Raw genomic sequence first — 55,643 nt, 5'->3', positions numbered from 1 at the left:
CAGGTCAGCGCAGGCCCGCCAGGAAGCCGGTGATCGCTTCGTTGGTGGCTTCGGGTGCGGACATGTGCGGGCAGTGGCCGGTTGCATTGAGCGTGATCAGCGTCGAGCCTTCGATCGCCTGATGGACGAAGGCGCCGACCTCACGGGGAGCGATGACGTCCTGGGTGCAGTCCAGCACCAGCGTCGGCACGCTCACCTTTTTCAGGTCGTCTCGCGAATCCGACAGGAACGTGGTCCGGGCGAAGACGCGCGCCATGCCAGGATCCGTCGCGCAGAAGCTGTTGGTCAGTTCCTCACCGAGTTCCGGCCGCTCCGCGTTGCCCATGATCACCGGTGCCATCGTCGCCGACCAGCCCAGGTAGTTCGACTCCAAAGACTCCAGCAGCTCGTCGATGTCCTCGGCGTTGAACCCGCCGCGGTAGTCCTCGTCATCGATGTAACGGGGAGAGGGAGCGACCATCACCAGTGCGCCGATGCGCTCCGGGGCCGTGTTGGCGGCCAGCACGCCGATCATTGCGGAGACGGAGTGGCCGACGAACACCGCGTCGCGCAGGTCGAGCGCGGCACAGACGTCCAGTACATCCCGGGCATACCCGTCCAGCGAGGCGTAGCGGTCTTCCGAGAACGCGGACAGGTCCGAGCGGCCCGAGCCCACATAGTCGAAGAGGACCACCCGGTAGTCCCTGACCAGGGCAGGTACCGTGAGGCGCCACATGTTCTGGTCACAACCGAACCCGTGGGCCAGCACCACGGTCCGGCCCTGCGGGTTGCCGGTGACAACGACATTGTTCCTGCGCTCGATATCCATACCCAGCAGTCTCTCAAGCCCCGCCCACGGCTCCCACCAGCCCCCGCAACACGGTGTCCAAACGGCACCGGGCGCCCTCGCGGCCAAGGCGTCGATCAAGGCCCGGCAACGCCATTAGCGGTACCCGAGGCTGCGACGACCTGGAGGTGCGCTTGGCGACACCTGCTCACAGAGCCCTGACCGGCCGGGGTGCGGCCTCGGTAAGGCGGTCCAGATGTTCGTAGAGGACACGGACCAGGCGGGCGTAACCCTGGGCGCAGCGCACGGTTCCCTGGGGGCCGGCCGCAAGGCGGTGTCCGGCTTCGGCGAGGACAACGCATGCGAGGATGCGGGCGGTGTGGCCGTCGGTGAGCTGTTCGGCGGCGTGCCGGACGTCGGCGGCGACCGCGTGGGCGGCTCCGGTCAGCTGCAGCGCGATCTGCTCAACGCCCGCGGGGCGCAGATCGGGGTCGGCAGACCATCCCAGCACGGCTTTGATCGTGCACTCGTGCAACGCCCGGTCGAGGGGGATGTCCCCTCCGAGGCGCCCTCCGGGGTCGTAAAGGACGACCACATGTGTGCTGCTCGTCGGGGTCCCCGGCGTGGGCATCGCGGTGGGCCTGAGCGCACCCGGGCGTGTGCCCGTACCCGGGGGTAGTGCCGCCGCCGTCGCGTGTGGTCGCGTGCTGGGGTGGTCGCTCGCAGGTCATCGAAGAACTCCGACCGGTCCGCGCGAGGGATCTTTGCTCGCAGTGGGTAGTGGGGGCGGCCCGGTGGTACTGCCGCCAGAGCGCTCTGGTCACCGGGCCTCACCCGCGCACGCCCTGTCGGCGCGGACTGCCCCGACCATAGCGGCGGCCCGCCGGCACCCCGCGCCAGAAGCACGGTATTCGGCGCCCGTGACCAGCCGGCCCGTGTTGACCACCCACGCTGACTGATACCGGCCGGCTCCGGCGGGGCCGGGCCACTGCCTCAGAGGCCGCTGCTTCCGGATCCCCTCCCGGCCGGAGCCGGCTACTGGACGTCACGGCGGCCACGGTCGACGATCTGGGTCGAATTCAGGGGTGGTCTGCGTCGATGTACGCCTTGATGGCACCTGTGATCAACCGGCGGCCGTGGTCAGGGTCCAGGGCCCCGCCTGGAGGTGGCCGTAGAGGGGCTTTGGGACCTCGCACAGCGGGCCGAGCTGGCGCATCGTCAAGTTGGTCCGCCAGTAAGCCCCGCCTACTACCAGGGCCTGGAACCGTCCATCGGCCGTATGCTCGCCACCGCCGGCTACGGATGGCACTACGAGACCTCCCTGCACGCCCTGCGCCTCGCCCTGTCCGGCGCGTTCGACCGCAGGCCCCAGCTGAGGATCCTCCTCGGCCACCTCGGCGAAGGCATCCCTTCCACCTCGCCCGGCTCGACGACATGCTCAACCCCCTCGCCCACGACCTGTCCAAGCCCGTCAGCAGCTACTTCCACCAAGCCGTTGATCGACCAGATGCTGCGGGCGGACCTGGACGCGCCACGCAAGCAGCGGCACACGGTGAAGCGGATCTTCGAGCGGCTGCTGGATTAGCACGGTGCGGATGAGATCTCGTACCAGATGGTCCGCGGTTACGTGGCCACGCGGCGGGAGGAGATCCGGGTCCAGGCCGGTCGGGGTGTGGTGGAAGCGTTCGTCCCGCAGACCCACAAGCCCGGGGCGGAGGCGGAGGTCGACTTCGGGGACGTGACCCTGCGGTTGGCCGGTGAGCTGGTGACCTGCTGCCTGTTCGCGTTCCGCCTGTCCTACTCGGGCAAGGCAGTGCACCGGGTGTTCGTGTCGGCCGGGCAGGAGGCGTTCTTCGAGGGCCACGTCCACGCTCCGCCCCCGCCATCAGCTCGGCCGGGACGTCGTGCCCGAGGACGCCGCGCAAGTGGTCGGCCGACCAGCCCGGAGCCATCTTCTCCGTGTCCCCGCCGAGCTCCTCCCCAGCTGGCGAGGCGCTTCTGGGTGGCGCGGCGGACCGCGTCGGTGATGGTCATCACTATCGCGGCCGTCTGCGCCGCTTCCCCGAGCGCTGCGGCGAACGGCTCGGGCTGGGGCGGGTACGTCATCGGCAGCAAGCTCCGGTCTCGACGAGCTCCGGTTTCGTCGTGCAGCCGGAGGTGGTGGCCCACACCAGCAGGTGTCGGAGGTTCGGCAGCGGCCGAGGCGAGCCCTATCGGGTGACACTCGATGATTTCCCCGCTATTTCACCGGAAGCATTCGGAGCATTCACGGACGGGACACTGAAAGCGGAGACTAATCAACAATATACCAACCACATAGGGCTCCTAGCCCGAGAATCAGAACAATGACAGCGGATTTGGCAAATTTCACGATTCCTCCTAGCCTTGGAGTCCGACTTGGCGCTCTCACCGAAGCCATGAACGAGGGCGCCCAGTGGGTTCCGTGGGCTTAATCCGGATCAGTAATTTGTAGAGTTGTTGCGCACATTTGTCGGCCTTGATATCTTGACTTCTCGGTAGCGTTTGCCCGCGACCTCTTCGAAAAACCGACTTCGGGCATTCCGCTCGCTGCAACAAAAGCCAACCCCTTCGACCGGCCTCCGCAGGTAACCCAGTGGTGAGGCCGCCCCTCGGGTCCGCGATCGAGTCTCGGGTAAAGCCCTCCCCCCCAGGAGGTGACCGGAGACGGAGGCTCGTCGGCTCCGCTTGCCGAACGCGGATGGCCGAAGAGACGCACCCATGCCTGCTGCCGTGGCCACATAGAAGGCCCAGGGCGCCTCTCCGTGAAGCGCCCTGGGGTCTAGTCGAAAGCGTCGACGGCTGGCCGCCCCCAGGCGGCTATTTCCCCCTTCTGCCCATGTAAATTCCGACACATATCGCTATGAGAGCGATGACCAGCAGGATGATTCCAGTAGGTCCGCTGGGGAACCACAGGGCGGCAAGATCCATCGGGGCCTTCCTTTCACGTTGACCGATGGAGGCACTGGGGCCTCAGTTCACATATGCGTCTTTTGCCTGGTCTCCCACGTAGGAGCCGACCACGGCACAGCCGCCGGAGACGATCGCGCCGCCCACCCCTGCCGTCGCGGCTCCGAGCAGCCCCGCACCGAACATGCAGGCGACTTCAGTGCCGAGGCCGGCTGCGGTGCCGACGAGGTCTCCCTCCAGAGCTTCGCCGTCGCCGTTCGCCGCGTCGGTGCCCAGCTCTATGAGGTCCTTCGCCAGGAGCAGAGTGTCGATGATGGAGCGTCCGCTGGGGTCGATGTTGTTGATGGGGTCGTCGCCGGCGTAGGCGTAGCGGTTGCCCTGTGCGGGGTTGGCGAGGAAGGTCATCGGGTCTTGGGTGGTGAAGCGGCCGGTGGTGGGGTCGTACCAGCGCTGGCCGTACTTGAGGTAGCCGGTGGTGCGGTCGTAGGTGCCGCCGACGAACCGGTAGGGGTTCTCGGTGGCAGCCGTACCGGACTTGACGGTCTGGGCGGCGCCGTAGGGGTCGTACTCGTACACGCCGGACTGGACGGTGGACTGGTTGATGAACTGCACCGGGTTTCCGAGGCCGTCGACGATGTAGTAGGCCTCGTAGCCGTTGGTGGTGCGCAGGGCGAGGGGCTGGCCGGTGGTGGGGTCGTGTTCGATGTAGGCGGTGCCGGTGCTCAGCTTGACCTGTTCGATGACGGGCAGGCCGTACTGGTCGGTGCGGCCGTGGACGTAGTCGACGCTTTCGCCTTTGTCGGTGGTCTGGTGGACCAGTTCGTTGGCGTTGGTGCCGGCGTAGGTGTAGCTGCCGGTGCCGTTGCCGGTCTTGGCGGTGGTCATGCGGCCGGCGGCGTCGAACGTGGCCGCGGACAGGGCGGGGGTGGTGGTGAGGTTGCCCTGGCCGTCGTAGGTGTAGCCGGGGGTGGTGATCTGGTTGGCGGCGTCGTAGGCGAGGTTCTGGGTGGTGGTGCCGTCGGTGGACGTCTTGCGGTTTCCGCGCGCGTCGTAGGTGTAGGTGTACGTCTTGCCACCTCCCGAGGTCGCGACCTTCGTCAGCCGGTTGCCGCTGTCGTAGCTGTAGCTGGTCGTCTTACCCGTCAGGTTGTCTTTACTCCACTGCAGCAGGCTCCGGTCGTCGCCTTTTGCCGTGGAGCAGGTTCCGGGGGTGCCGATGGCGCGGCAGTAGGTGGTGTCGAACTGCCGGGTGGGGGTGTCGGCCGGGCCCTGGTCTGCCCAGACGCGGTTGATGCGGCCGGACTTGTCGTAGTCCTGGTGGACGCGGGCCTTGAAGAGGGTGCGGGCGTCGTTGGTGCCGTAGTAGGTGTCGGTGCGCCGGCCCCGGTCGTCGTAGCTGAAGCCGATCTTCGTCGACGTGGAGGGGGTGTTGGTGGTCACCTGGGTGAGCTTGTTGGCGTTGTCGTAGGTGTAGGCGGTGGTGCCGCGGGCGTCGGTGAGGGCGACCTGGTTGCCGTTCTTGTCGTACCGGTAGGCGAGGGTGCCTCCGCCGGACGTGGCGGTGCGGGAGGTCAGCCGGCCCAGGTCGTCGTATCCGTAGGTCGTGGTTCCCGAGGCGTCGGTGCGGGTCTTGACGCGGCCGAAGGCGTCGTAGGTGTAGGAGACGTCCGGGGTGGAGTCGGAGTAGTCGACCTTGCCGATCCGGTCACCGTCGTCGTAGGTGAAGGTTCTGGTGATGCCGCGCCCGTCCTTGGCGGTGGCCGGACGGCCGTAGGCGTCATAGGTGTACGACTTGGCTTTCAGCGTCCCGCCGGCCGGGTCCACCGAGGTGACCTGATGCGTTGAGTTGTCGTAGTTGTAGGTGGTGCTGGTGGTGTTGCCCGGGTCGGTGGAGGTCTTCACCGTTCCGTCGCTGTTGTAGTCGACCTTCGCGGTGGAGGCGTTCGCGTCGGTGGCCTCGGTGAGGTTGCCGGCTCCGTTGTAGGTGTAGGTCGACTTGTATCGTCGACGGTTGTCCGCGACCGACTGGACGGAAGCCGCGCTGACCGCCCTGGCCGAAGGCGGAGTCGCCGCAGTCGCGGTGGAACCGCTCGCGGCCCGGCTCGGCACCACCAAGGGCAGCTTCTACTGGCACTTCGCGAACCGCGAGGCACTCATCGAGGCAACGCTCTCACTGTGGGAACAGCGCTTCACCGAGGCGACCATCTCCGCCGTGGCCGACGAACCTGACCCGGCAGCCCGACTGCGGATGCTCTTCACCCGTGTGAGCAGGGACGCCGAACACAACCCCGTGGCGGTCAGCGTGCTCGCCTCGGCCGGGCACGAACTCGTCGCGCCCGTCGCGCGGCGCGTGATGGAACGACGCATGGCCTACGTGGTGAGCCTTTTCGAGGAGGTCGGCTTCCCGCCTGAGGTGGCGGTCCAGCGGGCCATTCTGGGGCTTACAGCGCATATCGGGAACAACCAGCTGGCCGTGCGGCTGCCCGGTCTGCTCCCCCTCGGCACGGACGACCGGCTGGACGGTTACCTCGACGCGGCGGTCGAACTGCTACTGCACGACGCACCCGGCCCGACCAGGTCCGCAACACCCTGAGAACCGCCCCTCTGACCGGCCCGATACGCGTGTACTGCATATGTCGGCGCGTTCGCCGGTCATCTCGCCCTGGCCATGCACACGCCAGTTGGATCTGGCTTCTCCCGCTGACGTCGCTGGGAGAGGGCGCTGCCGGCAGTTCAAGGACATCACGCACGCTCCAGCCACGTCGGGCAGTTCCGGCAGGGTAGCCCCCCGGCGGGTACGGCTGACGTCAGCTCGTGGACGAAGGCGGCCCTGCGGCCGTTCAGGCCCGTCATCAGAGCCCGCGACGTCATCAGCACGTCCCGTCGGCGCGGCGCTCCCGGTAGGTCAGGCTCAGCAGTCCCTCCCCAACGGGAAGTCGCCGGTGCAGGGATCGGTGGTGACACCGTGTGCCTCGCTGCGGAAGCCGCAGAAGCCGCGAAGCCGCGGAAGCCGGAGAGCCGCGGTCCCTCCAGCGCTCCGAGGTGGCGCAGGACCAGGCCGTCGCCGGCTCCGAGTGCTTGCCTGGGCATCAGGACGGGGATCCCGGGCGCGGTGACGGTGACCACGGCGGCGACCAGGTGCATCTCCTGGCACAGCGCCGCAGGGTCATACCGCTGTAGCGCTGCGCGTGGCATTCGACCAGGTGGGCACTACTTGCCGGGACTGAGCAAGGGACAGTGCCTGCTGAACCCCATCGAGATGACGCCGACCTGCCACGGCCGGTTCAGTCGGCGCGTCCGGTGAGGGCGACCGCGGCGCCGAGCCCGATCATGGCAAGTCCCCCTGTTCCGCCGAGCACCGACATCCCGCGAGAAGAACGGCACAGCCACGTTCGCGCGGCGGAGGCGGCAAGTCCCCAGACGCCGTCGGAGATCACTGCCAGCACGGCGCCGGCCAGACCCAGAAGGAGCATCTGGGTGACGACCTGACCAGCTTCCCGGTCGACGAACTGGGGCAGCACCGCAGTGAGGAAGACGATGCTCTTGGGGTTGGTCACTCCGACCGTGAAACCTGCCCGCACAGAGCGCCCACCTGCACCTGGCAATGCTTCTGGCATCGCCGTCTGTGATCGGCTTCCCCAGCCGGCGCGCAGCGCCTTCACCCCCAGAAAGACCAGATAGGCGGCACCGGCCAGCTTGACCGCATTGAAGAGCAACACTGATCGCTCCACCACGGCTCCGACCCCCAGCGCAACTGCGATGACAAGTACGTAGCCGCCCAGCGCGTTGCCCAGCACAGAGGCCAATGCCGCCCGGCGCCCGTATGTCAGCGCCCGCCCAATGACGAAGAGCACGCTGGGCCCCGGGATCGCGGAAAGGAGGAGGGACATCGCACAGAACGCAGCCAGTTGATGCAGATCGACCATGCGGAGATCATGACCCGCGGAAGTCAGAAATACGAGACGGACCTTCGACCTAGGTCCCGACACCCGGCCGGCCACGTCAAGACACCCGGCGCCTCCTGAGACCCAACATCCTGCGCTCCCCCACAAGGCCGCCGGGTGACACCCTCGCGTGCCCGCGTCTGGCACGCCGACCCGTCGGCGCACGCATCCGGCGCACGCATCCGGCGCGTGCTCACGGCACCAGGTACGGGCTCACGCGCGTCGCCCGGAGATCGGTGTGTCTGCCAGCCTGGTGTCTCCGTCTCTCTACACCGCGAACTCGCGCGAACACTGATCAATGACCAGGCGGCCGGACTCGGCGGCAAGGTGGTGGCCGGCACCCCGCGCGACTCGCTGTACGTGCTGGACGTCCTCTACGACCGCGACGGCGGCAAACGCCCCGACATGATCGTTACGGATACCGCCTCGTACTCCGACATTGTCTTCGGGCTCCTGACCTTGGCGGGGTTCACCTACGCGCCGCAGTTCGCCGACCTGCCGGACCAGAAGATGTGGCGCATCGACCGCTCGGCCGACTACGGCGCGTTCCAGGACGCGGCCCGCGGCCGGGTCGACCTGGTCCGGATCGAGCGGCACTGGGAGGACATTCTGCGGATCATCGGCTCGATCCACACCGGGGCCGTGCGGGCCTACGACGTGATCCGGATGCTGTCGCGTGACGGCCGGCCCACCCCGCTGGGCGACGCCATTGCGCACTACGGGCGCATCTCCAAGACCCTGCACATCCTGCGTCTGGCGGACGAGCCGGCCTACCGACGGAAGATCAAGGTGCAGGCCAACCTCCAGGAGGGCCGCCATGCGCTCGCCCGGAAGATCTTCCACGGCAAGGCCGGGCAGCTCTACCAGCGCTACCAGGACGGCATGGAGGACCAGATCGGCGCCCTCGGCCTTGTCCTCAACGCCCTGGTGCTCTTCAACACCCGCTGCATGGATGCCGCCGTCACCCAGCTCCGGGCCGACGGCTTCGATGTCCGCGACGAGGACGTGGCCCGCCTCTCGCCGTTCGTGCGACACCACATCAACATGCTCGGCCGGTACTCCTTCCAGCTCCCGGACCTGCCGGGTGGCCTGCGGTCACTGCGTGACCCCGATGTCGTCGATGAGGAATAACGGTCGTCAACTCGTCATCCTGGTCGCGGCCGCCTTGGCCGGGGTGTCCGTACCCCGGCAGTTGGCCGACCGGCCCTCTCACTGGTCGCGCCGTTGTGCGCTGGTGACGGCGAGCACGGCTGCGGTGAGCGCCCACACCGCGTAGACGGTCCAGGCTCCACCGGTCGTCCACGGGAAGTCGGTCTGGCGGGAGCCGACCTCGACGAGCCGCGACCACGCCTGATAGAGCGTGGCGTGCCCGGCGACCGCCGACCAGTGGCGGCCGTCGGTGAGGACGATGGGCAGGACGAGGATGACCACCACCGAGGCGGTCATGGTGGCCGAGGTGTGCCTGATGACGGCGCCGATGGCCAGGCCGGCGAGCGCGCACAGGGGCGCCAGGAAGGCGGACGCCACTACGAGACGCAGGGCGCCCGGGTAGCTGATCGAGATGCCTGCGTCCCGGCCGCCGAGGATCGCCTGCGTCAGGCCGAACGAGGCCCCCGCGACGATCGCGCCGAAGACGGTGGCGACCGCCGTGACGACCACCGCTTTTGCGGCCATCACCGAACGGCGGGCCGGAACGGCCGCGAACGTCGTACGGATGGTGCCCGTGCTGTACTCACCGATGATCGCGACGGCGCCGATGGCACCGAGGGCGAGCATCATGACCACGGCGGCGTTCGCCGTGAACGCCTCCTGCAACGGAATTCCGGCGCGGACGAAGTCGGCTTGGTCCGCCGGGCTCCGCGCCGGCCAGTAGTTGTAGGTGTCGTAGGCGGTGCCCGCGTTGAACGCGATGACGGCCAATGCGGTGGCCCCGTACGCGATCCACGTCGAGCGCAGCGATCGAAAACTGATCCACTCGGCGGCCACAAGGTCGCGGAAGCGGGCGCGGGGTTCGGCGGCCCCGAGTTCACTGGCCGAAGCGTATGTCGTGGTCACTGGGGGTCTCCTGCGAGGTATTGCACGCTGCCGGCGGTGAGCTCCATGAAGGCCTCTTCCAATGAGGCGGACTTGGCGCTGAGGTGATGCAACGGAATGCGGTGCTCCATGGCGATCTCACCGATCCGGACTGTGGTCACACCGGTCACGGTGAGCAGGTCACCCGCCGTGTTTACGGTTGCTCCCTCGGCCGTCAGCAGGTCTCTCAGGACGGCTGCGGCGGACGTGCCCACCGTGACGCTCTGCCGGGTGCTACGGGCGGAGAACTCCGTGAGGCTTTCCGCCGCGATCAGCTCGCCGCGGCCGATGACAATCAGCTGGTCGGCGGTGTGCTCCATCTCGGACATGAGATGGCTGGAGACGAACACCGTGCGGCCCTCGGCGGCGAGCCGCCTGAACAAGTCACGCACCCACTTCACGCCTTCCGGGTCGAGGCCGTTGAGCGGCTCGTCGAAGAGCATTACCGGTGGTTCGCCGAGCAGGGCGGAAGCGATGCCGAGCCGCTGCTTCATGCCGAGCGAGAATCCGCCGATGCGGCGCCGGGCCACCTCGGCGAGACCGACCTCCCGCAGCACCTCCTCCACCCGGCGCTGCGGAATGCGGTTGCTGCGGGCCAGGGCAGACAGCTGCGCCACCGCGCTGCGCCCGCCGTGCACATCGTGCGCGTCGAGAAGGGAGCCGACATGACGCAGGCCGCGGGGGCGGTCGCGAACGGAACGGCCGTCGACGGTGACGGTGCCGCTGGTGGGCTCATGCAAGCCGAGTATCATCCGCAGCGTGGTGCTCTTGCCGGCGCCGTTAGGACCGAGAAACCCAGTCACCTGGCCGGGTCGCACGGTGAAGGTCAGACCTTTGACGGCCGTCGTGCTGCCGTATCGCTTCGTGAGCTCGTTGACTTCGATCACGGGGACAACGGTGCCGGTAGGCGACCCCGCCCGTAATCGGGCCACCGATGACGATCGGAGGGCACGGGTGTCAACCCTGGTTGTACGGCCACAGTCAGATGTGCCGTCAGGTGCAGGTGCTTACGATCAAGGCATGTCCACCTCACCGCCGCTGCCGCTGCCGCTGCTCAAACGCCTACCGCCGGGCCTGTGGACGGCACTGGCGTGGTACACGGCAGCAGTGGAACCCATCGTCGAGTACGTAGTGATGCCACCGCGACGGTATTACTCGCTCAGCTACCCCCGGGACGGGCTCGACTCGCCCGGAGCCCAGGCGCTGCTCGCCGTCGCCTTCGTACTGGTCATGGCCGGCAGCGCGGTGCTACGCCGCAGGACCTCCGCGGCGTACGGCCTGGTGATCGTCGGTACGGTCATCTCGACGGTGGCCTGGCGTCAGGATGAGATTCCGCCCACGCAGTTCCTGGCCGTGGACATCGCCCTCTGCTACATCGCAGCCACCCGACCTCGACGGATCTCGCTCGCCGCGGCCGGCGCGGCGCTCGGCACACTCGCCGGCTACCTCGTCCTGCGGTCTATCGCGGGCGACGACTCCGGGATCGCCCCCGAGCCCTTCATGGCCCTGACCGTGGTCATCGCCTGGCTCATCGGCAACTCGGCGCATCAGGCCCGTGCCCACACCGCAGAGTTGCACGCCCGGGCCGCCGCCGAGGCCGTCACCGCCGAACGGCTGCGCATCGCCCGCGAGATGCACGACACGGTCGCCCACAGCATCGGCATCATCGCCTTGCAGGCCGGCGCCGCGGCCCGGGTCATCGAGACCCAGCCGGCCAGAGCCCGCGAGGCGATGCTCACCGTGGAGATGGCCGGCCGCGAGACGCTGTCCGGGCTGCGAAGGATGCTGGGCGCACTGCGCCAGGCCGACCAGGATGAGGAACACACCGGCCAAGGCCGTTCGCCCGCGCCTGCGCCCCTGCGACCGGCCGCCGGCCTGGCGAACGTGGAACAGCTCGCCGCGACGACCACGGCCGCCGGGGTCCGCGTGGAGGTGCGGTGGCAGGGCAGGCGACGCCCTCTGCCGGCCGACATCGACCTCGCGGCGTTCCGGATCGTCCAGGAGTCGGTGACCAACGCCGTACGGCATTCGGGTGCCGATTCCTGCCGGGTGCGCCTCGACTACCTCGATGACGAGCTCACCGTCGAGGTCTCGGACCGAGGCAGCGGCGGCGGCACCAGCACGGACACCGGGTACGGTCTGATCGGCATGCGGGAGCGGGTCGCCCTGCTGCACGGCAATTTCACTGCGGGGCCGCGCCCGGGGGGCGGTTTCCTCGTAGCGGCCAGACTCCCGGTACCGGCAGGAACCGAGGCAGAAGCGAAGGCGGCAGCCAGATGACCATCCGTGTCGTGCTCACCGACGACCAGCCCCTGGTCCGGGCCGCCCTGCAGATGGTCATCACCGACACCGCGGACATCGAGGTGGTGGGCGAGGCAGGAGACGGCGCGGAAGCGGTACGGCTGACGGAGGAGCTCGCCCCCGACGTCGTGGTGATGGACCTCCGGATGCCCGGCATGGACGGCATCGAGGCCACCCGGCTGATCACGACGGGCACCGGCTCCACACGCGTCGTCGTCCTGACGACCTTCGACGACGACGACTACGTCTACGGGGCGCTGCACGCCGGCGCCTCCGGGTTCCTCGTCAAGGACATGGCCCTGGACGACATCCTCGCCGCAGTCCGGATCGTTGCCGCCGGGGACGCTCTGATCGCACCTGCTGTCACACGCCGGCTGATCAAAGAGTTCACCGCCCGACCCGCAGCGTCACCGCCGCGGCGGGTGGAGCTCGGCGGCATCACCGACCGGGAACGCGAGGTGCTAACCCTGGTCGGCAGAGGCCTGTCCAATACGGAGATCGCGGGCGAGCTCTACATCAGCATCGCCACCGCCAAGACCTACCTGACCCGCCTGCTCGCCAAGCTCGATGCCCGCGACCGGGTGCAGCTGGTGATCCTGGCCTATGAGGCGGGCCTGGTGGCACCGTCCCAGTGAGCGGACGAAGTCCCTGAGCAGTGAGCACCGGCATGCGGTGCGCGATCCGCGCCGCACGGGTCCACTCCAACCCTGCCGTCAGTGCGCAGGTTGATCAAGGTTCTGGCTTCTGCCGAGACTTGGCCATCCGCATCAGCAGCGACGCACCTTACTCACCGAGGTGGGTCAGGGCAGAGACTGGGCCTTCGCGTGTCGCCTTTCGTCGGTGGCCGCGCTGGCTGCGGTAGCTCGTGCTGCTCGTTGCTTGCAACCTCAGCGGCATCGGCATCGGTGGTCTGGCCTGGGCCGTCGTGAAGACACCGGGCACCCGCCAAAGATGTCGTCCAGACCTCTGAGTCTGCCGGAACCGTCAGCCTCGCTGGTTGAGAGCTCGGGGCAGGCCGCGGTTGGCGGCTCGGGCTGCGTCGAGTTCGGTCTGCCATTCTTCCAGCGCGCGCGTCAGCTCGACGTTGCGTTGTTCGAGCCTGGTGACGCGGCCGGTGAGTTCCGCGATGTCGGAGGGCGGCCCGAGTCCGGAGGCCTTCCAGACCTCTTGGCTGAGGGCTTTCGACAGGCGTTCTTCGAGTTGATGGACGCGGGCGGCCAGGCGGGCGCTGCGCGCGCCCGCGTTGGCCAGGTCGGCCTGCAGGGAAGCGGAGGTGACGGCCAGCCCGGCCCCGGACTGCGTTGCGGGTTCGTGGGCGGCGGTGTGGAGGGCGTCGAGGAGGTCGCGGTGGCGATAGAGGAAGGTGCGGTCGACGCGGGGCGGTGCGGGCGATGGCCGAGGCGGTCAGCGAGGTCCCGTCGCGCCGGGCCGCGGTGATGGCCGTCTTCATCCGGGTGCGGCGCCGTTCGGTGTCGGCCTGGCGGCCGTGGTTCATGGCGGTGGTCACGGCTGGTGGGTCCTTGAGGGTCGGACGTCGGGCAGGGGCTGGCCGACGCGGGGCATGCCGAGGTGGACGGTGCGGGAGCGGCGCACGAGGGTGACGGCCTGTTCGATTTGCGCGCGGTCCTCGGCGGTCAGCTGGTCGAGGTCGGAGCTGACGCGGTCGATGAGCCGGCGGATCCGGCTGATCTCCTCCTGCGAGGGCATGGCCTGGGTGCGGGCCCACTCGTCGGCTTCGAACGCGGACATCAGCCGCTCCCGGCTGCGCAGAAGGTCGGCAAGGTGGGCCTGAAGGTCGGGGAGGTACGAGACGTCGGTGGAGAAGTGCTCGCAGCCCAGACACCGGAACCGCAGCGGACACGCGTGGCCGCCCGCGGCCACGTTGGACGGTTCGCGGCAGACCCCGTACGGGGTCGCGACCTCCCCGATGGCGCGACGGACGTGCTCGGATTCCAGCAAGCTCTGCGCCGCGCGCCAGACCCGGTTGCCGTGCCGGTCGAACTGCAGGGCCGTGACCCGGTCGACAGCCTCCCGGCGGCGTTCCGCTCCGACCCGGTAGTAGCCCTGGGTGGTGGTGATGAGCCGGTGGTCCATCAGCTCCTTGAGGACGTCCGGATGCACCCCGGCGTCGGCGTGACGCTGGGCGTAGCAGTGCCGGTAGGCGTAGGTGAAGATCCGGGCCCTGTCGAACGGCACCAGGGATGTGACCTGGGTGCCAGCCTCGGTGGTGATGAGCGGAACGACGAGGTCGGGCAGCGAGTCCACCCATTTCCGGTGGGCGGTGGAGATGTCGTTGAGTGGCTTGGTGCCTTCGGGGTTCGTCCTCGCGCGGGGCAGCAGCTTGAGTCTTGCCGGCACGGTGGTCGGGAAGCGGTCGCGGACGCGTTGCTGCTGGCGGCGGATCACCTCGGCGGTCTCACCGCCGATGGGCAGGCGGCGGCCGAGCCGGTAGGCCTTGTGGTTGTCGTAGACGAGCACGGGTGATCCGTCTGGGTCGCCCTCCAAACAGTCCCAGGCCAGGGTGTAGATCTCGTCGGGGCGCGGGCCGGTGTCGATGAGCAGCTCGGTCGCCACCCTCGTCTCGGTGCTGCTTAGCTCTTCCAGGTGGTCGAGGTGGGCGCACAGGACGCGCATCACCGCTTCGGGCAGGTCGCGGCCGGCCTCGGCGTCCTCTGGCTCGTCGGGCATGTCCTCGGGCCAGATCGCGAAGTCGACCGGCATCCCCTCCAGCACGCCTCCGGGGCTGGCCAGGCCCAGGGTGCGGAAGCGGAGCAGGACCCGGCGGACGAACCGGGTGTAGGCCAGCCGGCGGGACGCGCTCTGCTTTCCCGTCTCGGTGAGGTGGCCCATGCGGCTGCAGTACGCCACGATGTCGCCTCGCCCCCACGCCGCCGGATCCTGTCCGCGGTCGGGACGCTGCAGGCGCAGGCTCTCCGAGAGCATGGCCAGGGCGGCGACGACGGCGCGGGCGTGGTGGACGGCGTTCTTGTTCCGCCGCCGGGGGAGGTCGTCGTAGACCCAGATCTTCATCGCTTCCCGCAACGGCGTCTGGGCGATCGAGGTGAACGGCACCACACCTGCGTGCCCGAAGACGGACATGTCCCAGACGTCCTTGACCCGCTCGGTCTCCGGTGTGTCTACGGCGAGGCCGGCAACGACACCAACTACGGCGAGACGCTCCTCGGCTCGCTGCTCTACCTCTTCGACAACGGCGACGACCACATCTACGGCGGACCCGGAAACGACGACCTCGACGGGCAGAACGGCAACGACACCCTCGTCGACACCTCCGGCACCGACACCATGAGCGGCAACCTCGGCAACGACATCATCAACGTGGCGGACGGCGCCGGCGGCGACACCGCCAACGGCGGCCTCGGCTCCGACACCTGCACTGCAGACGCCACAGACACCACCACCAGCTGCTGACCCTGACCCACGCGACACCGCAGGCCGGGCAGCCCGTCGACCGCCCGGCCTGCGGTGCGTAGCCCGTAGCCAGGCCCGCACGCAGCGGGCTGGTGGCGCGCGGTAGCGCCCTTGGCCTCCACCGGGGCGCGGCGTCTGGCGAGGTCCAGCTCCTCAATGTTGACGCCCAGGATTCCTCGGCGCGGGCGACGCTCCTATAAGAGCCTCCCCGGCGGGAGTGAGCCCAGAGCGCGGGCCGCCACCCGGTGGAGGCTTGTATGAAGAGGAGGGGGAACAGCTTCCACCGCGAGGACGGATCACCTTGTGACTGCGACGCATCAGTAATCGTTTGGCCAGCATGAACAACACCGCTCGGCGCACGCTCGCCGTCCTCACCCTTGCCGGGGCCGCACTCACCCTGCCCGGAACCGCCCACGCCGGCGACGACCAGTACCTCCTCACCGGCACCCGTCACATCAACATCGACGACTCGCTCAACAGCTACAACGTCACCCGCGGGGACAGCGTCAACCAGGGCATGGGCAACATCCTCCAGCCCCTCACCCAGACCGGAGCCCCCAACGCACGCCTCGTCTAGCCGGACACCGCGCTCGCGGCGTCCGGGCGTAGGTGCCAGCGCCGTCAGTCCCCGTGACGCCCCTGGAGAACTTACCCGGCGCGGCGGCGGGCGGCTGGATCGGCAGTCAGCCGGCCGCCGCAGCCGGCCCTTCCCCGAACCGCGGGACATCGTCCGCGGTCACGTCCAGGCGCAGCCGCTTGAAGCGGAGCGGGTGACGGAAAACGCCCCGGTCAACGGCCCGATCGACGCTGACCTCCGCCACCAGCTCGGGACAGGCCAGGGTGACGTCCAGGACGTCACGGCTCCCCCACGCCGAGGCGAACCACACCCCCTCGAAGGGGTGCCCGGGGCCGGCCGCCGCCAGATGGTCGCCGACCTGCCGGGACACTTCCGGGCGCAGCGTGACCGTCCGGCCCACCGCACGCAGCCGGCCCGCGGCGTCGTAGCCGGGGCCGTCATAGCGTGCTCAGTGAACAGCGACTCCAGGAGTGCGCGCCGCTCCTCGTACGGGCGCGTCAGGAGCTCCTGGCCGTCCAGCTGCAACACGTCGAACGCGACGAAGTAGGCCGGCAGGCCGGCTGCGAGGCCGGCGGCGCCGCGGGCGCGGGCGGCGGCCCGCCGCTGCAACGCCTCGAAAGACAGGCGTCCGTCTTCGGGGTCCCAGACGACCAATTCGCCGTCGAGGACCAGGCCGTGCGGCAACTGCGCCTCGGCGGCCGCCACCAGGTCCGGCCACCGATCCTGAACCAGCGACCCCCGGCGGGTCTGCACCAGCACCCGACCACCCGGCCCGGCCACGGTGAAGACGATCGCCCGGTGTCCGTCCACTCAAGCCGAGCGACTGGTGCAAGACCCGCTTGGAGGTCACCCCGGCCGAATCCGTCGAAGCGCCCCAGGTAGCGGCCGGCGCCGCTCGTGGACCATTTCCGCCGACTTCTGGCCGCCGAGAACAAGGTCGTGCGGCCTGCGTGAACCGGCCTGTGCTGTTGTCCAGCAGACGCCGTGAGGGGCCCGGGAACGCATCGGCGGCCCCTTCACAGTCCATGGCGCGGCGGACCGGGCGGCATGGTACGCGAGGGCCGGGGGCTGGTGGTCTCCCGGCCCTCGCGTGTCTCGGGTGCTACTTGAGCACGCCCGCCCCCGTGGTCGTCGCCAGCGACGTCGGCAGGTTGCTCGCCGAGGCCTCCAGGCCCGTCGTGAGGGTCGGGGTCCAGTTGACCGTGGTCTTCAGGTCCTTGGACGAGGCGGCGTTGTAGGCGGCGACGAGGTCGGTCACCGTGCCGTTGACGAGGTTGCCGGAGCCCTTGACCGAGCCGGTGCCGTCACCGCTGAGGAGCTTGGCGGCCTTCGCGCCGGACGGCAGCTTCCAGTAGTTGTTCTCCGCGACGACCTGAGCCTTGGCACGGGAGTTGATGCTGTACTGCGGCGTGTACCCGTTGAGGGGCGTGACGTCGTAGTAGTTGTTGTAGATGTGGATCTGGCCGATGCGGGCAAGGGGGGCGCGCTGCATGATGCCCTTCCACACGTTGTGGTGGATGGAGACGCGCAGCTTGCCGACGCTGTCGGTGTCGCTGCTACCGATCAGCATCGTCTTGTCGTGGTTGGTGAACTGGTTGCGCGAGGCGGTCACCAGGTCGGATCCCTTGGTGATGTCGAGGGCGCCGTCGTGGATCTGGTACTCGCGGCCGAAGTACTTGGGGTTGGCGCTGTCGAAGTGCGGCGCGTCGGTGAACGTGTTGTGGTCCGCCCACACGTGCGTCGCGCCACGCAGGGACACCGAGTCGTAGTTGGAGTTCCAGTTGCCGTCGTCGCCGTCGGTCGGGTCCCACTGCGGGAAGCAGTCCTCAGTGGCGGCGAAGGTCAGGTTGCGGACGATGACGTTGTCCACGTTCTGGATCTGGAGCATGGCCCCGGTGAGGCCCGCGTTCGTGCCAGGGGCGCCCACAATCGTCGTGTTGGCGGGGACCTTGAAGACGATGTTCTTGCCCTGCTTGGCCTGGGCGGCGGCGCGTGCCGCCTCCTGGGTGCCGGAGGGCAGCTTGGAGCGGCCGTAGGTGGCCGGGTCGTAGGCCTTGAGGTAGGCCGACAGCGAGTAGCCGGTGCCGAGGGCGTAGTCGGCGCAGGTCAGCTTCTTTCCGCTGTCGTCGGTGTTGGCGTCGATCACGCCGTTGATCTTGATGATGCGGGGCGTGGTGTCGGAGACCGAGCCCAGCGCCTTCACGAGCTGCGCACGGGTGGAGACGGTGAAGGTGTGGGCGGCGTCGGCCTTCGTGCCACCGGTGGTTCCCGTACCGGAGGATGCCCAGCCGTCCTTCGGGGTGAGCGTCTGGTGGTACAGGTCGACGGTCCCGGCGTTGGCGTTCATGATGACAGCACCAGAGCCGACGCATGCGGCCACGACGGCCGTGCAGATGACGGCGGCACGACGGGAGCGGAGGGACCGGCGGTGGGAGCGAGCAGCCACGGGGCTTCCTTACAGGGGGGAAGGAACAGGGTTACGCCTGTCAGTGGCCGCCGATCCGCAAAAGGTTGCCGCGTGCGGGGATTTTTTTCTGCGCCTTTCCCGCGACTCGATGTCGCCCGAGTCTGCCTTCTGCCTCCACGTCGCTTACCCGATCCGCTCAGCTTCGGCTCGCTGCGGGGAGAGTTGGGCTTACAGCAGCCAATACTCCAGCAGCGTTTCGCTATTTGGCCTGGTCAGGAGGACCGTCGGGAGCGTAGTGGGTTGGTGGGGCGTCGGTGGAGGACTTCGCCGAGTGCCCCACCAACGAGTGGAGTCGCCGACCGTCACCCGGACGGCCGTGCCCCATCGCCGCGCGGGGCGGGACGGGGCACGGCGGGACGGTGCAGGTACGGAGAGCCACCGCACCGACAGAACAGAGACGGGCGACCGTGAGCCGCCCGGCCGACGTCGGCAGCAGTGACTTCAGGGCTTCAGGGCTTCAGGGCTTCAGGATGTGTGCGGGCAGTTGCCCCGGTACTCCCGGATGGCCAGGCTCGGGCGCGGCAGCGGGCACAGGAACTGCTCGTAGCGGGTGTCGTCGTCGATGAACCGCTTGAGCCAGGCGATGCTGTACTTGGCGATAGTGGTGTCGGAGAGGTTCGGCGTGAGGTGCGTGGCGCCGTTCAGCTCCAGGTAAGCCCGGTCCAGCGAGGACGGCATGCTCTGGTAGAACGGCTCCGAGTGTGAGGACACCGGGGCTATGGTGTCGCCGTCCGCTCCGATGACCAGCGTCGGAGTCCGCAGCTCGGGCCAGGTCTTGTCGAGGTTCCATCCGGTCAGCGGGATGGCGGCCTTCAAGGAAGGCCGGCTCTTGGCAGCCTCGAGTGTTCCACCGCCGCCCATCGAGTGACCCATCACGCCGAGCCGGGTGGCGTCGACCCGGTCGCGGACGCTGCTGCGCTGCGTGAGGTAGTCCAGCGCCGCCAGCAGCTGGCGGCCGCGGCTGGCCGGCTGGTCGTAGGTACTGGTGGTGTCGATGGTGAAGACGACGAAGCCTTGAGAGGCCAGGCGCGGTCCGAGCCAGGCGATCGAGGATTGCCGTGCGGTGTAGCCGGGGGAGATGGCCACCGCCCCGAAGGTGCCCTCGCCGGTAGTGGTCGGGTAATAGATGGTGCCGCCGCCGAAGCCGGTGACGGAGAACGAGGAGACGAAAGCGCGCGAGACGGGGTACGGGCCGCTTGCCGCCTCGATGCTCGCGTGGGTGGGAGCGGGGCCGCGCTCGTAGGAGTACCCCGCGGCACTGGCGCCGGGTGACAGCAAGGTGGCGAGCCCGGCAACGGCCGCCACGCCGGCCAGAGCGGCCGTCAGCATGCCGAACCGGCGTCGCCGGTGCCGATGGCGCTGAGGGGTGGCAGTGATCGTCGGGGCCACGGATCTGCGGGCGAAGAGCTGCACAAGCATTCCTTTCGTCGCGGTGGACGGCAACAGCAGACGCAGTGACAGAACGTGAGGGACGGCGCCACGCCGTAAGCCCCGACGCGTACCACCAGCAGGCCGTCGTTCACCGGACCGGGAACATAGGCGGAAGAGGAAGCCAGGTCACGCGGCTGCGGGATTCCGCTCACCGTCTGAGACGGATGAGGCCTGAGACAAGCGACCCTACGGTCACAGAACGTGAATCAACAGGTCAAATGCGCGATGCACGGCCTCGGTTCACCCCGAAACCACCCTCCGGATCTGAAGAAACTCCTGGAATTCTGTGTGTTTCGTTTCACATGCAGCGTCTCACATATTGGACATCATGCGGTCGGCGTTACGCCCACAGGTCGCGGCAGGTGTAAGTGGAACCGGAGGCACACCCCATGCGGGATCAATGCGTCACCACCCGGAAGGCCGCAGCGCGTTGGCTCCACCGCACCGGCAGGCACCCAACGGCCTTGATACTGATCGGCAGGGACCAGCCGTTCCCGTCGGCCTCGGGTTCGGTGCCGGTGTTGGGGGCAGGGAATTCGCGCAATTCGTCGGCCTCCACCGGCGTCGATCCTTCGAGCGGGAACGCCCGTGATCCTACGAAGTCGCCCGGCAGGGACCGGCCGAACGTGAATCCGTTCGCTGACGTGTAGGGCGTGGACTCGGGCAGATACAGAAGGACGACGATCTCGTCGCCGTGGCTGACGGTCAGGTCGACCGGGTCGGTCCACCGCGATGTGCCGGCCGGGATCTCGATCGATGACTGCCCGTCGATGGAGCCCTCGATGAACCGTCCGCAGACTCCGATAGCGCTTCCTGCGATCCGAACGGCGCCTTCCCCGAAGAGATTGGACAGCTCTACCCGGACGCGGCTGCCGCCGATGCTCGCGGGCACGGACATGCGGACGGTGACATCTCGAAGGGCGGCTCGTCATCCCCACCGCGGAAGTCGGTCATGGCCTGGGTCCATGTCGGCGCCCAGCCCATGCCGCCATCGCTCTCGTGTGTGCTCAAGCTGGCCTCTTCTTTGGTCTGCTGTGGGTCGGCTGTCGGGTGTTGATGTCACTCGGCCTGGTCGGCGGCGGTGAAGAGGTCGAGGAATCCGGACGGTGCGTTGTCGCCGATCATGAGGTTCAGCATGTCGTGCGCCTCGGCGTAGAAGGGTTCGGTTCGAGGGAACAGCGCCACTTCGTAAGCGGTGAGAGCCGCCTCGACGTCGTTGGGGTGAGCGGCGATGGCCTTGCGCCCGACGAGAGCCAAGGCCACTTCGTGGGCCTGGAACAGGCCCAGTTCACCCGCCGGGCTCGGAAGCTCCTGGAGCCGGGCGCCGCAGTCGTCCTGGAGACCGAGACCATCAACCTCTACGGGCAGACGATCGAGCTCGCCGTCGTCGACGCGGCCACCGGCAAGGTGCTCCAGGACACCCTGGTGAAGCCCACGGGCCGATCACCAGCGGGGCCCGCCACGTGCACGGCACAGGGGCGCCGGCCTCCGACCCGGTTCGTGGATCGCAGTCCAGGGCCGGGTTCGTCAGCGGCTCAGGCCCCGGAAACGCTTCACTGCGAGAGGGAAGAACACCGCGATCAGCGCCACCGGCGAGGCCACAGCGAGGAGTTCGGCGTGCTGGGCGGCCCAGGAATCGCCGACCGCCCCAGGGTTGCCGAACAGGCCGCGTACCGCGGTGGCCGTCGCGGACATCGGGTTCCACTCGACGATCGCGCCGAGCCAGGAGGGCATCGATTCGGGTGAGGCGATGGCGTTGGAGAGGAAGCTGACGGGCCAGACCAGGATCTGCACGGCCTGCACGAGTTCCGGCTTGCCCGCGACCATCGCCAGATGGATGCCGATCCACAGCATCGCGAACCGCAGCAGCAACAGCAGGCCCACTGCACCGAGGAAAGAGGCGAAGCCGTCGTTCCAGCGCCAGCCGATCGCGTATCCGACCGCGATCATCACGGTCAGGCCGACTGCTGATTGCAGCATGTCGGCGACGCTGCGGCCGACCAGGACAGCGCCGGAGTTCATCGGCATCGAGCGGAACCGGTCGATGACTCCTTTGCCCAGGTCCTGGGTGACCGAGAGCATCGTCGCTTCGAGGCCGAAGGCCATGGTCATGGTGAGCATGCCGGGTACCAGGTATGCCTTGAAGTTGCCCTGGATGCCCTGTCCGCCGCCGGTCAGGTAGCTGAACATCAGCATCATCATCACGGGAAAGACCAGCCCGACGACGACCTGCACGGGCTGGCGGGCCCAGTGGGCCAGTTCACGCCGGGTCATCGTCCAGGAGTCGACGGCCGCCCAGCTGATCTTCGAGCCCGCGGCCTGCGGTGTGATCCCACTGTGGGTCGCGCTCATGCGGCGTCCTCCTTGGTCAGGTGCATGAAGACTTCATCGAGGGTGGGCCGGCGCACGGCGATGTCCTCCGCCTCGATGCCGGCCGCATCCAGCGCCCGGATGGTCTCGGTCAGCGCGGCCATCCGGTTGCTGACCGAGGCGCTGACCATCCGCCGGTCCTCGTCCACCGCCACTTCGCCGGGCAGGAGCGAGGCCGCGCGGGCCAGCTGGGCCGTGTCGTGGAGGACCACGTCGATGCGGTCGCCGCCCGTCTTGGTCTTCAGCTCGTCCGCCGTGCCCTCCGCGATGACCTTGCCGTGGTTGATCACCGCGATCTGGTCGGCCAGCTGGTCGGCTTCCTCCAGGTACTGCGTGGTCAGCAGGACGGTCGTGCCGTCGCCGACCAGGGAGCGCACGGCGTTCCACACCTCCGTGCGGCCGCGGGGGTCCAGCCCGGTGGTGGGCTCGTCCAGGAAGAGGACCTGCGGCTGGGAGATGAGCGAGGCCGCGAGGTCGAGCCTGCGCCGCATGCCGCCGCTGTACTGCTTGATGGCCTTGTTGCCGGTGTCCGTGAGCCCGAACCGGGTCAGGAGCTCATCGGCTCGGACTCCCGCGCGGCGTGCGCCGAGGTGGTAGAGCCGTCCGAACATCTCCAGGTTCTGGCGCCCGCTGAGCTCCTCGTCGACGGCGGCACTCTGGCCGAGCAGTCCGATCCGCGAGCGCACTTCGTCGGCCCGGGTCCTTGCGTCGATGCCCGCCACCGTCACCCGCCCCTCGTCGGGCCGCAGGAGCGTGGACATGATGCGTACGGCCGTGGTCTTCCCGGCGCCGTTCGGGCCGAGAATCCCCTGGACGGTCCCGGCTCGGACCGTGAGATCGAGGCCGTCGAGAGCCCGCTTCTCCCTGTACTTCTTCCGCAGACCTTCGACGACGATCGCCAGATCATAGTCGGACAAAGCATCCTCCTTCAGTCAGTGATCAAGCTTGACTAGATATGGCAAGATAGGGCACCTTGGCTCGTTAGTCAAACTTGATTAGGAGGGAAGCTGCAGGGCCGTGGGGCTAGTCAAGCTTGGAGACATGTAATCTAGTCAAAATTAACTAGGATGGAGAAGCCCTTGTCAGCGATCCGGCTACTGGTCCTCGGCGCGGTGCGCCAGCACGGACGGGCGCACGGCTACCAGGTACGAAACGACCTGGAATTCTGGGGCGCCCACGAGTGGTCCAACGCCAAGCCCGGCTCGATCTACCACGCGCTCAAGCAGATGGCCAAGCAGGGGCTCCTCGTCGAGCACGAGGTCGCACCGAGCACCGTCGGCGGCCCGCCCCGCGTCGAGTACGAGATCAACGACAAGGGCACCGAGGAGTTCTTCACCCTACTGCGCGAGGCGCTGAGCTCGTACGAGCAGAAGTCCGACGTCCTCTCTGCCGGCATCGGCTTCATCGTCTACCTGCCCAGGGACGAGGCCGTTGCCCTCCTCAAGCAGCGGATCACGGGACTCGAACGATGGCGGTCTGGGGTCACCGAGTACTACACGCCGGAGGACGGGCCCGAGCAGCTCGGGCACATCGGCGAGATCATGAACATGTGGGTGCACACAGCCGACAGCGGCGCAGAGTGGACACGCGGCCTGATCGAGCGGATCGAAGGCGGCGCGTACACCTTCGCGGGAGAGGGCGAACCCTTCGTGGGTGTGCTCGCGGAGGACGAGCCGAACCCGTACGCGACGGGACCGCACCCAGAGGACAACCGGTAGCCCTGCACCCTGGCGGCGGCACCGGCGCCGAGCTCTAAGACCTTCGGATTCAGCGAGTCGATGCTCGGGCTTACAGCGACCGCGGACTCCGTCTGGATCAGCCTCGCCTTCACCTCGGGGGTACCGATGACGATCCTCACCGCACTGGGGCTGGCCCGGGTGGCTGTCGCAGCGGCGCCGGTTGCTCGGGACTTGCTGCCTCGACTACAGCGTCCTTACGAGCACGTTCTCAATGATCTTGGTGCGAGCGCACGCTACATCGGTGAGGCAGTCCCCCGACTTCGATCTCTCTGGAGCGAACCAGCTGTCGGTGACTGGGACCATTTTCTAGATGGGCTCTCTCGACTTGGCCAATTGCGCTCCGCCTGAGAGGCAGGTATCAGTCCGCCTGTTGCAACGAATGGCGCCCGGTGACTCGCCGGTTAGTCACTGATGCAGTCTTAGAGATTGTTGTCTTTGCGGGCTTGAGGACTGCGTTCTCGCTGGTCAGGCATAGGGTCGGCGGTCTCGTGGAGTGGTGACGTGTCGTGTCGTTGCTTTGGTGGAGGTCGAGGATGCCGTCGGTCGTGGGACTGCTGGAACAGCGTGAGCTCACCGCTCGCCGTCGTGTCGACGGTCTGCGGGAGGAGGCCGACCGCCTCCAGGCGGAGCTGGCCTTGGCTGAGCGGGAGTGCCCGCCACCAGGCGGCGGAGCCGGCCGTGGAACTCGCGGACCAGATCGTGGTTGCGCCAGCGCCGGAAGAACGCGTAGACCCGGTCCCACGGTGGGAAGTCGGCAGGCATGGCCCGCCACTTCGTGCCGTTGTCGACCAGGTAGCGGATCGCGTCCAGCATCGCGCGGTGGCAATAAGCCTCCGGTTGCCCGCCCCGCCCCGGCCCCGCAGCCAGCCCGGCACCGGCAGCAGTGGCCGGACCACCGCCCACTCGGCCTCCGACATGTCGGTGGGATACCGACGCTCGCGCGCCCCGTGGTCTCTGGCGTTCCCGAACCTGTGAGCCAGACAGTCACACGCGAGAGTGGCTGAAGTGGACCGCACTCCCGCGTTGCCGTAGAAATGCGACAACAGGGCCTCCTGGAACGCACGTTGGCTTCGACACCCTTCGAGCTACCAAGAGGCCCTGCTCTCATGCACAGCAGCCGCCGCAGTCACCCGATCGACTGACTTCTCGACGAGATCGGGACGACGGCAGTCGCGTCGCTTCTCGTGATCGCTGGGACGGACAAATTCGCACTGCCATCCAGGTAGACGGCCGGCTTGGTGACGCCCCGAGGCCGCCTCGCGGGTTTGAGTCCGGTGCCGCGACTGACGAACCTGGCGAAGAGTCGTGTCTTATCGGCTCGAGGCGCGGCCAACAGCCCCCGCTACGTCCTACTTCTCCTCCGGCTCCCAGGCGCGGAGCAGGTTGAGCAGCCCTGCGTCTCCGTCAACGTGCAAGGAGTCGGCCTGGATCCGGTCGTACAGGTAGAGGACCAGCTCACTGGCCGTGCCGTGAACGGAGGCACCGGCTGCGTCCGAGCCTTCGCCGGTCGCGGCGGTGGGCGCGGGGATGCGGGTGGTGCGTGCCCCGTCGCCATCGACGGTGAGGCGCCAGGAGCGGCCCTCGGCGGCGTGGAAGTCGAAGGCCGTGGGCTTGTGCGGCCAGGCACTCGGCGTTGCGCAGACGGTGAACAGGAACTCCTCCACACCGTCGAGTGCAAGCTCGACCGGCAGCGGCTGCGGGGCGCCCCCGGCGAGCTGGGCGTCGTAGGTGTGCACCGCGGTCTCCTGGACCCGGTGCCGGGCGGTGCCGCCGGCGGTCTGCGGTGACTGCGACGCGGGCCACCACGTCCAGCAACCGCTCTCCGGTCCCGCCGCGCGCAGGGCGCCCAGCAGAAGCTGCGTCGATGCGTCCAGCCAGGCCAGCAGGGCCTCACGCTCCTGCGGCACTTCCAGCGCGGCGCGCGCGGCGACGGCCTCGGCCGGGGGAGCGTCGCCAGACCCCGCGCCGACGATGGCGGCCCAGAAACGGTCTCCCCCACCCAGGTGCTTCACCAGATCGAACAGCGTCCACCCGGGGCAAGTCGGCACCTGCGCGTCGAGACCGGGCGCGGCGGCGACCACGGCGCGGAAGGCGGTCGACCGTTCATCGATCAGTCGCAACAGGTCAGGGAACTCAAGATTCTTTTCCACGCCGGATGTCTATCACCGTGCTCCGGTGATCGGACAGCGATTTTCACAGTAGCCGCCGGTTGGCCATTGCGGACGTCCTCGCCTCCCACCGCTCGGGTGACAAGCTGCGCACTGCTGCGAGGACGCTGGTGGTGGCGGTACGCCAGGCGTCGTGCCTGTGGATGCTCTTGCCTCGCCGTGCGGCCAGGCACCTCGGCGACGTGACGTCCACCCGGCGCGCGCGTCATGCTGCCGCTCGATGTGATGGACGCGGAGGTCACGACGACGGGGGAGGACCGGTCGGGTCGGGAGTTCAGGGAACTCCCGTTCGACCAGCACTCCTCAAGTTCGAAACAACAACAGCGACTTACCCAACCCAGGTGACGGCCAGGCAAGTTGTCGTGCCAGGGAGGCGGGCCCTGTGTCCTATTTGGCACGAACATCATGGAGCTGCCGGTCAGGCAGACGGCGGCGAGCACCCCTCACACCACCCCGGAGCCGCCTCCGAAGTCGCCCGCGAGGCCGACCCGGCCTCGCGATGCGGTGGGCGGCGGCGGGTAGTCGTCGACGGCCATGGAGTTGTAGAGGCGTGCGCTCTTGGTGGTGAGGCGGAGGATGGCGCGGCTGGGCCCTGCGGGCAGGGCGGAAATCAGGCGGGCGCCCTGGGCCAGTCCCCGCACGCCGAGGTGCGAGGTGGGGATGAGCGTCTTCGCCGCACTGAGTGCGGCAGCGCGGCTGCCGGGCACGTGCTCCGCCATCGCGCGCTCGTAGGCGGGGAAGGCACGCTCGTGGTCACCGCCCGCCCGCGCCAACTCCCCGGCGAGGACGTACGCGCCGACGACGGCCAGGGTCGTGCTGCCGCCGACGGCCGGGCCGGGGCAGTAGCCCGCGTCGCCGACGAGTGTCACCCTCCCCCGCGACCAGGTGTCCATGCGGAGCTGGGTGATCGAGTCGAAATAGAACGCCGGGGTGCGGTCGAGCTCGTCCAGCCAACGGTCCACGTCAGGGTGCATGCCGGCGAACGCGCCGCGCAGCAGCTCCTTCTGCCGGGGCACGTCGCGGTGGTGATAGTCGAGCTCGCGCTCGCTCCGGAACAGGAACAACGCCCGCGCGTCGCCGAGGTGCCGCGCGCCGTACATGCCGGCAGTGCGGCCGACGCCGACGTGGATGAGGAGCTCGCCGTCGAGCCCCAAGACGTTCGGCAGGGTCAGCACCCCGAGGTAGGCCCCGATGAAGGCGCTGAACCGGGACTCGTCGCCGAAGGCGAGGCGGCGCACGTTGGAGTGCAGCCCGTCCGCGCCGACGACGAGGTCGAAGCGGCGCGGCTCGGCGTTCTCGAAGCGCACCTCGCCGTCGGGCGAGATCGCGGTGATCGAGTCGCCGAAGATGTACTCGACGTCGTCGCGCGCGGCGTCGTAATAGATCTCGCTCAGGTCGTCGCGCATGATCTCGACATGCCGGTCGGAGGTGGCACGGAAGATCTTGGAGAGGTCTACCCGGACGGGACGCCGTGCCTTCTCCCGGTGGACAGTCATCCGGTTGGTGCCGGTGGCCCGCTCCTCGATGCGCGGGAGCACGCCCATCTTCTCCGAGATGTTCATCGCGGGCCGGAACAGGTCGACCGCGTGGCCGCCGGTCTTGCGCAGAGTCGGCGCGCGCTCGACGACGGTGACGCAGAAGCCGTGTCTGGTGAGCCAGTACGCCAGCACCGGACCGGCGATGCTGGCGCCGGAGACGAGAATCCGCATGGGACACCTCCTTGTCATTCAGTCCACCCGTGCGGTGTGGATCGTGGTGAAGGCCAGCAGCGGGGCGGCGGTCCGCGGGGGATCCTCGAGTATGGGTGAGTGTCCGAGACCGGGCAGCAAATCGACTTTCGCGCCCGGAACGACGCGGTAGTCGGCGGCGGATGAGGATCGCCACCTGCGGTCGTCCTCGCCGAAAATCACCAGTAGCGGCTTGCCCAGGACCGTCAGCCGATCCGGCAGCGCCCGCTGCTCCATGTAGTCGCGGGTGGCCTGCATCGTTCTGGTGAGTGTGTGGTGGGTCATACAGCGCACCTCGTCCAGAAGCTCTGGTGGGATCTGGTAACCCGCTCGGCTGAAACCGGTGCTCGCGAACCGGCGGATCTGCTCGTCGGTCGGCGGCCACTGCGAGAGTCCGACTGCGGCGGACGGCGGTGCGATGAAGGCGTCCAGGCTGGGTCCGGTGTTGATGAGCGCGAGCGCGGTCACCAGGTCGGGCCGCTGTTCGGCGAGGGCGGTGGCGACCACGCCGCCGCTGGAGTGACCGACGACCACGGCGTGCTCGACGCCGAGCCGGTCCAGTGCCACGCCGACCCGGCATGCCTGGTCCGGGAGCGCGTAGCTGCGGTCGGCCGGTTTGGCCGACCGACCGTGCCCGAGCAGGTCGATCCGGATGACGCGGTGAGATCCGGACAGCAGCGGAACCATCGGGTTCCACGAGCGGGTCGACGACGCGGACCCGTGGATGAGCAGGAGTGCGGGGGCGTCGCGAGGGCCGTCCTGGCACACGTGGATGTCGCCGTCGTCCAGCAACAGGGTCGAACTCTCGGTGGCCTCGGCGCCGCCATTCACCTGCGGTCCGCCGTCAGAAACAGTCATGAGCCCACTATTGCCGCCGATACCGACCGGCGGATTGGATAAATGTTCCCCTCGCCGACTCACGTAGCATGGGTAGGTGCGGACTTTCATGCACGGTGCGGCTGTGTGGGACGTCGCATGCCCGCAGCGGCCCAGCCGGATGACCGGTCTCACCATGGCCGGGTTCCGTGTCCGTGACCTGGACGCGCTCCGGATGGTCCCGCACCCGGCCGTGACCCTGCTCCTGGAGTTCGGCGCCGGCTCGCCTGTCCTTGACTGTGCCTCCGGGCAGCAGCAGCGGGGAAGCATCGTCGCCGGGGCGGGGCTCGGGTCCGGCGGCGCGGTCCGGGCGCGGGGAGAGAACGTCGAGTGTGTGCAGGTACGCCTGTCCCCGGTGATCGCACGCGCGGTTCTGGGCGCCTCCCCCGCCGACCTCGACGGCGCCGTCGTGCCCTTGGGTGACCTGTGGGGCCGGGAGGCGTCCCGGATCCGCGAGCGACTCGGCGATCTCTCGTCGTGGCAGGATCGCTTCGCGTTGACGGACGCGATGCTCGCCCGCCGGCATGAGGCGGGGCCGCCGGTGGATCCGGAGGTGGCCTGGGCCTGGCACCGGATCGTCAGCAGCCGTGGCCTGACCCGGGTCGACGGACTCGCGGCCGAGGTCGGATGGAGCCGTAAGCGGCTGTGGTCCCGGTTCCGGTCGCAGCTCGGCCTGCCGCCCAAGCAGGCCGTAAAACTAGTCCGCTTCGACCATGCCGCCCACCGCCTGGTCGCGGGTGAGGGCGCGGCCCAGGTTGCGGCCGACACCGGCTACGCCGACCAATCCCACCTGCATCGGGACGTCATGGCGTTCACCGGGGCGACCCCCGCGGCCGTTGCTGGCGAGCCGTTTCTCGCCGTTGACGACATCGCATGGCCCAGCCGCGGAACAACCGCCACGCCTCACGTCTCCAGGGACCTCCGGCCCGGCCGCCCACCGGAGATGAGACGGCTACCGCTGTGAACGTCGCCGCGGTGACCTGCGCTGGACGGGGCCGGTGGCGCTCAGCGGTCAAGGGCGCCGGCCGTACCGGTAAGACCGCGATTTCCCGACCGCCTGGACGAGCAAGGGTTCGGCGAGTGGGAATCTGCCATGCGGCCTAGTACTGCAACGGCGTTTGGCGTGACTGGTGGCCAGGTTGGTCGTCCGGTGTGGGGGCGGCCCGGTACTGCTACTGCCAGAGCGCTCTGGTCACCGGGCCTCGCCCGCGCACGCCCTATCGGCGCGGACTGCGCCGGCGATAGCCACAGCTGGCCGGCGCCCCGCATCACCAGCACAGCGTTCGCCACCCTGGGTGACATCGAACGGGGTGCGTTGACACCGAAGCCGACACCTCCACTCCCCCGCCCCTTCGTATCCCGCCGCGCTCCGGGGCAGGCACCGCGGATGCGTAGCGGTCAGGGCTGAGCTCGTAAGCCACACGTATCAGGTCACCGATTCGGCCCAGTACCCGTGACGGACAGGCGCTCCGGCCGGTTGTGGGGTGCGTCGTCCGAGCTGGATTCCCCCGCAAACCGTGAGTCTTCCAGGAGAATTCCGATGTTCCGTATCGCCAAGGCCGTAGCCGCCACCGCCGCCGCGGGTGCCGTCCTGGCAGGCGGGGCCGGCATCGCCGCCGCCGACGCCACCGCCGAAGGCGCCGCCATCGGCTCCCCCGGCGTTCTGTCCGGCAACGTCGTCCAGGTCCCCATCCACATCCCCGTCAACCTCTGCGGCAACACCGTCAACATCGTCGGCCTCCTCAACCCCGCCTTCGGCAACACCTGCATCAACGCCAGCGGAAACAACGACGGCCATCACAAGGGACAGCAGCACGGCGACTACTGACAAACACCAGGCCCTGGCCCCGGCACACTTCTCGCCATCACCCCAGACCACCGTGTGAACCAGCCGCAGCGCACAGCCCGGTACCGAAATCGGCCTCCCCTTCCTTACCTAGGGGAAGCCGAAGCGTGCCGGGCTGTGCGCTGCAGTCTCCGTGGTACGAAACGGCTCCGCCGTTGGGGGGGAGCCGTTTGCGTATGGCTTTCGCTCAGTGGCGGTACATCACGTACAGGATGCCCTCGCTACCGAGGCAAACCCTGCCGCCGGGCACCGCACGGCGCAACTGCCGGACGCGACCGCACCGCAGACAGGCAGGCGCCCGAACCTCAGCAACACCGGCCGCAGTGAGGGTGCTGATGAGGGCCTGGACCGATCGCTGGGGCCAGGGACGCCCCGCTGACCAGGGCGTCGGGGTGAACTGCAAGGTGGGCCCGGATCCGGCGCCGGGCCGACGGGGTGGTACGCCAAGCCGGACCGCGGCCTGGTCGGGCCCCAGGGGGACGTGGCGGTCGAGCAGCGCCGGCAAGTCGCGGCGGCGGGCCAGGGCCGCCACGCGGTGCACTCCGCGTCCGCGGTCGGTGCGCACCGGTAGCCGCACCACGGTGAGAGCGCGCGCGACGGTCGGCGGCCAGCCCCAGTCGCTCAAGCCGGAACCGGCGGCCCTGAGCGAGAAGGCGAGGACTGGGCCGCTACGTCAACGCCAGCCAGAACCGGTCCGCCGGTGGCTCGCTACGGGGCAGGCACAGTGAGCCTCTCCTCGAGCGGACGGCAGAACGCCGCGATGCGAGGTTCGGTCGACGGGATCACGGGGACGAGGCTGCGGAGGGCAATGATCAGCACGCGCACCTGCCCCGGAGGCTGGGCGGCGTTCAGAAATTCCGCGAGGTGCTGCTCGGCCTGCTCCCAGCGCCCCCAAAGGCAGTAGGCCAGGACGAGGTTGTCCGCTTCGAAAGCATCGCGCTTCCCGGCGGCGGGAGAACCCAGAAGGTCCACTGCACGTGCGAGGTGGTGGTCGCCGTCCGGGTGACCGAGCGCGGACATGGCGACGGCCGTCTCGTAGTGAGTCCATGCGTCATCGGTGTCGAGCGCGATGGATCGGGTGAGGTCGGCGAGCGCTTCGGCGTAGTGGCCGAGCAGGCGGTGCGCTACACCGCGGGCGGTGAGCGTAGAGGCACTATCGGGGCGGAGTTCGACTGCGAGACGGTAATCGGTCAAGGCCTCCTCGTACGCGCCCAACATGCGATGGCAATCGCCCCTCCTCCTGACGGCCCAGCTGTTGTCGGGACTGATCTCGTGGAGTCGGACGAAGTCGGCAAGAGAGTCGGCGCGCCTCGCTCTCCGTGAAGACATCGAGGGGCCAGTCGGTGACCAGGTCGTGCCAGTCCTCCCAGGTACGGGCGGCCAGCCGGGACTGGCCGGCGAGGGTGACCAGTACGTTCGCGGGGAGTTCCCCGTACCGTTCGGTGCCCAGAACGCCGCGCAGCCACGCGTCGAGCATGGGGCCGGTGCGCTCGTAGGTGTCGAAGAACAGCGCGATCCAAGGATGCCGGCGTGCCACCTCGGTGAGTTCCGCGAGGAATACCGGGGTCAGCGCGTCAAGTGGGGACAGGACCAGCTCCACGTCGCCGTGGCTGCGTAGCCGGGTGCTGAGAAGGGCCTTGACGCGCTCCGCACCGGCGGCGACCTGGTTTGGGTTCACGGCTGCGGTGAAGGCGCCGACGCCGGGGATCATGCCAAGCCCAACCAGACCCACCTGCGAGGCGATCACGCTGGACGGGGAGGGGGACGCGGACGGGGCGGTGCCCACCGCCGGGTCCGAAGCTGCCGCGGCTGCCGCCAATCCTGCGTCGGCCTCGTGCCGGCGCTGGCGATAGGTGGCCAGCAGCTTGTCAAAGCCCTTCAGCGCCACGTCCTGCTGGGCAAACTGCGCGCTGATGACCTCCATCGTTTCGACTACGTCCGCGACAGACTCGTCCACGTACGCGGTGACCGCCCCGGCCTCGCGGGCGATGGTCTCCAGCTGCCGCACCAGGGTCGATTTGCCGACCCCCGCCGGGCCCCGCACATGGAAGAGAAACTGAGCCGCCTCCTCCGGGGACTGTCTGAGGGCCTCGCGGAACGCGCCGACCTCGCCCTGCCGCCCAACGAAGCCGACGGAACGCCGTCGCCGAATCAGTTCCTGCCTCGAAGGCCCCCGCCCCGCCATCTGTCAGACCCTTCGGTACGCCACCGGCTGTAGGGACATGCTGTCGTATGGAGGCGGATACCGTCTGGCGAGCACAGGAATCCCGTCGAAGAGCGAACGTTGAGCCGGAGCAGCAGTTCTGGCCTCAGGGGCCGGGGATGCCGGTCAAAACCGAGGAACGGCGTCGCACAGGGCTTGATCCCCCGCCGCCATCGACACCCTCGCCGACTGCTCATGGATCAAGAAGAGCCAGCCCCTCTACCTGATCGGCCGACTCCGGCACCGACAGGTCCCACATGCTCATCGCCTGGGCACCGAGGCCGCCATGAAGGGTTACCGCGTCCGCTACACCCTCGCGACGAAGCTGGTCAACGAGCTGGTCGTGGCCCCCGACGAGAAGCAGCTGAACAAGACGATGGCCCGCTGCGGCTGCGTCGACGTTCTCTGCATCGACGAACTCGGCTACATGGAACTCGGCCGCCACGGAGCCGAACCGAGACCGACACTGACTCCTATCGCCTCGCCGGCACCCGACCGGGCCGAGGAACCCGCCAAGGCCCGCTGAGTGCGATAACTGCCGATCTTGACGTCAGCGACGAGGGGGTTGAGGGACATCGGAACGAAGACCGGTGGATTGATGTATGTGGGTTCAACGAGTGATCGAACTGACCGGGTGGGAACCGATCGGAATCTCCGTCGACTGGGCAGCGATCGAGGAAGAGCGGGGGGTTCCGCTGCCAGCGGACTACAAGGAGCTCTACGAGGCGTTCGGCGGCGGCGTCTTCAGTGATTCCGTCTACTTTCTGGGGCTCGATGAGGGCCGCGCGTTCGACTTCCTGTCACAATGGCGGTAGTCCGAGCCGCACATCACCAAACGATGGGCACGTCCCGACGCGGAACCGCTCTCGTGAACCAGCGCTTCGTGTTCGGCCTGTCGTCGCACACGAAAAAGGCTCTGACTCCCCACCGAGATCAACACTCATGTCCATCGCGAGCGTCGCGAGCCCCCACCTACGTGCTCACGCAGAGAGTCGCCTAACACACGTCTCAGTCCATCTGGTCCGACCTCTCGTGCTGTGGGTGCTGCCTGATCTACTGCCTGGCGGCCAACTGGAAACTGGAGGGAAGGAAATGGGCGCTCTGACTGACTACTTCCGCGCGGTGGATGCAGCATCGGTTGTGGGGGTGCTTGAGCGGGCGGATGGTGGGTCCCCGCTCGGCGCAGGGCCCCCTGCCTTCGATGGGGTCGCGGCTAAGCATGTGGACCCGACTGTGGTCTTGGCGATGCTGATTGCTGCCATCCGGCAGGTTCCGTGGCGAGTGGACCTGGTCGAGGATGTGGCCGTGTGGCCGGTCTCCCCGGTGCCCGGCCCGGACGGCCCCGAGGACGAGGACGACCCATGGGTGACGGGACCGTGGGTCGTCGAACTCAATCCCCAGGTACGGGACACCCTGGCCGCTGTGCGCGACTCCGAAGTGCCGACCATCGTCGCCAGGTGGGTGCAAGCGGAAGAGCTGCACGGAGCGCGCGTCGAAGACATGCAGCCGGTGGCTGAAGAGATCATCCTGCTCGCCAGGCGGGCTCTCGAGGCCGACGAGCAGCTCTACTGCTGGATGTGTCTGTGACGTGGCCCAGCCTGGAGGTCCGTGTCCCGTCTCATTAGATCTTACAGAGAGAGGGCCGCTGACCTGCGGGCTGACAGGTTGAGTCGAGACTCAGGGCAGGTGGAGCGAGGCGTCTCGGGAGAGTCGTGGACGGAGTCGAGTGCACGTCTCATCGATCACGGCGAGGGAGGGGAGTCCTGAGCTGGGCTCCGTCAGGATGGCGAGATTCCTGGCCCCATGATTCGCAGTGAAGGTGGCAGTTTCGGACCAAGCCGATGACCAACTTCGTGGCTGGGAGCTGGCAGCACCAATTCCGTCGAGACTGGTCAGGAAGGCGACGACTCGGGTTCGTCCCAGTTCCAGCCGGTTTCCGGGAACTGTTCGAGCAGGGCGAAGAGCGACATCGCCTGGTGAATGGCGGATGACCAGTCCTGAGCGGAGACGTCGAGCAGGACCAGCGGCGGGGGTGTCTGCCGGAAGTCGTGGGTGAGCATTTCGCGGCTTCCGTCCCCGCCGATGACGACGCTCCCGGGGAAGCGCTTCTGGAACTCGCCGGCCTCATTGACTTCGATGAGCTCCGCGATGGCATTGATCATCAGGAAGTCGTCCGCAGGAAGAACGAACTGGCTCATGCTCCCTTCCGTGGCCAGGAAGTGTCGATAGTCCGCGGGGAATCGAACGCCGAAGTGGCGCTCGGCCTGCACGACCCGGAAGCCGTCGTTCTCACCGGGGCCCGCAGGACCTCGGGCAGCCGTGTCAGGCGTGCTGTTCATCGCCGAGGAGCCAGCGGTGATGCCGGTGGCAGACGGCTTCGTGGTGCGGCGTGCTGCGGACGACGAGGCCGTGGATGTGCCGGCGGGCCATGCAGAGGCGGCAGGCCGGGCGGCGCCGCGGTTCGACGACCTCCGACGATGGTCGATGCGGGAGATGAATCACCTCTCCAAGCGAATCGTGGTCCGTAGCCTGTTCGGACACCAGCCAGGCACTTCGCACCACCAGGCACCCCCTTCCCACTCCACCCCTACGGCACTCAGAGGCCGCGGGCGCTCTGAGCTGCTCCTCCGAACCCCAGAGCACCCCCGGCCCCCATGTCCAGGTGCAGCTGCTGGAATCGCATCGGGCGCCGGAAGACGCCGCCCCGGTCGATCGAGGTTGGCTGATCGAGCGCGGAATCGGAAACGGCAGGCTTCCGGCTCGCGTACACACCGGCGACTGCTGGGACACCGGCAACCGCTGCGCCCCCGCCGACCCGGAGCAGATACGGTGCCTGCTGGCCGAGGGCGTGCCCGCCTGCATTCCACTGCCGAATCCGCTGCCGGCATCCAGGAGGGCCGCCAGCGGGGGGAAGAGCAGCCAACCGACGGGGCGGGAGCGGACAAAGAGCAGCAGTGCGCGGCCCCCGTTACCGCACCCGGCCGGTCTCCTTACGCGAGCACGTGCTGGCCGCCGGCCGCCAGGCGGGACGCACACTGACCTGGCGCAAGGGCTCGAAGGGGGCGATGAGCTCGCACTTCGTGCTCCTGCGGGCCCGCCTCGCGGGCCGCCGGCCCAAACCCGTCGCCGACGGCACCATCCCCCTCACCTGGCTGCTCGCCCAGTGGCCCGACGGCGAAACAGAGCCGGTGAAGTACTGGATCTCGAACCTGCCCGCCGACATTCCTGCCAAAGACCTCGTCCGCCTCGCGAAGGCCCGCTGGCGGATCGAGCACGACTACCGCGAACTGAAAACCGTCCTGGGCCTGGACCAGTTCGAGGGCCGCTCCTTCACCGGCTGGCACCGCCACGTCACCCTCGTCACCGCCGCCCATCTGTTCCTGACCGAGCAGCGGAGGGCCCCAAAAGTCCCTGCCAGGGCCTGACCCTCTACCAGGCCCTGGACCTCCTCCAACACCTCATCGCCACCTGGACGGGCACCTGCCCAACCTGCCGACAAACCACCAGACAGCCCTACGACAGCAGCTAACAAAGCACTACTAGGCGCTCGCGCCGACCCGCATCGCCGAACTACGCACTCACGCTCTCGGCCTCGGCTACCGGCACTCACGAACGGCCTCGGCGATCCGGTCGGCCGCCCACACCGCCCGGGACGGGGCGAGCCGGCCGTACCCGACGACGAGGGCAGGCGCCTGACGGCTGATCGTGTACCGGGCGAGCGGCACCACCGCGATGCCCAGCTCCCCCAGCCGTGCGACCACGGCATGCTCGTCGGTGCCCTGCGGCAACGGCACCGTCAGATGCAGACCGGCGGCGATGCCGTCGGCGCTGATCGCGGCGTGCCTGGTCAGGGCGGCGACCAGAGCGTCCCGGCGGGCGCGGTACGCCTTGCGGGCCCGCCGTAGATGCCGGTCGTAGCCGCCGGTCTCGACGAAATGCGCGAAGGTGAGTTGTTCGAGCGTGCTGGGTCCGCCGCCGGTCGCCTCCAGGGCCGAGAGCAGCGGCCTGCGCAGGCCGGCGGGCGGCACGAGCCATCCGAGCCGTAGGCCGGGGTGCAACGTCTTGCTGACCGAACCCAGATAGGCGACATGTTCGCGCCCGAGACCGGCCAACGCGCCGACCGGCCGGCCGTCGTAACGGAACTCGGCGTCGTAGTCGTCCTCCACGATCAGACCAGAACTCCGTGCAGCCCAGGCCAGCAGGGCCCGACGACGGTCCGGCGACAGCACCGCGCCGGTAGGGAACTGGTGGGCCGGCGCGCAGACCAGCGCGCCGACATCCGCCCGGCGCACGGCCTCGACGTCGACCCCTGACGAGTCCACGGTGACCGGCTCGATGCGCAAGCCCGCGGCGGCGGCCACCTCCCGCAGGCGGAACCAGCCGGGATCCTCAACTGCCATCCCGCAATCCGCCCTGGTGCTCAGCACGCGCGCGACAGCGGCCATGCCGTGCGAGGTGCCGCAGGTGATCAATACCTCCTCGCTCTCCACCGGGATGCCCCGAGCCCGCCTCAGGTAGCCGGCGACCACCTCCCGCAGGCGGGGTACTCCCTCTGCGGGCGGGAAGACCGGCGGCGACCAGTCGGCGACGGTGAGCACGTGCCGAAGGGACCGCATCCAGGCAGCGGCGGGGAATCCGTTGATGTCCGGGGCGCCGGGCCGAAGATCTGCCACACACGGCGGAGCATCCGGAGCCGCGCTCCGCTTCGGTGCCGGCTCGCTCCGGGTGGCGGCGACCCGGGTGCCCGAACCCCGCCGGGTCTGCAGGTGTCCCTCGGCGGTGAGTTGGACGTACGCCTCGTTGACGACCCACCGGGAACAGCCGAGTTCCGCCGCGAGCGTACGACTGGACGGAAGCAGATGCCCGGGCCCGAGCCGGCCCTGTCCGATGGCGATCCTGATCGCGCCGGTGAGGCGCTCGTGCATCGGGCGACCGTCGTCGGGGAGCTCGACGAGCAGGCAGGTTGCGCGATTGGTCCGGTCAACAGGCATGCGAGTGGACTGTACACCCGGACCGGTTCTTCCTAGCGTCAGTGTTCGCAAGCCCGGCGTTCATGCCAGGCCAGGAACCAGGAGCACCCACTGATGTCATCCGTGAATCACGAGAGCCTCACTGTCGTCGCCCGGCTGCGGGCGAGAGCCGGACGGGAACAGGAACTTCGGGAAACGTTGACTGCGCTCGTGCCGCACACGTTGAGTGAACCCGGCTGCATCAGCTACGACCTGCACGTCGACGTGAACGACCCAGCCTCGTTCCACTTCCACGAGGTGTGGCGCAGCGGGCAGGACCACGCAGCCAACCTCGAAAGGCCGCACCTCCAGGAGTTCCTCGCCCGTACGGACGACCTCCTCGACGGCGGCGTCCAGGCAGTTTTCATGCGACGTCTGGCACCCGTACCCACGGCTGCCTGATCATCGACAACGCGGTGCGTTTCGACGCGGCCCGGCTGCCGGCGCGGCAAGGACGCCGACCCGCTCAGCGTCCTCGCCTGCGAGGCCGCCGTGCGGCTCGAGCTACCGGCGCGGGTTCGGGCCGTGGGCGCGCGTCTGCCGTCCGGCCAAGGGCGGCTACCGCTTCGCGTAGTTGCAGACGGTCGCCCGGGAGACGCCGAGCGGGTCGGCGATGAGTTGTGCGGAGGCGCGGAGGCGCGGGTCTCTAAGAAGCCCTCGCGATGCAGCCCCGCACCAGCTCACGCTTCTGGTCCCGTCTGGGGCCATGCGGGGTGCTGGAGCGCTGCCCCGCGAAGGAGTCGATGGCCGAGCGGAGTTCGCGTCCGGTGCGGTCGCGCAGTGTCTCCAGGGCCTCAGCTTGGTGTTCGACATCGGTGGCGACGAGGTCGGCGAGGGCCAGGGCCAGCGGGGAGCGGGGAGCGGGGAGCGGGGAGCGGGGAGCGACCAAGCGTCGCCGACACCCTGATCGCGGTCTCGGCCGCCTCTGACCGGTCCGAGATCGACAAGGGCCCTGCCGAGTGGCGCTGCCCTCGGACGGCTCCTACCACTGCACCTACGCCGCGACCTGGGCTGGCACGAAGTTGCGCTGGCATCTGGCCGTCGACGAGAACGAACGCCAGGCACTCCTCGAGCTCGCCGAGGACTGCCCCGCCACCACCGTCATCTAGTGCTGTGACCGCATAGGTTCGCCAGGTTGTTCAGGCGGCAGCGGCGAGGGGGCGTCCGCCCCAGCGGATGCCTTTCTCGCTGCGGATGCGGGCGCGTTCTTGCGCTCGGCGGCCAGGACATCGCGGTGGCGGGCGTTGGCGTTGCGTCACCGCAGGTAGGCGTGCAGGGCCCGGGTCTGGACCGTGTGGTTCGAGTAATTCGAATTGGCGATGGTGAACTGCCTCAGCGGTCCGAAGTGGGCTTCGATCGGGTTCGCCCAAGAGGCGTAGGTCGGGGTGAAGCACAACTCGACCTTGTTCTTTCCTGCCCAGCGGCGGATGTCGCTGCCCTTGTGAGCGGACAGGTTGTCCATGATCACGTAGATCGGTGCTTCGTCGGGCCGGGCGGCGCGGATCGACTTCAAGGCGGCCAGCGTGTTCACGGCACCCTTCCTGCGGCGGTTGATACCCCACAAAGTGTCGCTCCCGACTGAGTAACAGCCGTGGAAGTAGCGCACCCCGTGGGTGCGGTGATAGGTGGCGGGCACCCGGTCGGGGTGCCCCTGGTTGGCCCAGCCCGAGCCTGCGGTGGGCCGGTTCACAGCCCTGTCGAACGCGCTGCCACGGCCCTGGGAGTAGCCGCAGCGGCAGGGCAGAGCAACCCTGCCCAGCCGCTGCCGCCAAACCGTGAAGGCTGAACCCGAGGCATGATCTACCCGTGGGTGCGCGCCGAGCGTCCCATGACCATGGGGAGGAACCAGATGTCAGATGTTCCCAGCGTCTACCAGTGGCCGACGTACTTTCACGAGGCGAACAGCTCAGCCGTTCTGTCCATGCAGGAGAACGGGCTGCTGAACCTTCCCGTCGGAACGGGGGTACTTCTGCGCGGCGACCGCTACCGGGTGGTGGACTCCTGGTTCAGCTACGACCACCATGGCATCTTCGATGACGGCCTGCACATCTTCCTCGAGTTGGTCACTGAGGAAGATGACCGTCTGCGGCACCTCGCCCCCGACTACTTCCGGCAAGACCCGTACGCCTGAGCGTCGCAACAAGGCCGCCCCCCAGCCGATCCGGGTTGGGGGGCGTTGTTGCGAGTCCAGCCCCGAGCCACCGCCGACAACGGGGGCTTGCCCAGGTCACCTATGGCTTGCCCACGCTGTCAGCGGGAGGCTTGCCCAGGGCGTCAGTGGGCTTGCCCCGGGCGGAAGCGGGAGCGCCAGCCGCGGGCCTTCTCGGCGGTCTCGGCGGCCTCCGCCTCCAGGCGGTCGCGTTCGGCCTGGTCCTCTGCCGCGACCGTTTTGCCCTCGCATGGCTCGCACAGTGTCGGGTGCCACCGGTGGCCAGGCGTCGGGGAGAGGAAACCCATCGATTCGAGCCGGCTGTCCCCCGTACGTAGACGCCCTTCGCGTACTTGTCCCTGGCGTGTTCGACCTCGGCGGCGAATTCGCGAGGAGCGGCCCTGGTGGGGTCCGAGGGGCGGCCATACCTGCGGTGACCGGGGCGGCGTGGCAACGGCATCAGGAAGCGGGGACGGGCTCCAACCGGTAGGCGTCCCCGTGGGCGGTCACGCGGCCGGCGGTGGGCGGTGCGAAGTGGGTGCCGAGGAGGAGGGTGTCCGTGCCGGCGAGGGAGCGGAGCAACTTGCGGCGGGTGGCCGCGGACTGCCGCGGGTCGATGTCGACGCAGGAGCCGATGACGGGGTGGGCGAGCTGGACGGGGTGGTGGACGCAGTCGCCGGAGATCAGTGCCGTCTCACCCTGGCTGGTCAGTTCCACGGCGACGTGTCCGGGGGTGTGGCCGGGTGTCGGGATCAAGCGCAGGCCGGGGGTGATCTCGGCCCCCTCGTGCGGGACGTCGACCGTGCTCAGCAGACCCGCCTGTTCGACCGGGATCACGGAGTCGCGGAACATCTGTTCGCGAGGTTCCTCCATGTCGTACGTGGCCCAGAACTCCCGCTCGGCGCGGGAGGTGAGGTAGCGGGCGTTGGGGAAGGTGGGGACCCATTCGCCGTTCACCTGCCGTGTGTTCCAGCCGACGTGATCGGCGTGCAGGTGGGTGAGGATCACCAGGTCGACGGAGTCCGGGGGGAAACCGGCGCCGGTGAGGTGCTCCAGGAAGTCGGTCCGCAGGTCGTGCCAGGCCGGGTTGGCCCGCTCCTTGCCGTTGCCGATGCCGGTGTCGACGAGAACGCGCAGCCCGTTCACGGCGAACGCGAAGCTGTGGCTGTCGATGTGCAGAATCCCGTCCTGGCCGGCGAAGTGTGGGTGCAGCCAGTCCTGGGCGGTCACCACCTCAGGGGTGGCGTCGGGCAGCAGCCAGGGTCCGGTCGCGGGCGGCAGGGCGACTTCGTCGATGCGGTGGACGGTGACGCCGCCCACGGTCCAGGAGGGGACGGGGGTGGCGGCGGGGGAAGTGTGCATGGTGTGTCGTTCCCTTTGGTTCTCTTCGGCGGAAGCGGTCGGTTGTTCTCTTCAGTGGGAGCGGTCGGCTTCGTGGCGGGCCGCCCCGTGTCGTGACGCGGTGAGTGCCGCCAGGGCCGCCAGAGCGAGGAGAGCGGCGGTGAGGGCGTAGGCGTGTGAGGTGGCCCCCAGCCCGTAGTGCTGGGTGGCGGCGCCCGCGGCGACGGCGGGCAGGCTCATGGAGAGGTAGCTGAGGATGTAGTAGGCGGCCAGTGTCGCGGCGCGGTCCCGCTCGTCGAGCGAGGCGAGGAGCATACGCAGCGCCCCCTGGGAAACGGCGCCGAAGGCGATGCCGGCCAGTACCGCGCCGCCGTAGACGGCGGGCAGCCCGGCGCCGTGCAGACCGCTCAGGGTCAGCGCCGCGGCGGGCAGGACGGACAGACAGCCGCCGATCACAGTGGCGCGGGGCGGCCTGCGCCGCAGCGCCCATACGGTGAGTGCGGCGGTGGCACTGAGGGTGAAGAAGACCATGCCACGGGCTGCTTGCGGGGCGTCGGGGGCCACCAGGCCTACGAGGGCCGGGCCGAGGGAGGAGTAGAAGCCGCCCAGCGCCCAGACGGTGCCGACAGCGGCGCCCGCGGCCAGCAGGGTGCGGCGGACCGGGGGCGGGACGCCGGCCCGCGGGCGCAGCGACCGCAGCGCTCCCGCGCGGCGGTGGGCCGTCTCCGTGGTGAAAGTGGCCGCGATCGCCTGGGCGAGGAACAGCGCCGCCAGCAGTACGTAGACGGTGACGGTGGGGGCGGGGGCGAAACGGACGAGCAGGGTGGAGAGGAGCACGCCGGTGGCCATACCGGCGACGGGGGTGACGGTGTTGGCCAGGGCGGACCGGCCCGGGCGCCGGGGGTTCTCCAGGTCGAGGAGCGCCGCGCCCGCGGCGCTGGTGGCCGCGCCGGTGGCCGCTCCCTGCAGGACCCGGGCGATGGTCAGGGAGCCCGCGCCGTCCGCTGAGGCCAGGAGGACCATGGAGGCGGCCGCCATGAGCAGGGTGCCTGCCAGGACGGGGCGTCGCCCCAGGTGGTCGGAGAGCGCTCCGGTGGTGAGCAGGGCCAGCAACAGGGCCAGGGCGTACGCGCTGAAGACCACGGTGACGGCGAGCGCGGAGAGGCCCCACTGGTCCTGGTAGAGAGGGTAGAGCGGGGTCGGAGCGCTGGACGCGGCCAGGAGGGCCGCGAGTATCGACACGTCGAGGGTGAAGGAAGCCGTGCGCCTCCTCGTACGGGCGCGGGCGGCCCGATGGGCGACGTGCGCGGGTGCGTCGGACATGACGCCGGGCATGGGACTCCTTCCGTAAAGGCAATGAATTTGCGTTAACCCGACAGTAGGACCTACGGTCGGGTTAACGCAAACCGTTGGCTTTTAGTGCGGGGGACTTCGTTGCCACGCCCCCTGATCAGGAGAAACCCGTGCCCTCCGTTGAACTCACGCCGCCCGAGGCCGCCCGCTGGGCCGCCCGTGCCGGACTTCCGCTGCCCGATGACCGCCACGCCGCGGTCGCCGCCACCGCCGACCACATCCACTCCGTCGTCTCGGTCCTGCGTGAGCTGGACTTCGGGGACACCCCGCCCGCCGGCGCCTACCGCGCCGGAAAGGAGAAGCACGATGCAGCCGTATGAGCTGACCCTCGCCGACGCCGCGCAGCAGATCCGGGCCCGCCGGCTGTCCCCCGTCGAGCTGGTGGACTCGGTCCTCGAACGCATCGACCAGGTGGACCCGCACGTCGAGGCGTACGTCGCGGTCACCGCTGAGCAGGCCCGCGGCGCGGCGCGGGAGGCCGAGCGGGAGGCGGCCCGCGGCATGTTCCGGGGGCCGCTGCACGGCGTCCCGGCCGGGCTCAAGGACCTGATCGACGTCGCCGGTTCGCCCACCAGCGCCAGTTCCCGGGTCCGGGCCGGCCACCGCGCCGCCGCCGACAGCACGGTCGCCGCCCGGCTGCGGGTCGCAGGCTCCGTCCTGGTCGGCAAGACCCACACCCACGAGTTCGCCTACGGCCTGACCACCCCGCAGACCGCCAACGCCTGGGACCGCGGCCGGGTCGCGGGAGGCTCCAGCGGCGGGTCCGCCGTCGCGGTGGCGGCCGGGGCGGCGACCTTCGCCCTCGGCACTGACACCGGCGGGTCGATCCGGGTTCCCGCCGCGCTGAACGGGGTCGTCGGCCTCAAGCCGACCTACGGGCTGGTGCCGCGCCACGGCGTCACATCGCTGTCCTGGTCGCTGGACCACGTCGGCCCGGTCACCCGCACCGTCGAGGACGCGGCCCTGGTCCTGAACGTCCTCGCCGGGCACGACCCGCGTGACCCCGCCTCGCTGGACGCCCCCGCCGTCGACCACCGGCCGGAACGGGAGCCGGACCTGGCGGGCGTGCGCGTCGGGGTACCGCGCAACTACTACTTCGACCATGTCGACGCGGAGGTGGAGACCGCCGTCCGCCGGGGCATCGCGCAGCTGGAGATGCTCGGCGCCCATCTCGTCGAGATCGACATCCCGATGACCCGGTACATCCAGGCCACGCAGTGGGGGCTGATGGTTCCGGAGGCCACCGCCTACCACGAGGGCACGCTGCGTACCGTCCCCGAGCTGTACGGGGCGGACGTCCGCATCCTCCTGGAGGCCGGTGAGCTGATGGGCGCGGGCGACTATCTGCGTGCCCAGCGCTCCCGGACGCTCATGCAGGAAGAATGGGCCCGCATTCTGGAGAAGGTCGACGTGATCGCCGCCCCGGCGGTCCCGACGACCGCGGTGAAGACCGGCCAGGAGAGCGTCACCTGGTCCGACGGCTCGACCGAGGCCGTCTCCGACGCCTACGTGCGTCTGTCCTCCCCGGCCAACATCACCGGAGTGCCCGCCCTGTCCGTCCCGGTGGGCCACGACACGGCAGGCATGCCGATCGGCATGCAGCTGCTCGGGCGACCCTTCGGCGAGCGGCAGCTGCTGCAGGTGGGCCACGCCTACGAGCGGACGCAGCCCGCCCGGTCGCTCGCGCCGGCCGCCTGAGAGCGGCCTGCGGGCCGGGCGGTTCCGGACCGGCCCTATGCCGTTCGGCTCCGGTCGGGATCAGGACCGGGTGCCCGCAGCGAGGAAACCGGCGAGGGAGCTCTGGCGCGGCCGTCGAGCCGACACACTCCGCCTAAACGCAATAACCGTGCTTTAAGGTGGAGTCATGAGTCGTAAGCCGATGGTGCGCCCCGGCGGGCGCAGTGCACGGGTCCAGGCTTCGGTGCACACCGCTGTCCGCGACATCCTGTCGGAGCGGGGCCGCGACGCGGTGACCGTCCCGCTGGTCGCCCAGCGCGCCGGAGTCACCCCCTCGACGATCTACCGCCGCTGGGGCGACCTTCAGGAGCTGCTGTCGGACGTCGCGGTGGAGCGCCTGCGGCCCGACACTGCGCCGGAGGACCACGGTGACCTGCTGTCCGACCTGACGGCCTGGGCCGAACAGTTCCTCGACGAGATGTCGTCCCCCTCCGGCCGCGCCTACATCCGTGACGCTCTGCTCGGCGACCCGGACGGCAGCAACGCCGGTCAGTGCTCGGCCTACGCGGCCGAACAGATCGACGTCATGCTCGCTCGCGCGATCGGCCGCGAGGAGAACACTCCCGACGTCGAGACGGCGATGGACCGCGTGGTCGCCCCCATGATGTACCGCATCCTCTTCCGCCCGGCCGGACTCGACGCCGCGTACGCCCGTCGGCTCGTGACCGACCTCCTCGACGCGGGCGAAGAACACCCCCTCCCATGATCCAGATTCCTCGCGGCCCGCGCAGGAGGCGCCCAGATTCACCGTTGCTCATGCCCGCGGGCTGCCGCGGCTCGGGCGAGACGAGGGCCTGACGGTCGCCGGTCCGCAAAACGGTGTCGTCAAGCGGATGATGCATCCGCCACGGGGAGCCGTTCCGTTCCGCCGCCGAAGGGGAGGAAGACAGTGCGGCTGGCGCGGAACCATGTGCCGTCCGATCTTCCGGAAGACGTCCTCGTAGTGACCGACGTTCGCCGGGAGCCTGGGCTTGACCATTCCACCTGACTAGCCATCGACCCGGTATGTCGTCAGATACGAGACGGCCCGCGCTGTCGCCTCGGACTCCACCGTGACCAGGATGTTCGTCATCAGACGACGCGACAGCCTGTCCGCCGGGCGAGAGGCGAAACAGGCGCGCAGAGCCTCGCGCCCCTCGATGCGCCGGTTCCCGGAAGGCCAGTGCCAGACACCATCGGGCGTGAACAGCTCGGCCACCGAACTCGGGTGGCCGAGATCAAGGCGGTGGACGAAGTCCGCAATGATGCGTTCGCAGGCGCGTTCCGCGAGCATCCGCTCGGCCGAGCGCATGACCTTGTCGTCCATATCCCTGTCTATCAGCCCCAACACGTCCCAGGGCAACGGCTTTTCCGCACCAGCACCGGCAGGGCGCGCTTTTCGTTCCGCACCCTCCCCACTCGATCTACCAGCGGACGAACTGAGGCGAAGATCGGCTGTCGCGATTTCGCGAAGCCTCATCACCGGCCGGCAACCAGACGCAGGTCAGCGGCGGGTGCTGAGGTGACGCACGTGCGGGCACCACCGGGTATGGACGGGTGCCGCGCACCACGGGCGCAGCGGCGTGCCGCTGTGCCCGCGCGCTGCCTCGGGGTTGTGGGGCCGTTCAGCCCTTGCGGGACGACATGGAGGTGACCACCTTGGAGCCGATCCGGCCCAGGAGCGCGGCCAGTTCGGTGGGCGCGGACAGGAATGGGGAGTGGCCGGTGTTCAGGCGCTCAACCTGTGTGGCGCGGGTGGACATCCGCTCCTGCAATGCGGGCGGGAGTGCCCTGTCGTCCTCGCAGAGCACATAGGTGGAGGGCACCGTCCGCCAGGCCGCCCGCGTCACCCGTTGCTGGAAGGAGCGCAGGCTCTGCGTGACGAGCCGGTTGACGGCGTCCTCGGCCTGCCCGTCGGGCAGGTCCCCGAACAGCGCGGTGCGGGGGTCGTCGAAGACGACGGGGGCTGTGCCGCGCAGATCCTCGGCCGCGTCACCGCCGTGACCGTGCACGCTGAGCAGGGACTCTCCCTCCTCGAGCAGATACGCCGCCAGGTAGACGAGGTGAGCGGCGGCAGGAAGGCCGGCGGCGGCCTGGGTAACCGGGAGGCCGCCGTAGGAATGGCCGACGACGATCACCGGACCGTCTGCCTGCCGAAGATGACCGGCTATCGCATCGGCGTCGTCGTACATCCCGGCGGCGGGTGTGCGCTGCGGTCCGGCACTGGGCAGGTCCACCGTCCGGGCCGTCCAGCCGTCGGCCGCAAGGGCCGTCCGCAGGAGGTCCCAGCACTCTGACCGGTGCCAGGCCCCGTGGACCAGGAGAAACGAGGGGCGCGGTGCGGTGGTGGGGAAGGCGTCGGCAGTGGCTGTTACATCGGTGGACATGATGAGACTCCTGAAGTGTTCGGTGAAACGCATGCCGGCGGAGGGGGGCCGGATGTGCGGTGCAGCCGTCGGCGGTTCGGCCGCGTGGGCGGCTCGCGGAGACGGGCTCTAGCTTTGCTGCGCCGTGCCCACCTCCAGCCACAGGCAGACCAGCACCAGGCAGCCGAAGGCGCCGCCCTGCAGCAGCAGCGCACCGCTCATCAAGGCCGCGAACGAGGGGCGGCGCAGCAGGGCGAGGTCCATCATCGGGACGCCCCCGCGTCGCGCCGTACGGTGCTCGATCACCACGAACGCGATGAGAGCCGAGGCGGTGACGGCGAAGGTTGTCAGGGTCTCGACCGAGGCCCAGCCCACCTCCCCGCCACGGATGAGCCCCCAGGTGAGTGTGGCCGCGGCGCTGGTGAAGGCCGTCGCACCGGGGATGTCGACGCGGGCCCGGGTCCCGCCGAGCCGCACACCGTAGCCGGAGCTCCCGACGAGCTGGTAGGAGGGTCGGTCGGCACGCACCACCCGCAGCGTCGTGGCGATGGCCACAGCGCCGATCGGAACGGCGACCCAGAAGATGGTCGGCCAGCTGAAGTGCTCGGTGAGCAGCCCGCCGAGCAGAGGTCCCGCGGCTGCGGCGGCTCCGTTGGCCGCGCCCCACACGCCGAAGGCCGTACCCCGGTCCCTGCCCTGGTAGGAAGTGAGCAGCAGGGCGGGAGCGGTGGCGAACATCGCGGCGCCGCCGACGCCCTGCACCACGCGGGCTGCGACCAGGACCTCCGCGTCGGGGGCGAGGCCGCACGCCAAAGAGGCCAGGCCGAAGACGCCCAGACCGCAGACGTGGGAACGCCGTTGGCCGAAGCGGTCCGCGAGGGAACCCGAGGCCAGCAGCAGGGCGGCGAGCGCCAGGGCATAGCCGTCGATCACCCATTGCAGAGAGGTGAAGGAAGCGCCGAGGTCGGCAGCCATGCTGGGCAGTGCGACGTTCACGATCGTCACATTCACCAGCAGGATGAAGGCGCCCAAGCAGACCGCCGTCAGGGGCCACCATTTGCGCATGTCGAACTCTCCGTTCGGATTGAGCAGGTGTTCCGGGACCGAGTCCCGACCGTGATCGGGCCGGAGCGAACTGCGGCGGGCCGAGCCGGCCGGCGGGTGATCACGCGAAACAGCTTCGAGCCCCCACAGGCGATATCGTGAGCCAGAATGCTTGTTGTGCGCGGATCCGACAGAATGAGCCTCATGGCGACCTATCTCGACACCCCGAGTCATGAGTACCGCAGTCTGTCGGAAGAAGACATGGAGCTCGTGCACGCGCTGCAGATCAACGGGCGGGCCTCGTTCCGGGAGATCGCCGACGTCCTCGGAATCTCGGACCAGACCGCTGCGCGCCGCTGGGCACGGCTGCGGTCCGCCGGGAAGCTCCGGGTCCTCGGCCTGACCGATCCCCTACGGTTGGGGGACTCTGTCTGGCTCGTGCGCGTACGGTGCACGCCGGATGCCGCGTCCCCCCTCGGGAAGGCGATGGCACGGCGCACGGACACCACCTGGGTCAACGTGGATTCGGGCGGCACCGAGATCTCCTGCTCGGTACGCACCCGCAGCGCCGGGCCAAAGGAGTCCCCGCTCCTACAGAAGCTGCCGCGCACACCACAAGTGGTGGACCTGTCCGCACACTGCTCACTGCACGTCTTCTTCGGCCGCGACCTCGGCCCGATCAACAAGCGCGGCCCGCTGACGGCCGCACAGGTCGCGGCGCTCACGCCCCCTGACACACCGGGCCGGGCCACGGACGCCACCCCGCCGGTGCCCCTGGACGACAGCGACCGGCAACTACTCGACCTGCTGGCCCGGGACGGGAGGGCCGCAACGGCGGACCTGGCTGCCGTGGTCGGTCTGTCCCCCTCCACCGTGCGCCGGCGCATCACCGAACTCCGATCGGCCGGCGCCCTGTACTTCGACATCGAGTACCACCCGGACATCCTCCAGCAGGACTTCCGGGCCGCCCTGTGGCTGGAGATCGACCCGTCCCGCCTCGCCGAGGCGGGAGCGGCACTCGCCGCACACCCCGAAGTCGCCTACGCCACCGCCACGACGGGCACGGCGAACCTCTACGCCAGCATCGACGTGGCGACCGCCCAGCTCTTCTACCGCTACCTCACCGAGTCGGTCGCGACCCTCCCCGGCCTCCGTCACACAGTGACCGCCCCCATCCAACACACCCTCAAAGGACCCGGTCCCTACCTCCCGACGACGGTGTGAACGACGACCGGCATTCGCCGTCTGGTCATGGATGGCGGAACGACACCGCGTCGAACGGGTGGCGGGGCGGTGCCCTCAGACCTGCGGCAGCGTGACCGGGGGCGGCATGACCCGGCTCTCGGCACAGCGCTGCCGGAAGCGCTCGTGGGCCGGCTGAGCCGAGTCGCTGGACTCGGGGAGAGCTGGACGAAGAGCTGGAACCGCGGTGGAGCGAGATACCGCTGAACGCAGACAGAAACCGCTGCGCTGCGCCCATGGAGTGAAAGCCCTTCATCGGGCGAGGTGGTAGCCGCTCGCGGCCGGCACCGCGGTAGGGAGCGGTGCCGCGGTTCGCCGAACTGAGCACGGGGTCGCGGGTGCGGGCCTCTGAGGCGCGATCAGGCCTGCGGCGTGCCACCGTCCGCTGTCAGGCGGGTGAGCCGCTCGCACAGCAGGTGTTGCTCGGCGTCGCTGAGGACATCGGCACCGTCGGGGAGGGCGGCGCGCAGCGCGCGGGCCGCCGCGGCAGAGCCTGTCTCCGCGCGAGGGACCGCCGGTTCGGCGCGGGTGATGGCGGTGACCATGGCCTCGCGGAGGGCCGTCAGCAGCGCCGGGTTGCGGTGTTCGGGCGGTGGCAGGCCAGCGCCTTGGCCTCGGCGACCTGCACGGGGGTGAAACGGGCGGGGCGCCCGGAGCAGAAATGGATCACGACGGGTCGAAACCTGCCGCAACCGGTGCCGGGACGATCCGGCAGGTTGGCCTCATGCCCACACGCCTACACCGTGGCTGACGCCTCGTCGGCGCGGTCCTGGGCCTCCAGGACGCGAGGGCCGTGTTCCGCCGACCACGCGCCCATCGCGCGGATCGGGACCATGAAGCTGTGGCCCAGGTCGGTCAGTTCGTACTCGACGCGCGGGGGCGCCTCCGCGTAGGCCCGCCGCGTGACGAGCCCGTTGTACTCCAGGCGGCGCACCGTCTCATTGAGTACCTTGGCGCTGATCCCGCCGATGGCCGCGCGCAGTCGCCCGGGCCGCATCGGGCCGTCCACGAGCGCGAACACGACCACGCTGTTCCACCGATTGGTCAACAGGTCGAAGCCCACACGCGCCCGACAGTCCGCCAGATACTCGCCGTTGCTCCCCATCACTCCCCCAATTATGGTCCCCCGGCGAGAACCGAACGGTTCCTTTCGGCCGGCCTAGATTCACTCGAACGAACAGGCAGGTCAAGCAAAGGGGATCGATATGCGGATCGGAATTATGGGTGCGGGCGCCATGGCCGAGGCCCTCGGCACGGGCTGGGCGAAGGCCGGGCACGACATTGTGGTCGCAGCGCGCGACGCGGACAAGGCGACGGATCTCGCGGCCCGGCTCGGGGCCCGCGCGGGCACTTTCGCCGAGGCCGCCGCACACGGGGACGCGGTGCTCGCCGCGCTTCCGCACACCGCGATGCTCGACGTGGTCGCGCCGCTGGCCGACACACTCGCGGGGCGGGCCGTGATCGACTGCTCGAACCCGATCGTGCCAGGGCCAGGCGGGCTCATGCTCACCACCGACGGCGGCCCGTCCGCCGCCCGTGTGATCGCGGACGCGGCGCCAGACGCGCACGTGATCAAGGCGTTCAACGTGTGTGCCGCCGAGGTGTGGGCCCGGTACCCGGACGGCCTGGCGGTACCGCTGTGCGGGGAAGACGCCGGCGCCCTGGATCTGGTACGCGCGCTGGCCCGCCGCTCGGCGTACGGGCGCGCGAGGAGCTCCTGGCCGTCCTGCTGCAAGAGGTCGAAGGCGACCAGGCAGGCCAACAGTCCGCTCGACCACGTCGCCACGGCCCTTCTGACTGCCGCCGTCATGGACGTGATCGGCGGCGTTGTCAACGCCGAACTAAGGCAGGACCAGGTGCCCATCGTGGCTGACCTCTCCGGCATCATCGCAATGGTGACCGATCCATGGCCCACTGCGTACGGTTCGGCGGAGTTCCTCAGGGCATGGGCTCAGCAGCCCGGCTTCCAGCTGCTGAAGTAGCCGGAACTCGGCCAGCTGGCTCAGGCGAGTAGTACCCGCTTGCGTAAGAGCCTGAAGCCCGCGCGGCCGAACATCTGGCGTCTGAGCATCTTGATCCGGTTGACGTGCCCTTCAACTACGCCGGAGCTCCAGGGCAGGGTCAAGCCGGCGATGACGGCGTCGCGGTCGCGGTCGATGCCTGCGGCGAGGGTGTGAAGGCTGGGCAGGTCGTCCTGCCGGACGGCGTCGAGCCAGTCGGGCACGTGCTCGCCCTGGCGCTCGGTGAGCATGGTCGCGAAGGAGCGGACGTGCCCGGTGAGGGCGTCGAGTTCGGAGCAGTGCGTCCGGACGGCCTTGAGTTGGAGTTGCTCGGTTTCGGTGAGAGTTTCCGGACGCCGGAGGATCCATCCCGCGACGGCCCGGGGCGAGGGCGGCCGGGCAGTCACCGGCCGCGGCGAGGTGCGCTTTTCGTGCAGGTAGGCGCGAACGCGCTGGTAGCTGCCCTTGTAGCCGAGCGGCACGATCTCCTCCCACAGCTTCCAAGCGTTGGTGCAGCCCTCGTTCCAGCGGTCGTCCAGGTAGGGCTTGTAGTCGTCGAGGACGGAAGTCCGGTTCTGCCACTGACCAGTGAACAGCTCCTCCGGCGTTGCGGCGTCGGCGAACTGCTTGACGGTGCGGTAGGTCATCCCAAGCTGCCGCTGGACCGAGCGCCGACTGTGTCCCGCCGTCAGCAGGGCATGTACGGCGGCATGCCGGGCCCGGGTCAGATCGGCGAATCGGTGCCCTCGCAACCGGTGGAGTTGGCGTCGGCGACCATGATGACCCGGTAGCCGAGGGTCCAGGCGTCGCGGGCTGATGATTCGCAGCACACGTTCGTGGCGGTGCCGGTGATCAGAACGGTATCGATGCCGCGCTCTTGGAGCAGCTCGGGCAGCGGGGAGTGGCCGGGGAAGAACGCGCTGAGAGCCGACTTCTCCACCAGGAGGCTGTCCGGACCGATGGTGAGCGCGTGCCACAGCCGGTCTCGCAGGGGGCCGGTGCCGCCAGCGTTGCGCAACATCCCGGCGGCCTTGGGCCCATGGAACTCATCCCCGACAGGAGTGCGGTCGACACGGACTGGAAGGACCCAGGCAACTATCCCTCCAGCAGCCCGGAGGCGCTGGGCGAGGCGCTGGGTGTTCGGGACGATGCCGCGGCCGTAGGGGTTGGCGTTGATGAAGAGCGGCACCATGTCGGTGACCACCGAAAGCGGTTCGGGCGACGGGACGCCTGTGAAGCCGCAACCCGTCTGGGTGCGACGGGTTCCACCTGAGTTCAGCTCCTGTTGCGAGGTCGCGATGGGGTACTCGTCGCAGGACTTCGCGGTGAGGCTCGGGGCGCTGCCGCATGCCCGCGTGCGTTTGTTGCTGATGACCGAAGCGTTCTCGGTTCGCGTGAGCGGGTTGGCGAAAGTCGCACCCGGGGGTCCGGATGCCTGGGCCTTGGTGTACGTCAGCTCGGAGGCCCAGGGGACCACGCAACCCACGACGGGGCGCCCGGCCGTCGCGTTGTCGCACCGGATCTCGTTCATGGAGACGCTGGTGACGGCGGCGCTGTACGGAACATCAGGTGAAGGTGAGGTATCACGCCGTCTGGCCCTGCCCACGGCGCCCGCTGCCATGACGGTGGTGTCCCGGAAGGACTCGCCCTGCTGCCACGAGCTGACCGGCGAGAGCGGCTTCTTCGGGAAGGTTGCGCTCTTGCGAGTGCACGAGCCACACAGCGTCGCCTGTCCGTCGATCGAGGTCTTCGGGGCATCGTCCCCAACCGGCGTGCATGGGCGTGTCCATCTGGTGGGCATACCGGCCGAAGTCAGTGGCCGTGTAGTTGCCCTGCATGACGATCAGCTCAGCCTGACCGGTCTCGTCGTGGTTCCGTTGACGACGCGCTGCGTGGTGTACGTGACCGTCGTCCAGGTACAAGCTGCGGTGCGAGTTGCGTAGACACCATTGTTGGCCTGGTCGCACCATGTCGGGGGCGTCTTGGCCGCCGCGGCCGTGGGACCGCGGTCGAGCGCGGCCTTGGCCGGCGGGGTCCCGGGCTTGACCTCGATACAGCTACGGGCTCCACTCGCATTCGGCACCGAGCACGTCTCTCCATCCGGCGCGGCGAGAGATTGCACCCCCTGCCTGGAGGTGGGTTCGTTGCCGAGGGATATGGACCTTGCGGAAGGCGAGGCTTCGTGACGAGGGGGTACGAGTGGCCGGTGCGTCCTGCCGTTCCATTTGGGGCGCAGAGTCGCGTGTGGAAGCACTACGACCCGGCTGCCGAATAGTTACCCAGGCCTGCCCTTTCGGGCATGTGTGGCGTCCGCACGTATGACAGGGCTGTTCCGAAGCGGAGGGCGCCAGCCCGGCGGCCTGCCTCATTGACCTGCTCCTCAAGGACATCACGCACCCCGCACCCGGCTACGGGCCGAGCGGCCGGGAGCTGGACTAGACCAGGCCACCCAGGAAGGTTGGAAGCGCGAAGCCCCGCCAGATGCCCGGCGGGGCTTCGTCGGTCACCGCGACTCGTGGAAGCGGAGGCTACGGGGCGGGGTCGGGGCAGTCGTGGTGGATGTATTGGTCGATGTCGAGAGAGGCGTGGGAGGTGGCGAGCCAGGAGAGGAGGGCGGGGCTCAGGGCGATGCCCGTTTGTTGGGGGTCGTCGGGGTCTCGGATCTCCTGGACGATTTCCAGGCAGACGGCGGCCTCGCCGGAGAGGGCGAGGCGACCGAGGGACGCGGCGAGGTCCGGGCCCCAGGCGAGGATCACCGGTTCCAGGTCTTCCGGTCGGGCGCGGCCGGCGTGGCGGATCCAGGTGGAGTGGGAGCGCGGGGGGGACTGGGGGCGCCGGCGACTGCCGATCGCCGTCGTCTCGTCGGGTTCCGCTCCCAGCCGTTCGGAGATTTCCTCCGGCTGCAAGGTCTCGCTGACCACGCGCAGGTACATGCGGAACGCGCTCATGGCCGGAACCTGTAATTCGTCGGAACCAAGATCCTGCCGTCCTTGCTCACGAGGATGATCCGGCTGTCACCGTCGCGCATGGCGTCGAACCGGGAGACCATGTTCTTTCCGACCCAGTCGGCCTTGAACCCGTGCGGGTCCTCGCCGAGGGTCTTGAGGGCCTTCTCGAACTGCTTCTCCTTGAGCTTCACCAGCGAACCGCGGTCGATGGCCGCGGCGTCGGGGATCTCGCCGGGGATGAAGTCGCACGAAGCGTTGTGCACGAGCACCGGCGTCTGTCCGGCCAGCACATAGTAGGTGTGGAGGTCGTTGACAGTCAGGTTGTACGCCGGCTGGAGGGTCTTCCAGTGCGTGACCTGGCCGATCCGTGCAGGGGCGCCGTCGGCGGTGCGGAGGATGTCGCCCGCGTTGAGGTCGCCGGCATCGGTCCACTGCTCGTGGTTCTGCGACCAGAAGGGGTGGTGGTCCGTCGTGGTGAGGGAGCCTGCGCCTACTGCGGCGTCGAGTGTGATGCCGGTGAAGTCGCGGTCGTCGGGGGTGTAGATCGTGTCATCGACGCTCCGCGGGCCGGTGGTTCCCGATGCGGGGTCCGTGGCGAGGACCGTGTCGCCCACCCGTACGTTCTCGATCGGCTTGTGGGAGCCGTCCGCCATCAGTACGGGTGTGCCGGCCGGGAAGCTGTTGCACGGGCGTCCGCGCCGCTGGGCCTTGCGGATGTCTTCGGGGTCGAGTTTGCCGCCGACCTTGAGCCAGCGCAGCACGACGACCGCGCCCAGGGCCCGGTCTACGGGGCTCAGGTGCTCGCCGGTGGCGAGGTCCTTGGCGGTGATGGCCTGCAGAACGCCCTTGCCGTCGCCGACGCCGGGGAGCAGGTCGAGCACGAGGCCCATGCGGCGGTCCTGGGCGGCGAGCACTTCGGCCGGGGTGTGGTTCGCGCCGACGCTCTCGGCGACGTGCGAGAAGTCGAAGTCGAACTCCGGCACCTCGTGAATGCGCTCCGCGGCCTTGTTCATGCCCTTTACGGCATTGTTCGTCTGCCCCAGGGCGTCGTTCATCTCACGGACGCCCTCGTTGAGCTTGTCCATGCCCCGGTTGGCCTGGGCGATGCCCTTGTTCATCCCGTCGATGCTGTCGTTGACCTCGACCATGGTGGCGTTCATGTCGTCGAGGGCCGCGTTCATCTTGTCGAAGCCGGCGTTGATCTGGTCGAGGGCCTTGCCCATGTCCTTGAGGTCCGCCCAGATGTCCCAGGTCGGGCCGCTCGGCGACGGCTCGATCGGCTTCGGCTCCGGGAAGTAGTCCCCCATGATCACCGTGAGCATGGTGAGGATCTCGGCCGACTCGTTCGCGGTGCCGAGGACGCGCGACGCCTTGACGAGGTTGGTGCGGAGCTTGTCCAGGTGCGGCTGCGCGGCCTTGTACGTCGTGACGAACTGTTTGAACAGCGCCCGCCTGCGCCCGGGGTCCGCCTCCTCGTTCGCGTGCAGCAGGATGGGCCTGAGCTGGTCGCCGAGCGTCCCGAGCTCCTTGTTCACCTCGACGAAGGACGCGCCGCCGTCCTTCATCGCCGCTTGCGAGATGTAGAGGTAGACGCCCACGGCGAGACCGAGCTTGGCGGACTTGAGGGCGA

General features: G+C 69.1%; 51 protein-coding genes and 10 pseudogenes (1 of these 61 running past the window's edge). 24 read left to right on the top strand and 37 right to left on the bottom strand.

Going from position 1 to position 55,643, the window contains the following annotated elements:
• Positions 1–4: 4 nt before the first annotated feature.
• Together AMK16_RS27265 and AMK16_RS27260 are read right to left on the bottom strand one after the other, a co-directional pair.
• Entirely contained in the window at positions 5–808 is an 804-nt protein-coding gene (locus AMK16_RS27265; protein ID WP_073919969.1) for an alpha/beta fold hydrolase, read from the bottom strand.
• 166 nt (positions 809–974) lie between these two features.
• Positions 975–1,277 (bottom strand): DUF6415 family natural product biosynthesis protein, encoded by a 303-nt coding sequence (locus AMK16_RS27260; protein WP_338014484.1) that lies wholly within the window; start codon positions 1,275–1,277, stop codon positions 975–977.
• 768 nt (positions 1,278–2,045) lie between these two features.
• Between AMK16_RS27260 and AMK16_RS38590 the strand changes: the two genes are divergently transcribed.
• Positions 2,046–2,351 (top strand): hypothetical protein, encoded by a 306-nt coding sequence (locus AMK16_RS38590; protein ID WP_443333614.1) that lies wholly within the window; start codon positions 2,046–2,048, stop codon positions 2,349–2,351.
• A 1,406-nt stretch (positions 2,352–3,757) separates the two neighbouring features.
• Here AMK16_RS38590 and AMK16_RS27250 read toward each other — a convergent pair.
• On the bottom strand, positions 3,758–5,806 hold the full coding sequence (locus tag AMK16_RS27250) for an RHS repeat-associated core domain-containing protein (protein ID WP_199885609.1): 2,049 nt from the start codon (positions 5,804–5,806) through the stop codon (positions 3,758–3,760).
• Here AMK16_RS27250 and AMK16_RS27245 point away from each other — a divergent pair.
• A complete protein-coding gene (locus AMK16_RS27245; RefSeq protein WP_242438929.1) occupies positions 5,775–6,287 on the top strand; it encodes a TetR/AcrR family transcriptional regulator in 513 nt (170 codons plus the stop codon). The two genes, AMK16_RS27250 and AMK16_RS27245, sit on opposite strands and share 32 nt — an antisense overlap.
• Positions 6,288–6,978: 691 nt before the next feature.
• Here AMK16_RS27245 and AMK16_RS27240 read toward each other — a convergent pair.
• Positions 6,979–7,620: a LysE family translocator gene (locus AMK16_RS27240; protein WP_073919967.1), complete on the bottom strand. Its 642-nt coding sequence runs from the start codon at positions 7,618–7,620 to the stop codon at positions 6,979–6,981.
• 309 nt (positions 7,621–7,929) lie between these two features.
• Between AMK16_RS27240 and AMK16_RS27235 the strand changes: the two are divergent.
• A pseudogene (locus tag AMK16_RS27235) lies at positions 7,930–8,769 on the top strand (Tn3 family transposase); the annotation flags it as partial.
• A gap of 78 nt (positions 8,770–8,847) precedes the next feature.
• Here the strand turns inward: AMK16_RS27235 and AMK16_RS27230 are convergent.
• Together AMK16_RS27230 and AMK16_RS27225 are read right to left on the bottom strand one after the other, a co-directional pair.
• Positions 8,848–9,693: an ABC transporter permease subunit gene (locus AMK16_RS27230; protein WP_073919966.1), complete on the bottom strand. Its 846-nt coding sequence runs from the start codon at positions 9,691–9,693 to the stop codon at positions 8,848–8,850.
• Complete coding sequence (locus AMK16_RS27225; RefSeq protein WP_073919965.1) at positions 9,690–10,598, bottom strand: ABC transporter ATP-binding protein; 909 nt, start codon at positions 10,596–10,598, stop codon at positions 9,690–9,692. Before AMK16_RS27225 ends, AMK16_RS27230 begins: the two co-directional genes overlap by 4 nt.
• A gap of 133 nt (positions 10,599–10,731) precedes the next feature.
• Here AMK16_RS27225 and AMK16_RS27220 point away from each other — a divergent pair, with 133 nt between their 5' ends.
• Both AMK16_RS27220 and AMK16_RS27215 read left to right on the top strand, forming a co-directional pair.
• Positions 10,732–11,991, top strand: coding sequence for a sensor histidine kinase (locus AMK16_RS27220; RefSeq protein WP_199885598.1), 1,260 nt, complete (start codon positions 10,732–10,734; stop codon positions 11,989–11,991).
• The gene (locus AMK16_RS27215) at positions 11,988–12,647 is read left to right on the top strand and encodes a response regulator (RefSeq protein ID WP_073919964.1); all 660 of its coding nucleotides are present in this window, start codon (positions 11,988–11,990) and stop codon (positions 12,645–12,647) included. The genes AMK16_RS27220 and AMK16_RS27215 overlap by 4 nt, the downstream gene beginning before the upstream one ends.
• Positions 12,648–13,515: 868 nt before the next feature.
• Here AMK16_RS27215 and AMK16_RS27205 read toward each other — a convergent pair.
• Positions 13,516–15,111, bottom strand: coding sequence for a tyrosine-type recombinase/integrase (locus tag AMK16_RS27205; protein ID WP_199885597.1), 1,596 nt, complete (start codon positions 15,109–15,111; stop codon positions 13,516–13,518).
• Between AMK16_RS27205 and AMK16_RS35955 the strand changes: the two genes are divergently transcribed.
• A complete protein-coding gene (locus AMK16_RS35955) occupies positions 15,094–15,441 on the top strand; it encodes a calcium-binding protein (RefSeq protein ID WP_073919963.1) in 348 nt (115 codons plus the stop codon). The genes AMK16_RS27205 and AMK16_RS35955 overlap by 18 nt on opposite strands.
• Before the next feature lie 337 nt (positions 15,442–15,778).
• A complete protein-coding gene (locus tag AMK16_RS27195; RefSeq protein WP_143196886.1) occupies positions 15,779–16,018 on the top strand; it encodes a hypothetical protein in 240 nt (79 codons plus the stop codon).
• 106 nt (positions 16,019–16,124) lie between these two features.
• Here the strand turns inward: AMK16_RS27195 and AMK16_RS37650 are convergent, their stop codons facing one another.
• From AMK16_RS37650 to AMK16_RS27160, 8 genes and pseudogenes are all read right to left on the bottom strand, one after another.
• Complete coding sequence (locus AMK16_RS37650) at positions 16,125–16,388, bottom strand: hypothetical protein (protein WP_242438950.1); 264 nt, start codon at positions 16,386–16,388, stop codon at positions 16,125–16,127.
• A 134-nt stretch (positions 16,389–16,522) separates the two neighbouring features.
• Positions 16,523–16,771: pseudogene (locus tag AMK16_RS37645) on the bottom strand (ATP-dependent DNA ligase); the annotation flags it as partial.
• Between the two features lie 349 nt (positions 16,772–17,120).
• Complete coding sequence (locus tag AMK16_RS27185) at positions 17,121–18,464, bottom strand: pectate lyase family protein (protein WP_073919960.1); 1,344 nt, start codon at positions 18,462–18,464, stop codon at positions 17,121–17,123.
• A 486-nt stretch (positions 18,465–18,950) separates the two neighbouring features.
• Positions 18,951–19,814 carry a bis(hydroxyethyl) terephthalate hydrolase gene (bdeA, locus tag AMK16_RS27180; protein ID WP_107417268.1) on the bottom strand — a complete coding sequence of 288 codons (864 nt, stop codon included), beginning with the start codon at positions 19,812–19,814 and terminating at the stop codon, positions 18,951–18,953.
• 499 nt (positions 19,815–20,313) lie between these two features.
• Positions 20,314–20,808: a hypothetical protein gene (locus tag AMK16_RS27175; protein WP_199885595.1), complete on the bottom strand. Its 495-nt coding sequence runs from the start codon at positions 20,806–20,808 to the stop codon at positions 20,314–20,316.
• 167 nt (positions 20,809–20,975) lie between these two features.
• Positions 20,976–21,173, bottom strand: a complete 198-nt coding sequence (locus AMK16_RS27170) for a hypothetical protein (protein WP_199885593.1) — start codon at positions 21,171–21,173, stop codon at positions 20,976–20,978.
• Positions 21,174–21,443: 270 nt separating this feature from the next.
• The gene (locus AMK16_RS27165; protein WP_073919957.1) at positions 21,444–22,268 is read right to left on the bottom strand and encodes an ABC transporter permease; all 825 of its coding nucleotides are present in this window, start codon (positions 22,266–22,268) and stop codon (positions 21,444–21,446) included.
• A complete protein-coding gene (locus AMK16_RS27160; RefSeq protein ID WP_073919956.1) occupies positions 22,265–23,203 on the bottom strand; it encodes an ATP-binding cassette domain-containing protein in 939 nt (312 codons plus the stop codon). The genes AMK16_RS27165 and AMK16_RS27160 overlap by 4 nt, the downstream gene beginning before the upstream one ends.
• Positions 23,204–23,365: 162 nt before the next feature.
• Between AMK16_RS27160 and AMK16_RS27155 the strand changes: the two genes are divergently transcribed.
• Positions 23,366–24,004, top strand: a complete 639-nt coding sequence (locus AMK16_RS27155; protein ID WP_073919955.1) for a PadR family transcriptional regulator — start codon at positions 23,366–23,368, stop codon at positions 24,002–24,004.
• Between the two features lie 729 nt (positions 24,005–24,733).
• On the opposite strand, the pseudogene AMK16_RS35355 reads toward AMK16_RS27155, so the two are convergent.
• From AMK16_RS35355 to AMK16_RS27135, 4 genes and pseudogenes are all read right to left on the bottom strand, one after another.
• Positions 24,734–24,942 (bottom strand): annotated as a pseudogene (locus tag AMK16_RS35355) (transposase); the annotation flags it as partial.
• A 432-nt stretch (positions 24,943–25,374) separates the two neighbouring features.
• Positions 25,375–26,175: a maleylpyruvate isomerase family mycothiol-dependent enzyme gene (locus tag AMK16_RS27145; RefSeq protein WP_073919954.1), complete on the bottom strand. Its 801-nt coding sequence runs from the start codon at positions 26,173–26,175 to the stop codon at positions 25,375–25,377.
• Positions 26,176–26,636: 461 nt separating this feature from the next.
• Complete coding sequence (locus AMK16_RS27140; RefSeq protein WP_073919953.1) at positions 26,637–27,902, bottom strand: FAD-dependent monooxygenase; 1,266 nt, start codon at positions 27,900–27,902, stop codon at positions 26,637–26,639.
• Between the two features lie 18 nt (positions 27,903–27,920).
• Positions 27,921–28,778, bottom strand: a complete 858-nt coding sequence (locus AMK16_RS27135; protein ID WP_073919952.1) for an alpha/beta fold hydrolase — start codon at positions 28,776–28,778, stop codon at positions 27,921–27,923.
• A gap of 76 nt (positions 28,779–28,854) precedes the next feature.
• On the opposite strand from AMK16_RS27135, the gene AMK16_RS27130 reads away from it, so the two are divergent.
• Positions 28,855–29,760, top strand: a complete 906-nt coding sequence (locus AMK16_RS27130) for an AraC family transcriptional regulator (protein ID WP_242438927.1) — start codon at positions 28,855–28,857, stop codon at positions 29,758–29,760.
• 576 nt (positions 29,761–30,336) lie between these two features.
• Positions 30,337–30,624, top strand: coding sequence for a chaplin (locus tag AMK16_RS27125; RefSeq protein WP_073919951.1), 288 nt, complete (start codon positions 30,337–30,339; stop codon positions 30,622–30,624).
• Positions 30,625–31,350: 726 nt separating this feature from the next.
• Here AMK16_RS27125 and AMK16_RS27115 read toward each other — a convergent pair.
• Positions 31,351–31,836: a tetratricopeptide repeat protein gene (locus AMK16_RS27115; protein WP_242438926.1), complete on the bottom strand. Its 486-nt coding sequence runs from the start codon at positions 31,834–31,836 to the stop codon at positions 31,351–31,353.
• 346 nt (positions 31,837–32,182) lie between these two features.
• Positions 32,183–32,827 (bottom strand): annotated as a pseudogene (locus AMK16_RS38585) (ATP-binding protein); the annotation flags it as partial.
• Positions 32,828–33,017: 190 nt separating this feature from the next.
• Between AMK16_RS38585 and AMK16_RS34465 the strand changes: the two are divergent.
• The 3 genes from AMK16_RS34465 to AMK16_RS27095 all read left to right on the top strand — a co-directional run bounded on the left by AMK16_RS34465 (position 33,018) and on the right by AMK16_RS27095 (position 34,432).
• Positions 33,018–33,371, top strand: coding sequence for an ATP-binding protein (locus AMK16_RS34465; protein WP_107417256.1), 354 nt, complete (start codon positions 33,018–33,020; stop codon positions 33,369–33,371).
• A 91-nt stretch (positions 33,372–33,462) separates the two neighbouring features.
• Positions 33,463–33,660, top strand: coding sequence for an SMI1/KNR4 family protein (locus AMK16_RS27100; protein WP_073919946.1), 198 nt, complete (start codon positions 33,463–33,465; stop codon positions 33,658–33,660).
• A gap of 277 nt (positions 33,661–33,937) precedes the next feature.
• Entirely contained in the window at positions 33,938–34,432 is a 495-nt protein-coding gene (locus AMK16_RS27095) for a hypothetical protein (protein WP_073919945.1), read from the top strand.
• Between the two features lie 305 nt (positions 34,433–34,737).
• On the opposite strand, the gene AMK16_RS27090 is transcribed toward AMK16_RS27095, so the two are convergent.
• Positions 34,738–35,043 carry a hypothetical protein gene (locus AMK16_RS27090; protein ID WP_073919944.1) on the bottom strand — a complete coding sequence of 102 codons (306 nt, stop codon included), beginning with the start codon at positions 35,041–35,043 and terminating at the stop codon, positions 34,738–34,740.
• A 464-nt stretch (positions 35,044–35,507) separates the two neighbouring features.
• Here AMK16_RS27090 and AMK16_RS37640 point away from each other — a divergent pair.
• Both AMK16_RS37640 and AMK16_RS27085 read left to right on the top strand, forming a co-directional pair.
• Positions 35,508–35,693: pseudogene (locus AMK16_RS37640) on the top strand (DUF6233 domain-containing protein); the annotation flags it as partial.
• A 115-nt stretch (positions 35,694–35,808) separates the two neighbouring features.
• Positions 35,809–36,270: pseudogene (locus AMK16_RS27085) on the top strand (transposase); the annotation flags it as partial.
• A 171-nt stretch (positions 36,271–36,441) separates the two neighbouring features.
• On the opposite strand, the gene pdxR reads toward AMK16_RS27085, so the two are convergent.
• On the bottom strand, positions 36,442–37,836 hold the full coding sequence (pdxR, locus tag AMK16_RS27080) for a MocR-like pyridoxine biosynthesis transcription factor PdxR (protein ID WP_073919943.1): 1,395 nt from the start codon (positions 37,834–37,836) through the stop codon (positions 36,442–36,444).
• Positions 37,837–37,929: 93 nt separating this feature from the next.
• Here pdxR and AMK16_RS27075 point away from each other — a divergent pair, with 93 nt between their 5' ends.
• Positions 37,930–38,256, top strand: a complete 327-nt coding sequence (locus AMK16_RS27075; RefSeq protein WP_073919942.1) for a putative quinol monooxygenase — start codon at positions 37,930–37,932, stop codon at positions 38,254–38,256.
• Positions 38,257–38,500: 244 nt separating this feature from the next.
• On the opposite strand, the gene AMK16_RS27070 is transcribed toward AMK16_RS27075, so the two are convergent.
• A complete protein-coding gene (locus AMK16_RS27070) occupies positions 38,501–38,743 on the bottom strand; it encodes a hypothetical protein (RefSeq protein WP_242438925.1) in 243 nt (80 codons plus the stop codon).
• A 70-nt stretch (positions 38,744–38,813) separates the two neighbouring features.
• On the opposite strand from AMK16_RS27070, the gene AMK16_RS27065 reads away from it, so the two are divergent.
• Entirely contained in the window at positions 38,814–38,963 is a 150-nt protein-coding gene (locus tag AMK16_RS27065) for a hypothetical protein (protein WP_242438924.1), read from the top strand.
• A 30-nt stretch (positions 38,964–38,993) separates the two neighbouring features.
• Here the strand turns inward: AMK16_RS27065 and AMK16_RS27060 are convergent.
• Positions 38,994–39,538: pseudogene (locus AMK16_RS27060) on the bottom strand (transposase); the annotation flags it as partial.
• 165 nt (positions 39,539–39,703) lie between these two features.
• Here AMK16_RS27060 and AMK16_RS27055 point away from each other — a divergent pair.
• Positions 39,704–39,985 (top strand): hypothetical protein, encoded by a 282-nt coding sequence (locus AMK16_RS27055; RefSeq protein ID WP_143196885.1) that lies wholly within the window; start codon positions 39,704–39,706, stop codon positions 39,983–39,985.
• Positions 39,986–40,462: 477 nt separating this feature from the next.
• Here AMK16_RS27055 and AMK16_RS27045 read toward each other — a convergent pair whose 3' ends face one another.
• Together AMK16_RS27045 and AMK16_RS27040 are read right to left on the bottom strand one after the other, a co-directional pair.
• A complete protein-coding gene (locus AMK16_RS27045; RefSeq protein WP_073919939.1) occupies positions 40,463–41,365 on the bottom strand; it encodes an MBL fold metallo-hydrolase in 903 nt (300 codons plus the stop codon).
• 51 nt (positions 41,366–41,416) lie between these two features.
• A complete protein-coding gene (locus tag AMK16_RS27040; RefSeq protein ID WP_079191747.1) occupies positions 41,417–42,679 on the bottom strand; it encodes an MFS transporter in 1,263 nt (420 codons plus the stop codon).
• A 128-nt stretch (positions 42,680–42,807) separates the two neighbouring features.
• Between AMK16_RS27040 and AMK16_RS27035 the strand changes: the two genes are divergently transcribed.
• From AMK16_RS27035 to AMK16_RS27025, 3 genes are all read left to right on the top strand, one after another.
• Positions 42,808–43,017: a hypothetical protein gene (locus AMK16_RS27035; RefSeq protein ID WP_073919938.1), complete on the top strand. Its 210-nt coding sequence runs from the start codon at positions 42,808–42,810 to the stop codon at positions 43,015–43,017.
• On the top strand, positions 43,004–44,395 hold the full coding sequence (locus AMK16_RS27030; protein ID WP_073919937.1) for an amidase: 1,392 nt from the start codon (positions 43,004–43,006) through the stop codon (positions 44,393–44,395). The genes AMK16_RS27035 and AMK16_RS27030 overlap by 14 nt, the downstream gene beginning before the upstream one ends.
• Positions 44,396–44,561: 166 nt before the next feature.
• Positions 44,562–45,140, top strand: a complete 579-nt coding sequence (locus AMK16_RS27025; RefSeq protein WP_073919936.1) for a TetR/AcrR family transcriptional regulator — start codon at positions 44,562–44,564, stop codon at positions 45,138–45,140.
• A 119-nt stretch (positions 45,141–45,259) separates the two neighbouring features.
• On the opposite strand, the pseudogene AMK16_RS27020 reads toward AMK16_RS27025, so the two are convergent.
• From AMK16_RS27020 to AMK16_RS27010, 3 genes and pseudogenes are all read right to left on the bottom strand, one after another.
• Positions 45,260–45,740 (bottom strand): annotated as a pseudogene (locus AMK16_RS27020) (nuclear transport factor 2 family protein).
• Between the two features lie 298 nt (positions 45,741–46,038).
• Positions 46,039–46,800 (bottom strand): alpha/beta hydrolase, encoded by a 762-nt coding sequence (locus AMK16_RS27015; RefSeq protein ID WP_073919935.1) that lies wholly within the window; start codon positions 46,798–46,800, stop codon positions 46,039–46,041.
• Between the two features lie 108 nt (positions 46,801–46,908).
• Complete coding sequence (locus AMK16_RS27010; protein ID WP_079191746.1) at positions 46,909–47,844, bottom strand: MFS transporter; 936 nt, start codon at positions 47,842–47,844, stop codon at positions 46,909–46,911.
• 183 nt (positions 47,845–48,027) lie between these two features.
• On the opposite strand from AMK16_RS27010, the gene AMK16_RS27005 reads away from it, so the two are divergent.
• A complete protein-coding gene (locus AMK16_RS27005) occupies positions 48,028–49,047 on the top strand; it encodes an Lrp/AsnC family transcriptional regulator (RefSeq protein WP_073919934.1) in 1,020 nt (339 codons plus the stop codon).
• Between the two features lie 205 nt (positions 49,048–49,252).
• Here the strand turns inward: AMK16_RS27005 and AMK16_RS38580 are convergent.
• The 3 genes and pseudogenes from AMK16_RS38580 to AMK16_RS26995 all read right to left on the bottom strand — a co-directional run.
• A pseudogene (locus AMK16_RS38580) lies at positions 49,253–49,327 on the bottom strand (IS6 family transposase); the annotation flags it as partial.
• A gap of 97 nt (positions 49,328–49,424) precedes the next feature.
• Positions 49,425–49,679 (bottom strand): annotated as a pseudogene (locus AMK16_RS27000) (TetR family transcriptional regulator); the annotation flags it as partial.
• A gap of 122 nt (positions 49,680–49,801) precedes the next feature.
• Positions 49,802–50,170, bottom strand: coding sequence for a winged helix-turn-helix transcriptional regulator (locus tag AMK16_RS26995; RefSeq protein ID WP_073919933.1), 369 nt, complete (start codon positions 50,168–50,170; stop codon positions 49,802–49,804).
• 58 nt (positions 50,171–50,228) lie between these two features.
• Here AMK16_RS26995 and AMK16_RS26990 point away from each other — a divergent pair, with 58 nt between their 5' ends.
• Positions 50,229–51,047, top strand: coding sequence for a DUF6368 family protein (locus tag AMK16_RS26990; RefSeq protein WP_443333613.1), 819 nt, complete (start codon positions 50,229–50,231; stop codon positions 51,045–51,047).
• Positions 51,048–51,067: 20 nt separating this feature from the next.
• Here the strand turns inward: AMK16_RS26990 and AMK16_RS26985 are convergent, their stop codons facing one another.
• On the bottom strand, positions 51,068–51,712 hold the full coding sequence (locus AMK16_RS26985) for an ISL3 family transposase (RefSeq protein ID WP_073919931.1): 645 nt from the start codon (positions 51,710–51,712) through the stop codon (positions 51,068–51,070).
• Between the two features lie 77 nt (positions 51,713–51,789).
• A complete protein-coding gene (locus AMK16_RS37635) occupies positions 51,790–52,596 on the bottom strand; it encodes a cysteine hydrolase family protein (protein ID WP_242438923.1) in 807 nt (268 codons plus the stop codon).
• On the opposite strand from AMK16_RS37635, the gene AMK16_RS35950 reads away from it, so the two are divergent.
• Positions 52,595–53,008 carry a hypothetical protein gene (locus tag AMK16_RS35950; protein ID WP_143196884.1) on the top strand — a complete coding sequence of 138 codons (414 nt, stop codon included), beginning with the start codon at positions 52,595–52,597 and terminating at the stop codon, positions 53,006–53,008. The two genes, AMK16_RS37635 and AMK16_RS35950, sit on opposite strands and share 2 nt — an antisense overlap.
• Before the next feature lie 585 nt (positions 53,009–53,593).
• Here the strand turns inward: AMK16_RS35950 and AMK16_RS26970 are convergent.
• Together AMK16_RS26970 and AMK16_RS26965 are read right to left on the bottom strand one after the other, a co-directional pair.
• Complete coding sequence (locus AMK16_RS26970; protein WP_073919929.1) at positions 53,594–54,013, bottom strand: DUF4279 domain-containing protein; 420 nt, start codon at positions 54,011–54,013, stop codon at positions 53,594–53,596.
• A protein-coding gene (locus tag AMK16_RS26965; RefSeq protein WP_073919928.1) for a polymorphic toxin-type HINT domain-containing protein crosses the window boundary here: on the bottom strand, positions 54,010–55,643 show its 3' portion. 199 nt of this gene lie beyond the right edge of the window; the window shows 1,634 of its 1,833 coding nt (coding positions 200–1,833); the start codon falls outside the window, past its right edge — the gene reads right to left on this strand; the stop codon is at positions 54,010–54,012. Before AMK16_RS26965 ends, AMK16_RS26970 begins: the two co-directional genes overlap by 4 nt.

It is taken from the genome of Streptomyces sp. CB00455, assembly GCF_001905445.1.
In the GTDB taxonomy this organism is placed as follows: Bacteria; Actinomycetota; Actinomycetes; order Streptomycetales; family Streptomycetaceae; genus Streptomyces.
This window is presented reverse-complemented; position numbering and strand designations above follow the sequence as displayed.

What these genes read in the sequence shown, in the direction of transcription:
- AMK16_RS27265 (WP_073919969.1), bottom strand. Translation starts at nt 808, where the DNA reads ATGGATATCGAGCGCAGGAACAATGTCGTTGTCACCGGCAACCCGCAG.
- AMK16_RS38590 (WP_443333614.1), top strand. Translation starts at nt 2,046, where the DNA reads ATGCTCGCCACCGCCGGCTACGGATGGCACTACGAGACCTCCCTGCAC.
- AMK16_RS27240 (WP_073919967.1), bottom strand. Translation starts at nt 7,620, where the DNA reads ATGGTCGATCTGCATCAACTGGCTGCGTTCTGTGCGATGTCCCTCCTC.
- AMK16_RS27220 (WP_199885598.1), top strand. Translation starts at nt 10,732, where the DNA reads ATGTCCACCTCACCGCCGCTGCCGCTGCCGCTGCTCAAACGCCTACCG.
- AMK16_RS27215 (WP_073919964.1), top strand. Translation starts at nt 11,988, where the DNA reads ATGACCATCCGTGTCGTGCTCACCGACGACCAGCCCCTGGTCCGGGCC.
- AMK16_RS27205 (WP_199885597.1), bottom strand. Translation starts at nt 15,111, where the DNA reads ATGTCCGTCTTCGGGCACGCAGGTGTGGTGCCGTTCACCTCGATCGCC.
- AMK16_RS27195 (WP_143196886.1), top strand. Translation starts at nt 15,779, where the DNA reads ATGAACAACACCGCTCGGCGCACGCTCGCCGTCCTCACCCTTGCCGGG.
- bdeA (WP_107417268.1), bottom strand. Translation starts at nt 19,814, where the DNA reads ATGCTGACGGCCGCTCTGGCCGGCGTGGCGGCCGTTGCCGGGCTCGCC.
- AMK16_RS27165 (WP_073919957.1), bottom strand. Translation starts at nt 22,268, where the DNA reads ATGAGCGCGACCCACAGTGGGATCACACCGCAGGCCGCGGGCTCGAAG.
- AMK16_RS27140 (WP_073919953.1), bottom strand. Translation starts at nt 27,902, where the DNA reads ATGCGGATTCTCGTCTCCGGCGCCAGCATCGCCGGTCCGGTGCTGGCG.
- AMK16_RS27135 (WP_073919952.1), bottom strand. Translation starts at nt 28,778, where the DNA reads ATGACTGTTTCTGACGGCGGACCGCAGGTGAATGGCGGCGCCGAGGCC.
- AMK16_RS27125 (WP_073919951.1), top strand. Translation starts at nt 30,337, where the DNA reads ATGTTCCGTATCGCCAAGGCCGTAGCCGCCACCGCCGCCGCGGGTGCC.
- AMK16_RS27095 (WP_073919945.1), top strand. Translation starts at nt 33,938, where the DNA reads ATGGGCGCTCTGACTGACTACTTCCGCGCGGTGGATGCAGCATCGGTT.
- AMK16_RS27090 (WP_073919944.1), bottom strand. Translation starts at nt 35,043, where the DNA reads ATGAGCCAGTTCGTTCTTCCTGCGGACGACTTCCTGATGATCAATGCC.
- pdxR (WP_073919943.1), bottom strand. Translation starts at nt 37,836, where the DNA reads ATGCCTGTTGACCGGACCAATCGCGCAACCTGCCTGCTCGTCGAGCTC.
- AMK16_RS27075 (WP_073919942.1), top strand. Translation starts at nt 37,930, where the DNA reads ATGTCATCCGTGAATCACGAGAGCCTCACTGTCGTCGCCCGGCTGCGG.
- AMK16_RS27055 (WP_143196885.1), top strand. Translation starts at nt 39,704, where the DNA reads ATGTCAGATGTTCCCAGCGTCTACCAGTGGCCGACGTACTTTCACGAG.
- AMK16_RS27045 (WP_073919939.1), bottom strand. Translation starts at nt 41,365, where the DNA reads ATGCACACTTCCCCCGCCGCCACCCCCGTCCCCTCCTGGACCGTGGGC.
- AMK16_RS27040 (WP_079191747.1), bottom strand. Translation starts at nt 42,679, where the DNA reads ATGCCCGGCGTCATGTCCGACGCACCCGCGCACGTCGCCCATCGGGCC.
- AMK16_RS27030 (WP_073919937.1), top strand. Translation starts at nt 43,004, where the DNA reads ATGCAGCCGTATGAGCTGACCCTCGCCGACGCCGCGCAGCAGATCCGG.
- AMK16_RS27025 (WP_073919936.1), top strand. Translation starts at nt 44,562, where the DNA reads ATGAGTCGTAAGCCGATGGTGCGCCCCGGCGGGCGCAGTGCACGGGTC.
- AMK16_RS27015 (WP_073919935.1), bottom strand. Translation starts at nt 46,800, where the DNA reads ATGTCCACCGATGTAACAGCCACTGCCGACGCCTTCCCCACCACCGCA.
- AMK16_RS27010 (WP_079191746.1), bottom strand. Translation starts at nt 47,844, where the DNA reads ATGCGCAAATGGTGGCCCCTGACGGCGGTCTGCTTGGGCGCCTTCATC.
- AMK16_RS27005 (WP_073919934.1), top strand. Translation starts at nt 48,028, where the DNA reads ATGGCGACCTATCTCGACACCCCGAGTCATGAGTACCGCAGTCTGTCG.
- AMK16_RS26995 (WP_073919933.1), bottom strand. Translation starts at nt 50,170, where the DNA reads ATGGGGAGCAACGGCGAGTATCTGGCGGACTGTCGGGCGCGTGTGGGC.
- AMK16_RS26985 (WP_073919931.1), bottom strand. Translation starts at nt 51,712, where the DNA reads ATGACCTACCGCACCGTCAAGCAGTTCGCCGACGCCGCAACGCCGGAG.
- AMK16_RS35950 (WP_143196884.1), top strand. Translation starts at nt 52,595, where the DNA reads ATGGAGACGCTGGTGACGGCGGCGCTGTACGGAACATCAGGTGAAGGT.
- AMK16_RS37635 (WP_242438923.1), bottom strand. Translation starts at nt 52,596, where the DNA reads ATGAACGAGATCCGGTGCGACAACGCGACGGCCGGGCGCCCCGTCGTG.
- AMK16_RS26970 (WP_073919929.1), bottom strand. Translation starts at nt 54,013, where the DNA reads ATGAGCGCGTTCCGCATGTACCTGCGCGTGGTCAGCGAGACCTTGCAG.